The following is a 56885-nucleotide window of genomic DNA, read 5'->3' as shown; positions in this document are numbered from 1 at the left end:
CTTGTCGCTGCTACGTGTGGTTGGTAAAGTAAGCGGATTTTGTTTCCGCCCCAGCTTTCAGGATTATCCCTTAGTATGTTGAAAAAATTTCGTGGCATGTTTTCCAATGACCTGTCCATTGACCTGGGTACCGCGAATACCCTGATTTATGTAAAAGGACAAGGCATCGTACTGAATGAGCCTTCCGTGGTGGCCATTCGCCAGGATCGTGCCGGTTCACCGAAAAGTGTGGCCGCAGTCGGTCATGAAGCGAAACAGATGCTTGGTCGTACGCCGGGCAATATCGCAGCCATCCGCCCGATGAAAGACGGCGTCATCGCCGACTTCTTCGTGACCGAAAAAATGCTTCAGCACTTTATCAAACAAGTGCACAGCAACAGCTTTATGCGTCCGAGCCCGCGCGTTCTGGTTTGTGTGCCGGTTGGCGCCACTCAGGTTGAACGCCGCGCAATTCGTGAATCCGCGCAGGGCGCTGGTGCTCGTGAAGTATTCCTGATTGAAGAACCGATGGCGGCTGCAATTGGCGCTGGCTTACCGGTTTCTGAAGCGACCGGTTCAATGGTGGTGGATATCGGTGGTGGTACCACTGAAGTTGCCGTTATCTCCCTGAATGGCGTGGTTTACTCCTCTTCTGTTCGTATCGGCGGCGACCGCTTCGATGAAGCGATCATTAATTACGTGCGCCGTAACTACGGCTCCCTGATTGGTGAAGCGACCGCAGAACGTATCAAACACGAAATTGGTTCCGCGTACCCGGGCGATGAAGTGCGTGAAATCGAAGTGCGTGGCCGTAACCTGGCTGAAGGTGTTCCGCGTGGTTTCACGCTGAATTCCAACGAAATTCTGGAAGCGCTGCAGGAACCGCTGACCGGCATCGTGAGCGCAGTGATGGTTGCGCTGGAACAGTGCCCGCCGGAACTGGCTTCTGATATCTCCGAGCGCGGTATGGTATTGACCGGTGGTGGCGCGCTGCTGCGCAACCTTGACCGCCTGTTGATGGAAGAAACGGGTATTCCAGTTGTAGTTGCAGAAGATCCACTGACTTGCGTAGCGCGCGGCGGCGGCAAGGCGCTGGAAATGATCGACATGCACGGCGGCGACTTGTTCAGCGAAGAATAGTCCGCGTCAGATGCGAAGCGGATAGTCGCTTCGCATCTGTCTGGCCTGAGAATACGCAAAGCCTATGAAGCCAATTTTTAGCCGTGGCCCGTCACTGCAGATTCGCCTTTTTCTGGCGGTTTTGGTGGCGCTCGGAGTCATTATTGCCGACAGCCGCCTCGGTACGTTCAGTCAAATCAGAACGTACATGGATACTGCCGTCAGCCCTTTCTATTTTATTTCCAATGGTCCCCGCGAATTATTAGATAACGTTTCCCAGACGTTGGCGTCGCGCGACCAGCTTGAGCTTGAAAACCGGGCATTGCGTCAGGAACTGCTGCTAAAAAACAGTGAGCTGCTGATGTTAGGGCAGTACAAGCAGGAGAACGCGCGCCTGCGTGAACTGCTGGGCTCTCCGCTGCGTCAGGATGAGCAGAAAATGGTGACCCAGGTCATCTCGACGGTTAACGATCCTTACAGCGACCAGGTGGTTATCGACAAAGGCAGCGCGAACGGCGTGTATGAAGGCCAGCCGGTGATCAGCGATAAAGGCGTTGTCGGCCAGGTGGTGGCGGTAGCGAAACTGACCAGCCGCGTCCTGTTGATTTGCGATGCCACTCATGCGCTGCCGATTCAGGTGCTGCGTAACGATATCCGCGTGATTGCCGCCGGTAACGGCTGTACAGACGATCTGCAACTCGAACATTTACCGGCGAATACGGATATTCGTGTTGGCGATGTGCTGGTGACGTCAGGTCTGGGCGGGCGTTTCCCGGAAGGGTACCCGGTTGCGGTGGTTTCGTCGGTTAAGCTGGATACGCAGCGTGCCTACACCGTGATTCAGGCGCGTCCAACCGCAGGCCTGCAACGTTTGCGTTATCTGTTGTTGCTGTGGGGCGCGGATCGTAACGGGACTAACCCAAGAACACCGGAAGATGTGCATCGTGTGGCGAACGAACGTCTACTGCAGATGATGCCGCAGGTACTTCCTTCTCCTGATGCGATGGGGCCGCCTGCGCCAATGCCCGCTCCGGCGACTGGCATTACGCAGCCGCCGCCGCAAGTCTCTCCGGGAGGGCAATAGTGGCAAGTTACCGTAGCCAGGGGCGCTGGGTTATCTGGCTCTCGTTTTTAATTGCACTGTTGCTTCAAATCATGCCCTGGCCGGATGACATCATTGTCTACCGGCCAAACTGGGTATTGCTCATTTTGCTTTACTGGATCCTCGCGCTGCCGCACCGCGTAAATGTTGGCACGGGTTTCGCGATGGGTGCCATACTGGATCTGATTAGCGGATCCACCCTCGGTGTACGCGCGCTTTCGTTAAGCATTGTCGCCTATCTGGTCGCACTGAAATTCCAGTTGTTCCGTAATCTGGCGCTCTGGCAACAGGCGCTGGTGGTGATGCTGTTGTCGCTGGCGACAGAAGTTATTGTCTTCTGGGCGGAGTTTCTGGTTATTAACGTTTCGTTTAAACCAGAAATTTTCTGGAGCAGCCTGGTCAATGGTGTGCTCTGGCCGTGGCTCTTCCTGTTAATGCGTAAGATCCGCCAACAATTTGCGGTGCAATAAGGCGTTTATGACTGATATCTGGCTTGCTTCCGGTTCTCCTCGTCGCCAGGAGTTGCTCACCCAACTGGGCGTCACTTTCGCGCGTATTGTTCCCGGCATTGAGGAACAGCGTCAGGTGCAGGAGAGCGCCCGCCAGTATGTGTTACGCCTCGCGCGCGAAAAAGCGCAGGCCGGTGTGGCGATGACCACAAGCGATCTGCCTGTGCTGGGCGCGGACACGATCGTCATATTTAATGGTGAAGTGCTTGAAAAACCAAAAGACTCCTCGCATGCTGCCAGTATGTTGCGCCAGCTTTCCGGGCAAACGCATCAGGTGATGACGGCAGTTGCGTTGGCGGATAGCCAGCATGTGCTTGATTGTCTGGTGGAAACAGAAGTGACTTTCAGAGTGTTATCGGAAAAGGATATCGCCGATTACGTCGCCAGCGGGGAACCGCTGGATAAAGCCGGTGCTTATGGCATTCAGGGGCTGGGTGGCTGTTTCGTGAGAAAAATAAACGGTAGTTATCATGCCGTTGTGGGTTTACCGCTGGTGGAAACCTGGGAATTGCTGAGCAATTTTAACGCACTGCGCGAGGGAAAAGATAATCATGACGGCTGAATTGTTGGTCAACGTTACTCCATCGGAAACACGCGTCGCTTATATTGACGGCGGCATCCTGCAGGAAATTCACATCGAGCGCGAAGCACGGCGCGGGATAGTAGGCAATATCTACAAAGGTCGGGTCAGCCGGGTTTTGCCGGGCATGCAGGCGGCTTTTGTAGATATTGGTCTGGAAAAGGCGGCGTTTCTTCACGCCTCCGACATTATGCCGCACACCGAATGCGTTGCCGGGGAAGAGCAGAAAAACTTCACCGTGCGCGACATCTCCGAGCTTGTCCGTCAGGGGCAGGATTTAATGGTGCAGGTGGTGAAAGATCCGCTGGGTACTAAAGGTGCGCGCCTGACCACGGATATCACACTGCCATCCCGTTATCTGGTCTTTATGCCGGGCGCTTCCCATGTTGGCGTTTCCCAGCGTATTGAGAGTGAAGCCGAGCGTGAACGCCTGAAACAGGTCGTTGCGGCGTATTGCGACGAGCAGGGCGGTTTTATCATCCGTACTGCGGCTGAAGGCGTGTGCGAAGAGGATCTCGCATCCGATGCGGCGTACCTCAAGCGCGTCTGGACAAAGGTGATGGAGCGTAAAAAGCGCCAACAAAGCCGCTGCAAACTGTACGGCGAACTGGCGCTGGCGCAGCGCGTGCTGCGCGATTTCGCCGACGCTCACCTGGATCGTATCCGTGTGGATTCGCGTCTGACGTTTGAAGCGCTGCTGGAGTTCACGGCGGAATACATCCCTGAGATGACCAGCAAGCTCGAACACTACAGCGGCCGCCAGCCGATTTTCGATCTTTACGATGTGGAGAACGAAATTCAGCGCGCGCTGGAGCGCAAAGTGGAGCTGAAGTCCGGCGGCTATCTGATCATCGATCAAACCGAAGCGATGACCACCGTTGATATCAACACCGGTGCGTTTGTCGGTCATCGAAATCTCGATGACACCATCTTCAACACTAACATTGAAGCCACGCAGGCCATTGCCCGCCAGCTGCGCTTACGCAATCTGGGCGGCATTATCATCATCGATTTTATCGATATGAATAATGACGATCATCGCCGTCGCGTGTTGCACTCGCTGGAGCAGGCGCTGAGCAAAGATCGGGTTAAGACCAGCATTAATGGTTTCTCCCAGCTTGGTCTGGTCGAGATGACGCGCAAACGCACGCGCGAAAGCGTGGAACATGTCCTCTGCAATGAATGCCCCACCTGTCATGGCCGCGGCACCGTTAAAACGGTGGAAACCGTGTGCTATGAAATCATGCGCGAGATCGTTCGCGTGCATCATGCTTATGATTCCGATCGTTTCCTGGTTTACGCTTCCCCGGCGGTGGCGGAAGCGCTGAAAGGTGAAGAATCGCACGCGCTGGCGGAGGTGGAAATCTTCGTTGGCAAGCAGGTAAAAGTGCAAATCGAGCCGCTCTATAATCAGGAGCAGTTTGACGTAGTAATGATGTAATTCGCAGCGTGCTGCGACATGAGCGAGTCTGGGTTTGGTTGACAAGGAGAGAGGCGTGAGGCGACTGCCGGGGATATTGCTGCTTACAGGCGCGACGCTGATTGTTATCGCGGCGCTGCTGGTAAGTGGGCTGCGCCTTGTCCTGCCCCATCTGGATAGCTGGCGCGAGCCCATTCTGGCGCGTATCACCGCACAAACCGGCGTTCCTGTCTCGGCCAGCCAGATACAGGCGCGCTGGGAAAATTTCGGTCCTGAACTGGATGTGCGCGACATTAACGCGACGCTGCCCGATGGCGGCGAGCTGTCGGTCAAACGCGTGACGCTGGCGCTGGATGTCTGGCAAAGCCTGCTCCACATGCGCTGGCAGTTTCGCAATCTCACCTTTTATCAGCTTGTCGCGCAGAGCAATACCCCGCTACAACGCAATGACACCGGCGAACCTATCACCACAGATCGCATCAGCGATCTGTTTTTACGCCAGTTCGATCACTTTGATCTGCGCGACAGCCGCATCAGCTTCTTAACGCTTTCCGGACAGCGCGCTGAGCTGGCGATCCCGCAACTTACCTGGCTTAACGGCAACGATCGTCACCGTGCGGAAGGGCAAGTCAGCCTTTCGAGCCTCACCGGTCAGCACGGCATTATGCAGGTACGCATGGATCTACGCGACGACAACGGCCTGTTGAACAATGGGCGCGTGTGGTTGCAGGCGGACGACATAGATGTCAAACCCTGGCTCGCCAAATGGATGCAGGATAAGGTCGCGCTGGATACCGCGCGCTTCAGCCTTGAAGGCTGGATGACATTAAGCAAAGGCGTGGTGGAAAGCGGCGACGTATGGCTGAAAAAAGGCGGTGCCAGCTGGCAGGGCAATAATACGCAGCACCGCATGACGGTCGATAACCTTACCGCGCATGTCTCGCGTCAGCAGCAGGGCTGGCAGTTTGATGTACCAGTAACGCGTATCGCAATTGATGATCACCCCTGGCCGCAGGGCGCGCTGAGTTTTGCCTGGGTTCCGGCACAGGAAGTGGGCGGTGCCAGCAGCGTGCGCAGCGATGAATTGCGCGTACGAGCCAGTAACCTTGAGCTCAGTGGCTTAGAGGGGCTGCTGCCGATTGCGCAGAAAATCTCCCCGGAGCTGTACGACATCTGGCATACCATGCAGCCTCGCGGCAAGCTGGAACAGCTGGCGCTGGATATCCCTTTGCAGGCGACAGAAAAAACGCGCTTCCACGCGCAATGGCAGGATATTGCCTGGCAACAGTGGGAATTGCTGCCCGGTGTTGAACACCTGAGTGGAACGCTTGCCGGCAGCCTGGAAAATGGTCGCTTAACCGCCGATATCACGCAGGCGAAGATGCCGTATAAGACGGTATTCCCCGAACCGCTGGAGATTGAAAAAGGCGTTGCCACGCTGAACTGGCAGAATAACGAACACGGCTTCCAGTTGGATGGGCGCAATATCGACGTTCAGGCTAATGCCCTGCGCGCACGCGGTGACTTCCGCTATCTCCAGTTGCAAGATGATGAGCCCTGGTTAGGTATCCTGGCCGGCATCAATGTGACAGATGCCGGGCAAGCCTGGCGCTACTTCCCGGAAAATTTGATGGGTAAAGAGCTGGTAGCGTACCTGAGTTCGTCGATCAAAGGCGGGCAGACGCAAGATGCCACGCTGCTGTTTGGCGGTAATCCAAAGCTCTTCCCGTTTAAGCACAATGAAGGCCAGTTTGAAGTCTCAGTGCCGCTGCGCAATGCGACTTTTGCTTTCCAGCCTGACTGGCCGGCGCTGCAAAACCTCGATATCGATCTCGACTTCCTCAACGACGGCTTGTGGATGAAAAGCAGTAAAGTGGCGCTGGGCGGTGTAACGGCCAGCAATCTGACCGCCAACATCCCGGATTACGTCAAAGAGAAGCTGCTGATTGACGCGGACATTAACGGGCCGGGTAAAGCCGTTGGGCCCTATTTCAAAGAGACGCCGCTGCACGATACGCTGGGCAGTGCGCTGGATGAGCTGCAAATCGATGGTGATGTAAGCGCTCGCTTACATCTTGATATCCCGCTGGACGGCGAGCAGACCGTCGCCAAAGGTGATGTGGCGCTGAACAACAACAGCCTGTTTATCAAGCCGCTTAATAGCACACTGAAGAACCTCAGCGGCAAATTCAGTTTTGAGAACGGTACGCTGAAAAGCGAACCATTGCAGGCAACCTGGTTTAACCAACCGGTGAACCTCGATTTCTCCACCACCGAAGGGGATAAAGCCTATCAGGTGGCGGTGAATCTCAACGGAAACTGGCAACCGGCAAAAACCGGCGTTTTACCCCCACAGCTTAATGATGCGCTGCGCGGCAGCATCGCATGGAAAGGCGATGTCGGCGTAGAGTTGCCGCACCGTGGCGGCACTACTTACAAGGTCAATATTGACGGCGATCTGGGCAGCCTTGCCAGCACGTTACCGCCGCCGCTGGATAAACCCGCAGGCAAAGCGTTGCCGCTGAAGGTGAAGGTAGAAGGGAACCTGCACAGTTTCGATTTAACCGGTAATGCCGGTGGTAACAACCATTTTAACAGCCGCTGGTTGCTGAATAATAAGCTGACGCTCGATCGCGGGATCTGGACCTCGGACAGCCGTACGCTACCACCGCTGCCGGATCAGACCGGGCTTGAACTCAACTTGCCGGCAATGAACGGCGCGCAGTGGCTGGGTCTGTTCAGGCAGGGCGTGGCAAATAATGTCAGCAGTGCAACCACCTTCCCGCAGAGCATTACGCTGCGTACGCCAGCCCTGACGCTGGGCGGGCAGCAGTGGAATAACCTCAGTATTGTTTCGCAGCCGCAAGATTCGGGCTCGACCATTGAAGCGCAGGGGCGCGAAATCAGCGGTACATTGACGATCCATGATAATGCGCCGTGGCAGGCCGCGATCCGCTACCTCTACTACAACCCGTCAAATACGGCACCGAACGATGATGACATCTCTTCTCCTTCAACGCTGTTGCGCGGTCAGACGCGAGTGGACTTTACCGGCTGGCCGGATTTGCAACTGCGCTGTGCGGAGTGCTGGCTGTGGGGGCAAAAATATGGTCGCATCGATGGCGATTTCGCCATTCAGGGCGATACGCTGACGCTGGCGAACGGCCTGGTGGACAGCGGCACTGCGCGGCTCACCGCCGACGGTGAATGGGTCAACCGTGAAGGCGCGGAGCGTACTTCACTAAAAGGCGTGCTGCGCGGCGAGAAAATTGATTCTGCAATGGGCTTTTTTGGCATACCGACACCGGTGCGTGATTCGTCGTTTGATATTAATTATGACCTGCACTGGCGCAGCACTCCGTGGCAACCGCAGGAGGAGTCGCTCAATGGCATCCTGCGTACGCGTCTTGGCAAAGGCAAAATTACCGATATCAGCACCGGCCATGCCGGGCAGTTGCTGCGCCTGTTCAGCGTCGACTCGCTGTGGCGTAAATTGCGTTTTGATTTCAGCGATACCTTCAGCAGTGAGGGGTTCTGGTTTGATTCCATTCGCAGCACGGCGTGGATCAAAGACGGTGTGCTGCATACCGACGATACGCTGGTGGACGGTCTGGAAGCGGATATCGCCATGAAAGGTTCGGTTGATTTAGTGCGCCGCGAGCTGGATATGGAAGCGGTGGTTGCGCCAGAAATTTCCGCGACTGTTGGTGTGGCGGCAGCCTTTGCCGTTAACCCGATTGTCGGTGCGGCAGTGTTTGCCGCCAGCAAAGTGCTGGGGCCTCTGTGGAACAAAGTCTCGATTCTGCGCTACCGCATTACCGGCCCGGTCGATCAGCCGCAAATCAACGAAGTCCTGCGCCAGCCGCGTACGGACAAAAAGCAATGATTTGACGGCATCGGCGAATTGCCTCAAGCTCCTTATATCGCACTTTTTATTGCCCGCAGTGGCGGCAACGACGAGAAAAAATGATGAGTCTTAATCTGGTAAGTGAACAACTTCTGGCAGCAAACGGCCTGAGCCATCAGGATCTGTTTGCTATTCTCGGTCAACTGACCGCGCGTCGTCTTGATTACGGCGATCTCTATTTCCAGTCGAGCTATCACGAATCCTGGGTTTTAGAAGACAGCATCATTAAAGATGGCTCTTATAATATCGACCAGGGCGTGGGCGTGCGCGCCGTCAGCGGTGAAAAAACCGGCTTTGCTTATGCGGATCAAATCAGCCTGCTGGCGCTGGAACAGAGCGCGCAGGCCGCGCGTACCATCGTGCGGGAAGAGGGCGATGGCAAAGTGAAAACGCTGGGCGCGGTTGAGCATCAAAGCCTTTATACCAGCATCGATCCGCTGCAAAGCATGAGCCGGGAAGAGAAGCTCGATATTCTACGTCGCGTGGATAAAACAGCGCGCGCGGCGGATAAACGCGTGCAGGAAGTGACCGCCAGCCTGACTGGCGTTTACGAACTCATTCTGGTGGCGGCGACCGACGGTACGCTGGCGGCGGACGTTCGCCCGCTGGTGCGGCTTTCCGTGAGCGTACAGGTTGAAGACGACGGCAAACGCGAGCGCGGCTCCAGCGGCGGCGGCGGTCGTTTTGGTTATGACTGGTTCTTGCAGGATGTGGATGGCGACGTTCGTGCGGATGCGTGGGCGAAAGAAGCCGTGCGTATGGCGCTGGTAAATCTTTCTGCCGTTGCCGCGCCTGCGGGCACGCTGCCGGTGGTGCTTGGCGCGGGCTGGCCTGGTGTGCTGTTGCACGAAGCAGTTGGACACGGGCTGGAAGGCGACTTCAACCGCCGTGGAACCTCTGTATTTAGCGGCCAGATGGGGCAACTGGTGGCCTCAGAACTCTGTACCGTTGTGGACGACGGCACCATCGCCGATCGTCGCGGTTCTGTGGCGATTGATGATGAAGGAACGCCGGGCCAGTACAACGTGCTTATCGAAAACGGCGTGTTGAAAGGCTATATGCAGGACAAACTCAACGCGCGTCTGATGGGTGTCAAGCCGACCGGTAACGGGCGTCGTGAATCTTACGCGCATCTGCCGATGCCGCGTATGACCAACACCTATATGCTGGCGGGCAAATCAACGCCGCAGGAGATTATCGAATCTGTCGACTACGGCATCTACGCCCCGAATTTTGGCGGCGGCCAGGTCGATATCACTTCCGGTAAATTCGTCTTCTCCACTTCTGAGGCGTACCTGATTGAAAAAGGTAAGGTCACCAAAGCGGTGAAAGGCGCAACGCTGATTGGCTCCGGTATCGAAGCGATGCAGCAGATCTCCATGGTGGGTAATGATCTGAAGCTGGATAATGGCGTTGGCGTCTGCGGCAAAGAGGGGCAGAGCCTGCCAGTGGGGGTGGGACAACCGACGCTGAAAGTCGATAACCTGACCGTCGGCGGTACGGCTTAACGCTCTTCTCACCCTCTTCGCACGAAGAGGGTGACTCTCTCACACGCTGCGTCCCTGCATTCCCTGATACACCTTCGCCACTTCAATAAAGTAATCCGTCAGATAGTTAATACATACCTGCACTTTTAGCGGCAGCTTATCTTTTTCGGTATAGAGCGCATAAACTGGGCGCGGATCCGACTGGTAGCGCGGCAGCAGGATCTCAAGTTGACCGCTGTTGATCTCGTCGATCACCCACATTAACGGCACGAATGCGATCCCGGCGCCTGCCGTCAGCCAGCGCGTGAGCGTCATCGGATCGTTAGTGACAAAACGCCCTTGCGGGATTAATCGCGTGGCGATCCCTTCTGGTGCCACCAGCTCAAATTCGTTATCCGGACGCACGCTGTATTCCAGCCATGAGTGGTTAACCATATCCGCGGGCTTTTCAGGAATGCCGTACTGGGCGAGGTAACTTTTTGCCGCGCAAACCACCATTGGCATCGCCCCAAGGCGGCGAGAGAAGAGGCTGGAATCCTGCAATGCGCCGACGCGGATCACCAGATCCAGACCGTCAGCAATCAGATCCGGTGCCGGGATCCCCGTGACGAGATTTACCGACAAACCCGGATGCTCTTTGAGCATGTCGGCGGTCATTTTTGCCAGCACATTTTGCGCCATGGTTGAAGAACTGCCGATACGCAGCGTACCGATGGGTGTGTTGTTGAAGGCGTAAAGCTGCTCGTGAACATCCTGCACTTCATGCAGCATCCGGCGGCAGCCCTGATAGTAAATCTTCCCTGCTTCGGTGAGCCCCAGGCTGCGCGTGCTGCGGTTCAGCAGCTTTACCTGCAACTCATCTTCAAGTTTGGCGACGGTCTGGCTGATGGAGGAAACACTCATTTGTAGCTGTCGGGCAGCGGCGGTAAACGAACCTAATTCCACCACTTTGGCAAACACCGACATGCGTTTTAGTCGTTCCATTATTCACTCTGAGTTAAAAGTGATTTAGATCACATAATATAGATAACAGCATAACAGTTACGTTAATATACTATCTATTAAGAATATTCACGTCACTCTCGCCTGGCTCTCCTTGCCCTTACTCCTGCGGTGACGTTAGAACGAATTGTCACCTGCACGCTGTCTAATCAAGGTCAACATGAGTCTGTTTCCCGTCATCGTGGTGTTCGGTTTGTCGTTCCCACCGATTTTTGTCGAATTAATTTTGTCACTGGCGATCTTCTGGCTGGTGCGCCGGATGCTGGTCCCCACCGGGATCTATGACTTTGTCTGGCACCCGGCGCTGTTTAACACTGCGCTGTATTGCTGCCTTTTTTACCTGCTGTCGCGCCTGTTTGTTTGAGGTAGAAGTGAAAACACTAACAAGAAATATCTCTCGCACCGCTATCACTATGGTGCTGGTGATCCTGGCGTTCATCGCGATTTTCCGCGCCTGGGTTTATTACACCGAATCGCCCTGGACGCGCGACGCGCGCTTTAGTGCCGATGTTGTCGCTATCGCGCCGGATGTCACCGGGCTTGTCACCGCCGTCAATGTGCATGACAACCAACTGGTGAAAGAGGGCCAGGTGCTGTTCACCATCGATCAACCGCGTTACCAAAAAGCGCTGGCGGAAGATGAAGCCGATGTCGCTTACTACGAAGCGCTGGTGGCGGAGAAACGCCGCGAAGCCGGGCGGCGTAACCAGTTGGGTGTTCAGGCCATGTCGCGCGAAGAGATCGACCAGGCCAATAACACCCTGCAAACTGAGCTGCATCAGTTGGCCAAAGCTCAGGCGACCCGCGATCTGGCGAAGCTGGATCTGGAGCGCACGATCATTCGTGCACCGGCCGATGGTTGGGTTACGAACCTGAATGTGTACGCCGGTGAATTTATTACCCGGGGTTCCACCGCGGTGGCGCTGGTGAAACAACACACGTTCTACGTTCTGGCGTACATGGAAGAAACCAAGCTGGAAGGCGTACGTCCGGGTTATCGCGCGGAGATCACCCCGCTTGGCAGCAACCAGGTATTGAAAGGTACGGTGGATAGCATCGCCGCAGGCGTCACGAACGCCAGCAGCAGCAATGACAGCAAAGGCATGGCGACCATCGATTCCAACCTTGAATGGGTGCGGCTGGCGCAGCGTGTGCCGGTACGTATTCGTCTCGACAAACAACAAGGCAACCTGTGGCCAGCGGGAACGACCGCAACGGTGGTGGTGACGGGTAAATCCGATCGTGATGAAAGCCAGGATTCGTTCTTTCGCAAAATGGCGCATCGCCTGCGTGAGCTGGGGTAATCGCTATGGGGCTGTTATCCATTGCCAGCCAGCATTTGCGTTTTGCTTTCAAGCTGGCCTTTGCCGTGGTGCTGGCACTGTTTGTTGGCTTTCACTTCCAGCTTGAAACCCCGCGCTGGGCGGTATTGACTGCGGCGATTGTTGCGGCGGGCCCGGCATTCGCCGCCGGTGGCGAGCCCTATTCCGGGGCGATTCGCTACCGTGGGATGTTGCGTATTGTCGGCACCTTTATCGGTTGTATCGCCGGGCTGGCCATCATCATCATGCTGATCCGCACCCCGCTTCTGATGTTAATGGTGTGCTGTGTCTGGGCCGGGTTTTGTACCTGGGTTTCGTCGCTGGTACGCGTTGAAAACTCTTACGCCTGGGGGCTGGCGGGTTACACCGCGTTAATCATTGTCGTCACTATTCAGACGGAACCACTGCTGGCACCGCAATTTGCCGTTGAGCGGTGCAGTGAAATCGTGGTGGGCATTCTCTGTGCGATTGTTGCCGATCTGCTCTTTTCCCCGCGCTCCGTCAAACAGGAAATTGACCGCGAGCTGGATAGCCTGCTGCTGGCCCACTATCAACTGATGCAGTTGTGTATCAAACATGGTGACAGTGAAGAGGTGGACAAAGCCTGGGCTGCGCTGGTGCGCCGTACCACGGCACTTGAAGGGATGCGCAGCAATCTGAATATTGAGTCTTCCCGTTGGGGACGCGCTAACCGCCGCCTGAAAGTGATCAATACCCTGTCGCTGACGCTCATCACCCAGGCGTGTGAAACCTATCTGATTCAGAACACCCGCCCGGAGCTTATCACCGACACGTTTCGCGAACTGTTTGCCGAGCCGGTCGATAGCGTGCAGGAGATGCACAAGCAGTTAAAAAGAATGCGCCGGGTCATTGCCTGGACCGGTGAGCGGGAAACACCAGTTACTATTTATAGCTGGGTTGGTGCAGCGACCCGCTATCTGCTGCTAAAACGCGGTGTGATTGGCAACGCGAAAATCAGCGCTGTTGAAGAAGAGGTTCTGCAGGGCGAAGTGGTGGTGAAAGCGGAATCAGCCGAACGCCACCATGCGATGGTTAACTTCTGGCGCACCACGCTTTCTTGCATGCTGGGCACCTTGTTCTGGCTGTGGACCGGCTGGACATCCGGCAGCGGTTCGATGGTGATGATCGCAGTGGTCACGTCGCTGGCGATGCGTTTGCCCAACCCGAAAATGGTGGCGAAAGATTTTATCTACGGCATGTTGTGGGCGCTGCCGATTGGTTCGTTCTATTACCTGGTTATCCTGCCATCGACGCAACAAAGCATGTTATTGTTGTGTATTAGCCTGGCGGTGCTGGCGTTCTTTATTGGTATTGAAGTGCAAAAAAGGCGGCTGGGTTCAATGGCGACGCTGGCCGGCACCATTAATATTCTGGTGCTTGATAACCCGATGACCTTTAAATTCAACCAGTTTCTTGATAACGCGCTGGGGCAACTGGTTGGCGTGGTGCTGGCGATGGTCGTGCTTTTGCTGGTGCGCGATAACTCCCAGGCGCGCACCGGGCGCATGCTGTTGAACCAGTTTGTTTCCGCTGCCGTTTCGGCAATGACCACCAATACCGCGCGTCGCAAAGAGAACCATCTGCCCGCGCTGTATCAACAGCTTTTCTTGCTGCTTAATAAATTTCCTGGCGATATCGCGAAGTTCCGCCTCGCGCTGACGTTGATTATTGCGCATCAGCGCCTGCGGGATGCACCGGTGCCGATCAATGATGATCTTTCGGCCTTTCATCGCCAGTTACGGCGTACGGCGTCACAAGTGATATCCGCAGGTAACGACACGAAACGTCGCCGTTACTTCACCCAGTTACTGGAAGAACTGGATATCTACCAGCACAAGCTACATCACTGGAACGCACCGCCGCAGGTTACCGAGCCGGTACACCGGCTAACAGGTATGTTGCACAAATATCAACATGCACTGACCAGCAGTTAATGCCAAACCGACGCCAAAAGCGTCGGTTTTTTTATGGCTATACTTTCCAGAAGTTTTTATAAACCGCAGATCGGGAGGACAAATGACAACGCAGTCACTGCAGGACAATGCGCTTTTTCAGACCGGCTATCTGGTTGATGGGGTCTGGAAAACGCTGGACACCACCTTTGACGTTCTGAATCCGGCTACGGGTGAAACTATCGCGAAAGTTGCCAAAGCAGGTAAGAAAGAGACAGAAGAAGCCATTGCCGCCGCAACGCGCGCTTTTCCCGCATGGCGGGCGAAAACCGCGAAAGAGCGTTCGACCATTTTGTACCGCTGGTATGAATTGATCATTGAAAACAAAAGCTGGCTGGGCAGATTGATGACCACTGAGCAGGGCAAACCATTGAAAGAAGCGGAAGGTGAAGTCGACTATGCCGCCAGCTTTATTCAGTGGTTTGCTGAGCAGGCGAAACGCGCAAACGGTGAAATTATCCCGCCCATTAAACCAGGTTCACGCATTCTGGCGACGCGAGAACCGATTGGCGTGGTGGCCGCGATTACACCGTGGAATTTCCCGATGGCGATGTTGACCCGCAAACTGGGACCCGCGCTGGCGGCAGGCTGTACCGGCGTTATCAAACCGGCGAATAACACGCCACTTAGCGCATTTGCCTTGCTGGCGCTGGCGAAAAAAGCCGGTGTGCCGGATGGCGTGCTGAATGCCGTTGCCGGGAACACGTCTGAAATCAGCGATGCGATTATGGCCAGCCATGACGTGCGCAAAATCTCGTTCACCGGCTCGACGGCGGTGGGGAAAACGCTGGTGCGCAACGCGGCTGAAACCATGAAAAAAGTGTCGATGGAACTGGGAGGAAATGCGCCTTATATCGTGTTTGAGGATGCCGATATTGACGCGGCGGTGCAGGGCGCTATCGCCAATAAATTCCGTAATGCTGGGCAGGTGTGCGTCAGCGTCAACCGCTTCTACATCCATGAATCTGTCTACGATACCTTTACGCAAAAACTGACAGAGGTTGTTAATGCACTAAAAGTGGGTAATGGTCTGGATGAAGGGGTGGTTGTCGGACCGCTGATTGAACGCGCTGCGGTGGATAAAGTGCGCGAGCACGTTGACGATGCCGTCGCCAAAGGGGCGAAAGTATTGGCCGGTGGCAAACCACATAGCCTCGGCGGGAACTTCTGGCAGCCAACGGTGCTGGGTGATTGCAGCGATGGCATGAAGCTGGCGCAGGAGGAGACGTTTGGTCCGGTAGCTGCCTGTTTCCGTTTCACCAGTGAAGAGGAGGTGGTGCAACGCGCCAACGCAACACCGTTTGGTCTGGCCGCCTATTTCTATACGCAGAACCTGCAGCGGGTATTCCGCGTTTCGCAGGCGATCGAAAGCGGCATGATCGGTATTAACGAGTGCGCGGTATCAACGGAGCTGGGGCCGTTTGGCGGGGTGAAAGAGTCTGGTCTCGGTCGGGAAGGTTCGGTGCTGGGGCTGGAAGAGTTTCTGGAAGTGAAAACTCTGCACCTTGGGGGATTGTAATCATGTGGGCGGCGTTTGCCGCCCTGTTGGGCTGATGGCGGAAAATGAATATCTACACTTTCGATTTTAAACATATCGACGATCAAAGTGCTTTCTACCGCGAGTTTAGCCGCCAGTTTGCTATTGAGCGCGAGAAAGTTCACGATCTGGATTCCCTGTGGGACACGGTGATGGATGGTGCGCTGCCTTTGCCGCTGGAAATTGAATTTATTCATCTGCCGGAAAAACAGCGCCGCCGTTTTGGCGCGTTGATCCTGTTATTTGATGAGGCGGAAGAGGAGCTGGAAGGCGAGTTGCGTTTTAATGTGCGGTGAGCGAGGCAAAAAAAAGCCCCTGACAGGCAGGGGCAAGTCGTCGGACAAGACGACGAGGGTTTATTTATACAGTTCAGCCGTAATGTGGGTGCTATCCCCCGTACGCGCTTCAATAATACGGTAGCTGCTCGCGCCAGCCTGATCGGCTTTAGCAGAGAGCTCCTGGCGAATATCCATCGGGACGCCCGCTCGTTGGGAAATAGAAACAGTGCCGATAGATTGCAGGTTGCTGGCCTGATCGCTGTTAACAAGCGTTGCGGCGCTCGCGCCGAAAGAGATCAGGGATGCAAGGCCAAGGGATGCGATGATGAGATTACGTTTCATTGTCTGTCTCCTTTAGAGAGACTCAACGGCGAGAAGGATTGAACTGCTATTTTTGTGCCTGGTGCCGTTGAGGGACGAATACATAGGGTTATCGGTAAAACTTATTTGTACAGCTCTGCGGTTGCGTGCCACTGGTCGCCGCTACGTGCTTCAATAATGCGGTAAGCTGACGCACCTTGTTCTTCCGCTTTTTTGCTCAGTTGCGCGTTCATGTCCATCGGTGATGCGGTGACAGAACCGATAGAAACAGTACCCAGCGACTGGCGAGATTGCGCCTGTTCCGCGTTGATGGAGTCCGCCGCGAAAGCGCCAAATGACAGGGCTGAAAGGATACTCAGTGTTGCAACGGTTGATTTGATATTCATGTCTCTTACCTCGTCGTATTCTTTTCTTTAAATTTTTCGGAGGGCCTTGTTTCGTGACCCTCATCACAAAATCAAGTATACACTAGTCACGCGAATAATTAATACCAAGCTAATTATAACTATGATGAATGGGAATAGGATTTGCAGTTTTATATTGCAGAAAAGCATAAAAAACAGCGCTCAGGTAAAAATTTAGTTAACGATAGTTAAGAAAATCATATGGATAGATGAATTTGATCTTTTGTGCGGTGGTATACGCTGGGAAAGGTAAGTGAAACCATAAATCGCACTAACTGCTAAGTTAGCGGCAGGGGAAAAGTCGAGTTGTGGGGCAAAAAGCCGAACATTCCCCCGCGAACGAAGCCGGGGGGAGAGGCGCTAATTACAGTTCTTGTTCGAACAGTACCAGAATCGCTTCGTAGAGATCTTTCACCGTGAAGCCTTTGGCTGGTGTGGTGAAAATGGTGTCATCCCCGGCGATGGTACCAAGGATACCTTCCGCTTTGCCCAGAGAGTCCAGCAGACGCGCAATCAGCTGCGCAGCGCCGGGGCTGGTGTGGATCACCACGACGGCATCGTTGTAATCGATATCCAGCACCAGGTTTTTCAGCGGGCTGGAGGTCGTGGGAACGCCCAGTTCGATTGGCAGGCAGTAGACCATTTCCATTTTCGCGTTGCGCGTGCGCACCGCGCCGAATTTGGTCAGCATGCGAGAGACTTTAGACTGATTGATATTGTCGAAGCCCTCTTCTTGCAAAGCCTGAACAATTTCTCCCTGAGAACTGAATTTCTCTTCTTTAAGAAGCGCCTTAAACGCTTTAACTAATTCTTCTTGTTTTGCCGAGCTTCGCATAAGTCACCCGTAATATGGCCGTGAAAACAACATTATTATGCATATTGATGAATTTTTATGCAAATATTCTCGCGAGGGAATTTCTGAAAACTGCTGAGAAGGCGCGAAGTTTATCAAATCCTGTGATGAAGCACAGCCACATGTGTCTTACGTCGCAAATAAGATTAAAAAGTAAATTAAATGTTATAAAGTTGATGTTATTTTGGTGAATATCGCAGCTATATTATAGACTCTGAGTGTTAGTTGCTTAGCTTGCCGATCTGACGGTCATATCCATCCTTATATAAGATCTTAACAGTGGGCTGCGCCGCACTATTTTGGCGCGTTTACTGTCATAATTACCAGGGTGGATTAAGGTCGCCGCAACGGAGTAACAAAATATTTAGCTAACCATAATAAGGAGTTTAGGATGAAAGTCGCAGTCCTCGGCGCGGCCGGCGGTATCGGTCAAGCGCTCGCCCTACTACTGAAAACACAACTGCCTTCAGGTTCAGAACTCTCCCTGTATGATATTGCACCTGTCACCCCTGGGGTTGCCGTTGACCTCAGCCATATTCCTACCGCTGTAACCATTAAAGGCTTCTCCGGCGATGATGCGACGCCTGCGCTGGAAGGCGCCGATGTGGTGCTGATTTCCGCGGGTGTGGCGCGTAAACCGGGTATGGATCGCTCCGACCTGTTTAACGTCAACGCTGGTATCGTGAAAAACCTGGTCGCTCAGGTGGCGAAAACCGCGCCGAAAGCCTGTATTGGCATCATCACTAACCCGGTAAACACGACAGTCGCGATTGCCGCTGAAGTGCTGAAAAAAGCCGGTGTTTACGATAAGAACAAGCTGTTTGGCGTTACCACGCTGGACATCATCCGTTCCAACACCTTCGTGGCAGAGTTGAAAGGCAAACAGCCAACGGATATCGAAGTCCCGGTTATCGGTGGACACTCAGGCGTGACAATCCTTCCGCTGCTGTCGCAAATCCCGGGCGTAAGCTTCAGTGAGCAGGAAGTGGCCGATTTGACAAAACGCATTCAGAACGCCGGTACCGAAGTGGTAGAAGCGAAAGCGGGTGGCGGTTCAGCAACGCTTTCCATGGGCCAGGCCGCCGCACGTTTTGGTTTGTCGCTGGTGCGCGCGCTGCAGGGTGAGCAAGGCGTGGTTGAGTGCGCTTATGTGGAAGGTGACGGCGAATACGCGCGTTTCTTCTCGCAGCCGCTGCTGCTGGGCAAAAACGGTATCGAGGAGCGTCACGCTATCGGTAAGCTCAGCGCGTTTGAACAGCAGTCGCTGGAAGGCATGCTGGATACGCTGAAAAAAGATATTCAGCTTGGCGTCGATTTCGTTAATCGTTAAGCCTTGTTGTCCTGCACATGCAGGAAGAAAAAACCGGAGCTTGTTGCTCCGGTTTTTTTATGGCACTTAGTTGGTCGCCGGGTATTCCTGAATCGTGACTTTGAAGGTGAGTTTTTTGTCGTCGCGCATCACCTCGACCGGAATTTCAGAGCCAGGACGGATTTCCGCCACTTGATCCATGGTTTCGAGGGCAGAAACCGCCGGTTTCCCGTTCACCGAGGTGATCACATCATTGACCTGAATCCCCGCGCGTGCCGCCGGGCCATCCGGCGAGACTTCGTTAACGACAATCCCCTGGATCGGATCGATTCCGCCGCCCTGAGTATGCAACGGCGCGATCTCCCTGCCGCCAATGCCAATATAGCCACGGATCACGCGGCCATCACGGATCAACTTATCCATGATTTTGGTCGCCAGCTGGAAGGGAATGGCGAATCCGATACCTTCCGGCGTTTCGCCGTCATTACTTTTATCAAACGACAGGGTGTTGATACCCATCAGTTCGCCCAGCGAATTCACCAGCGCGCCGCCGGAATTACCGTGGTTAATGGAAGCATCGGTCTGCAAAAAGTTTTGCCGCCCGCTGGGATTCAAACCGATACGACCTGTGGCGCTGATAATCCCCTGGGTCGTCGTTTGACCAAGGTTATACGGGTTGCCGATCGCCAGCACCACATCGCCGATATGCGGTGTGCGCTTTGTGTTGATGGGGATCACCGGCAAGCCGCCGTTCGCATTAATCTTCAATACCGCAAGATCAGTCAACGTATCCGAGCCCACCAGTAACGCTTCAAACACCCGACCATCCTGCAGCGCGACAATGATTTGGTCCGCATCGTTGATCACATGTTTGTTGGTGATGATATAGCCGCGTTGATCCATGATGACGCCGGAACCGAGCGTACGTATTTCGAGGCGATCATGGGTGGAGCTATTCAGGCTACGGTTATAGACGTTCACGACCGCAGGTGCTGCGCGACGAACTGCCGGGTTATAGCTGGCAGGCGTTTCATCGGCGCTGTCGATTTGCGGCGTCGCGAGCGGAATGTTTTTACGCAGCGAAGGCATGGCGGCGATGATCAGACCACCGACGACCAAACCGATTGCCACGGAACGTAAAAGCTTCACATACATGATGGGATAGTCATTAAAAGGAGAACGGCAGCAGCATAACATGAGTTATCCGGACATCACACGTGGGCGGTGATGTCCGGCGGCAGAATGACTTAGCGCAGCAGCAGATAGATACTGTCGTTGCCCCGCACGATATGCAGTGCCATAACGGAAGGTTTCGCTTCCAGCACTTTGCGCATTTCAGCAATCGACTGAACACGATCGCGGTTAACACCAATGATCACATCATCTTTATGCAGGCCAGCCTGCGCGGCGGCGCTGCCTTTTTCCACATTACCAACGGTGATGCCTTTGGTGCCATCTTTCAACTGGCCATCGCTCAACTCCGCTCCTTGCAGCGATGGAGAGATCAGTTCGGCGCTGGCGGAAGATGAGGTGCTTTTATCAAGCGTCACTTCAACATCCATTGGTTTACCATCGCGTAACAGGCCTAACTTCACTTTGGCACCTGGTTCGGTGGTCGCAATACGCGAACGCAGTTCAGCGAAGCTGCTCAGGGGCTTACCGTTCAGGCTAACAATCACATCACCCGATTTGATCCCTGCTTTCGCCGAACCCGAATTCGGCAACACTTCACTGACAAATGCGCCGCGCTGCACGTTCAGGTTAAAGGCTTTGGCGATATCCGCGCTCATTTCGGTGCCTTTAATGCCCAGCAGACCGCGTTTGATTTCACCAAACTGAATCAACTGGCGAGAGAGGGTTTGCGCCATGTTACTTGGGATCGCGAAGCCGATGCCGACGCTACCGCCGCCCGGTGCGAGTATCGCTGTGTTAATGCCGATAAGTTCACCGTTCAGGTTGAGCAGCGCGCCGCCGGAGTTGCCACGATTAATGGAAGCATCGGTCTGGATAAAGTTTTCAAGCCCTTCAAGATTCAGGCCGCTGCGACCGAGCGCAGAGACAATCCCGGATGTGGCGGTTTGACCCAGGCCGAAGGGGTTGCCGACGGCAATAACGAAGTCGCCAACGCGCAGTTGATCGGAATCGGCGATGGCAATTTGCGTCAGATTGCTCGCATTTTGTAATTGCAGCAGCGCGATGTCGCTCTGGTCGTCCCCGCCAATCAATTTGGCTTCGAATTCGCGTCCGTCATTTAACTGCACATTGATTTTTTGTGCCTGGTTAATCACGTGGTTATTGGTCAGCACGTAACCTTTGGCGGCGTCGATAATCACCCCGGAGCCAAGACCTTCAAACGGCTGAGGCTGCTGCTGGGGTTGATCCGGCATCTCTTCGCCGAAATATTTTTTCAGCTCTTCAGGGACTTTCTGACCTTGTACCGCCGTGCCTTCTACCTGCACGCTAACAACCGCTGGCAGAACCTTTTCCAGCACCGGCGCGAGGCTGGGTAACGCTCCCTGACCAGGGACTTGTGACGGCATTGCCGCAAGGGTCTGAAAGGGTGCCGAGAGAGTTAACCCGACACTTAACGCAAATGCACTCAACAGCTGGGTTTGTTTCTTCATTGATGCTGGCTCTCGTAACCTGAAGTGGAAGGAATGACGCCCCAAAACAGTTTGATGTTATTGAAATTTCAACCGGGTAACAATGAGGTGAATGACTAAATAATAGCTGCGATGCGCAAGAAGGGACGGGCGCAAGGAGCGCGCCCGTAAATATTTAAGATGTGTTCGATTATTTACGGCTGGCGCCGCCGCGCAGCAGGCCGGAAGCACCTTCAGAATAGTCACGCGGGATCTGCACCGGTGCCTGATCGTTGCTGGCTTCGGATTCAGCCAGACGGTTGCGGAACGGGTTCTCTTCCGCAGACATTTCCGGCAGCAGGCTGGACGAACTTTTCGCCATATGCTGATAAAGCTGGCGGTAATCGTGCGCCATGTTATCCAGCAGCTCAGCGCTGCGGGCAAAGTGGCTTACCAGCTCTTCGCGATACTCTTCGAGTTCCGCTTTGTTTTTTTCCAGCTCATACTGCAAGGCCTGCTGTTGGCGCAATTTGCGGTTTCCGAAACGCATACCCACGGCACCAATAATAATGCCGACAACCAACCCAATTAGCGCATATTCCCAGGTCATGAACTTCTCCCGTTGTTTTTTGATTCCGTAGGGTGTGGGCTGCAAGCTCCTGCCTGCGCCTGATTGTGCCACTATAACCGCTAATCGTGCAGAAGTGGAATCCTGACGCAGCATCGCGTAGTGTAGAACGGCCTTTTTTTCGTCAACCCTGTGGGGGCGGATCGATTTTCAAGGAATAACAACAACACCATGCAGAGCCTTTCCCCAACATCGCGATATTTAAATGCCCTGAACGAGGGTAGCCATCAACCGGATGATGTGCAAAAAGAAGCCGTCTCACGGCTGGATGTCATTTACCAGGCTTTAATTAACCGCAGCGCACCCGCCGCGCCGCAACGTGGCGGCTTGATGGCGAAATTTGGCAAGCTGCTCGGCAAACGTGAGCCTAAAGAAGCCGCACCCGTGCGTGGCCTCTATATGTGGGGCGGCGTCGGGCGGGGAAAAACCTGGCTGATGGACATGTTCTATCAAAGTCTGCCCGGCGAGCGTAAACAGCGTCTGCACTTTCACCGCTTTATGCTGCGTGTCCATGAAGAGCTGACCTCGTTGCAGGGGCAAAGCGATCCGCTGGAAATCGTGGCCGACCGCTTTAAAGCCGAAACCGATGTGCTGTGCTTTGACGAGTTTTTTGTCTCGGATATCACGGATGCCATGCTGTTGGGCGGGCTGATGAAAGCGCTGTTCGCACGTGGTATCACGCTGGTGGCGACATCGAACATTCCGCCGGATGAGCTGTACCGTAACGGTTTGCAGCGGGCGCGGTTTTTACCCGCTATCGACGCTATTAAGCAGTTTTGCGACGTCATGAATGTCGATGCGGGTGTGGATTACCGCCTGCGGACACTGACGCAGGCGCACCTGTGGTTAACGCCGTTAGATGCCAGTACTACTCAGCAGATGGACAAATTGTGGCTGGCGTTGGCGGGTGCGGCACGACAAAACGCACCGGAATTAGAGATTAATCATCGACCATTGCCCACGCTGGGTGTGGAAAACCAGACGCTGGCGGTATCGTTTTCAACCCTCTGCGTGGATGCCCGCAGCCAGCATGACTACATTGCGCTTTCACGGCTCTTTCATACGGTGATGTTATTTGATGTGCCGGTGATGACGCCGCTGATGGAGAGCGAAGCGCGGCGGTTTATCGCGTTGGTGGATGAGTTCTACGAGCGTCACGTCAAGCTGGTGGTTAGCGCAGCGGCAGCGTTGCATGACATCTATCAGGGGGAGCGACTGAAGTTTGAGTTCCAGCGCTGTTTATCTCGCTTGCAAGAGATGCAGAGCGAAGAATATCTGAAACGCGCACATATGCCCTGATGCGGCCTTGCCTTCTTTTATTGCCAGAGGGCGACAAAACCTGCGTCAAATCACGAAAAGGGGTCGATCTTTGACCCCGACTTCTCTATAATCCTGCGACCCCACGTTACAAGAAGGTTTTTTTCCCGAAACTTTCTCTGCGCCGGCATAGGCTATTCGAAGGGGTAGGTTTGCTGGACAATGTCGTGTGAACCTCAACTGACTAAACGTTTGGGTGTTCACCAACGTGTAACTAATTATTTGGGTAAGCTTTTAATGAAAACTTTTACAGCTAAACCAGAAACCGTAAAACGCGACTGGTATGTTGTTGACGCGACCGGTAAAACTCTGGGCCGTCTGGCTTCCGAACTGGCTCGTCGCCTGCGCGGTAAGCATAAAGCGGAATACACTCCGCACGTTGATACGGGTGATTACATCATCGTTCTGAACGCAGAAAAAGTTGCTGTAACCGGCAACAAGCGCGAAGACAAAGTGTATTACCACCACACCGGCCACATCGGTGGTATCAAAGAAGCGACCTTTGAAGAGATGATTGCTCGCCGTCCTGAGCGTGTGATTGAAATCGCGGTTAAAGGCATGCTGCCAAAAGGCCCGCTGGGTCGTGCTATGTACCGTAAACTGAAAGTTTACGCTGGCAACGAGCACAACCACGCGGCACAGCAACCGCAAGTTCTTGACATCTAATCGGGATTATAGGCAATGGCTGAAAATCAATACTACGGCACTGGTCGCCGCAAAAGCTCCGCCGCTCGCGTGTTTATCAAACCGGGCAACGGTAAAATCGTAATCAACCAGCGTTCGCTGGAACAGTACTTTGGTCGTGAAACTGCCCGCATGGTAGTTCGTCAGCCGCTGGAACTGGTCGACATGGTTGAAAAATTGGACCTGTACATCACCGTTAAAGGTGGTGGTATCTCCGGTCAGGCTGGTGCGATCCGTCACGGTATCACCCGCGCTCTGATGGAGTACGACGAGTCCCTGCGTTCCGAACTGCGTAAAGCTGGCTTCGTCACTCGTGACGCGCGTCAGGTTGAACGTAAAAAAGTCGGTCTGCGCAAAGCACGTCGTCGTCCGCAGTTCTCCAAACGTTAATTGGTTTCTGCTTCGGCAGAACGATTGGCGAAAAAACCCGGTGCGAACCGGGTTTTTTTATGGATAAAGATCGTGTTATCCACAGCAATCCATTGATTATCTCTTCTTTTTCAGCATTTCCAGAATCCCCTCACCACAAAGCCCGCAAAATCTGGTAAACTATCATCCAATTTTCTGCCCAAATGGCTGGGATTGTTCATTTTTTGTTTGCCTTACAACGAGAGTGACAGTACGCGCGGGTAGTTAACTCAACATCTGACCGGTCGATTAAGTCCGGTAGCAGTAAATTCTGAATATATACCTGGAGGTTTTCATGGCTGTCGCTGCCAACAAACGTTCGGTAATGACGCTGTTTTCTGGTCCTGTGGACATCTATAGCCATCAGGTCCGTATCGTGCTGGCCGAAAAAGGTGTCAGCTTCGAAATTGAGCACGTGGAAAAGGATAATCCTCCTCAGGATCTGATTGACCTCAACCCGAATCAAAGCGTACCGACACTTGTAGATCGTGAACTCACCCTGTGGGAATCACGCATCATTATGGAATATCTGGACGAGCGTTTCCCGCACCCGCCGTTAATGCCGGTTTACCCGGTGGCACGTGGTGAGAGCCGTCTGTACATGCATCGTATTGAGAAGGACTGGTATTCGCTGATGAATACCATCCAGAACAGCAGTGGCGCACAGGCGGACGCGGCGCGTAAACAGCTGCGTGAAGAGCTGTTGGCGATTGGCCCGCTGTTCACCCAGAAACCGTACTTCCTGAACGACGAGTTCAGCCTGGTTGACTGCTACCTCGCACCGCTGCTGTGGCGTCTGCCGGTACTGGGTATCGAGCTGAGCGGTGCCGGTGCGAAAGAGCTGAAAGGGTATATGACGCGCGTTTTCGAACGTGATTCCTTCCTTGCCTCTCTGACAGAAGCCGAGCGCGAAATGCGCCTGGGCCGGGGTTAATTGCATGGATTTGTCACAACTGTCTCCACGCCGTCCGTATTTACTGCGGGCCTTCTACGAATGGCTGCTGGATAACCAGCTTACGCCGCATCTGGTTGTTGATGTGACGTTGCCGGGCGTACGCGTGCCGATGGAGTATGCGCGTGACGGGCAGATCGTGTTGAACATTGCGCCGCGTGCGGTTGGCAACCTGGAACTGGCGAATGACGAAGTGCGTTTCAACGCGCGCTTCGGCGGCGTGCCGCGTCAGGTTGAAGTGCCAATGGCTGCCGTGCTGGCGGTTTATGCCCGTGAAAACGGCGCCGGTACGATGTTTGAACCGGAAGCCGCGTACGATGAAGAGGTTGTCAACCTGAACGATGACGACCATACTTCAGCGCAGGAAAGCGAGACGGTGATGTCGGTTATCGACGGTGATAAACCCGATCACGAAGACGATCACGATAACAGCCCTGATGACGATCCGCCGCCGCGCGGTGGGCGTCCATCGCTGCGTGTGGTGAAGTAACCTGGAAAGCAGAACCTGATGGTTCTGCTTTTTTTTGTGTTTAACATGCGCATAAAAAAGGAGGCCGAAGCCTCCTTTTTGGTCGCTACATGGATATTACACTTCGAGGTAGTTCAGGATGCCGTCCGCCGCCTTACGGCCTTCGGCAATCGCCGTTACCACCAAATCGGAGCCACGCACGATGTCGCCGCCAGCAAAGATTTTTGGATTGCTGGTCTGGAACGCATTTTCGCTGCCCTCTGGCGCAATAACGCGACCCTGCGAATCCAGCTCAACGCTGTGTTTCGCCAGCCACTCCATGCTGTGCGGGCGGAAACCAAACGCCATAACAACCGCGTCGGCCGGAACCACATGTTCAGAACCGGCAACAATTTCCGCACGACGACGGCCTTTCGCATCCGGCGCGCCCATTTCGGTGCGTGCCATCTTCACGCCGCACACTTTACCGTTGGCATTGATTTCAATGCCCAGCGGCTGCACGTTGAACTGGAACTCCACGCCCTCTTCGCGCGCGTTTTTCACTTCGCGTTTCGAACCTGGCATGTTCTCTTCGTCACGGCGATAGGCACAGATAACGTGCGTCGCGCCCTGGCGCACTGACGTACGCACACAGTCCATCGCGGTATCGCCACCGCCAAGCACCACAACACGTTTGCCTTCCATGCTGACATACGGTTCTTCCGGCGTTTCACCGAAGCCCATAATCTGCTTGGTGTTGGCGATGAGGAACGGCAGTGCATCAAACACGCCGTTCGCGTCTTCATTTTCCAGTCCGCCACGCATCGACTGATAAGTCCCGACGCCAAGAAACACCGCATCGTACTCTTTCAGCAAATCGTCAATCTGTACGTCGCGACCCACTTCGGTGTTGAGTTTGAACTCAATACCCATACCGGTGAAAATTTCACGACGGCGGGTCATCACTTCTTTTTCCAGCTTAAAGGCCGGAATACCAAAGGTCAGCAGGCCGCCGATCTCCGGGTGACGATCGAACACCACCGCTTTCACGCCGTTACGGGTCAGTACATCGGCACAGGCCAGGCCTGCCGGACCGGCACCAATAATCGCCACACGTTTATCGGTCTGTTTCACGCCGGTCAAATCCGGGCGCCAGCCCATTTCGAACGCTTTATCATTGATATAGCGTTCAATGTTGCCGATGGTTACCGCGCCAAACTCGTCGTTCAGCGTACAGGAACCTTCACACAACCGGTCTTGCGGGCAAACGCGGCCGCACACTTCCGGCAAGGTGTTGGTTTGATGCGACAGTTCAGCCGCTTCAAAAATACGCCCCTCATTTGCCAGCTTCAGCCAGTTCGGGATGTAGTTATGGACCGGGCATTTCCACTCACAGTAAGGGTTGCCGCAGGAGAGGCAGCGATCTGCCTGTGCTTTGGCCTGGCCTTCTGAAAACGGCTCATAGATTTCAACAAATTCAATTTTACGGATCTTCAGCGCTTTCTTTGGCGGATCAACGCGCTGCAAGTCGATAAACTGGTATACGTTCTGACTCATTGCTACCCCTTACTGCGCCTGCACACGCAGCTCTGCTGCGCTACGACTACGATGACCCAACAGTGCTTTCACATCGCTGGACTTCGGCTTAACCAGCGCGAATTTGCTGGAGAAGGCTGGCCAGTTCGCCAGGATCTCTTCGCCGCGCTGCGAACCGGTATGCTGCACATGCTCGGTGATAAGACCGCGCAGGTGCTCTTCATGGATGGCGAGGTCATCGACGCTCAGCACTTCCACCAGCTCCGGGTTCACGCGTTTACGGAATTCACCATCTTCATCCAGCACATAGGCGAAGCCGCCCGTCATCCCCGCTCCAAAGTTAACACCGGTTCGACCCAATACGCAGACGATACCGCCGGTCATGTATTCACAGCCGTTATCGCCGATACCTTCCACCACGGTGATAGCGCCAGAGTTACGTACCGCGAAACGCTCACCCGCACGGCCTGCGGCGTACAGACGACCGCCGGTTGCGCCATACAGGCAGGTGTTACCAATAATGCTCGCTTCGTGGCTGCGGAAAGCAGAACCAACCGGTGGACGTACCGCCAGCAAGCCGCCAGCCATACCTTTACCCACGTAGTCGTTAGCGTCGCCAGTCAGATAGAGCTCCACGCCGCCTGCGTTCCACACGCCGAAGCTCTGGCCTGCGGTACCGCTAAAGTGCGCTTTGATCGGATCTGCCGCCAGCCCCTGATCGCCATGTGATTGTGCGATATAACCCGACAACAGCGCGCCGACGGAACGATCGGTGTTGCGAATATCGAACCAGAAGGTTTTGCTCTGCTTCTCATCGACAAACGGTTTCGCCTGTTGCAGCAACTGCGCATTCAGCACGCCATTATCAAACGGCGGGTTGTGCTCGGTGCAGTACAGCGCTTTGCCCGGATGCGGTTCTGCCGTTTCCAGCAGTTTCGACAGATCCAGTTTTTGCTGCTTGGCGGTAAAGCCATCCAGCTCTTTGAGCAGATCGGTGCGGCCAATCAAATCCACCAGACGTTTCACGCCCAGTTGTGCCATCAGCTCGCGGGTTTCACGGGCGATAAATTCAAAGTAGTTAGTCACTTTGAACGGCAGACCGTGATAATGGTTTTTACGCAGCTTCTCATCCTGAGTTGCAACACCCGTCGCGCAGTTGTTCAGGTGACAAATTCGCAGATATTTACAGCCCAGCGCCACCATCGGGCCGGTACCGAAGCCAAAGCTTTCCGCACCCAGAATCGCCGCCTTGATGATGTCCTGGCCGGTTTTCAGACCGCCATCCACCTGCAAACGAATCTTATGACGCAGGCCGTTAGCCACCAGCGCCTGTTGGGTTTCTACCAGGCCAAGTTCCCACGGACAACCGGCATATTTCACCGAAGAGAGCGGGCTTGCACCGGTACCACCGTCGTAACCAGCGATAGTGATAAGGTCAGCGTAGGCTTTCGCCACACCGGTTGCGATGGTGCCAACGCCCGGTTCGGAAACCAGTTTGACGGAGATCATCGCTTTCGGGTTGACCTGTTTCAGGTCGAAAATCAGCTGCGCCAGATCCTCGATAGAGTAAATATCGTGGTGCGGCGGCGGGGAGATCAGCGTAACGCCAGGTACGGAGTAGCGCAGTTTAGCGATATACGGCGTGACTTTATCACCCGGTAACTGACCGCCTTCGCCCGGTTTTGCCCCCTGAGCCACTTTGATCTGAATAACATCCGCGTTGACCAGGTACGCAGGCGTAACGCCGAAACGACCAGAGGCCACCTGTTTGATGCGTGACACTTTATTGGTGCCGTAACGCGCCGGATCTTCGCCGCCTTCGCCGGAGTTGGAGAACCCGCCGAGGCTGTTCATCGCTTCCGCCAGTGCTTCGTGCGCTTCCGGGCTCAGGGCGCCGATGGACATCGCTGCGGTATCGAAGCGTTTAAACAGCTCCGTCGCCGGTTCAACATCTTTCAGGCTCACCGCTTCGCCATTCGGCGTAATCGCCAGCAAATCGCGCAACGTTGCCGCCGGGCGCTCGTTCACCAGCTTCGCGTATTGCTGATAATCGCTGTATTCGCCGCTTTGTACCGCCTGTTGCAGCGTGCGCACCACATCCGGGTTGTACGCGTGGTACTCACCGCCGTGGACATACTTCAGCAAACCACCTTGCTCCAGCGGCTTACGTGCCAGCCATGCGCGTTTGGAAAGGTTCAGCAGATCCTGCTGGAAGTCAGCAAAACCGGCTCCGCCGATACGGCTGACCACGCCCTGGAAGCACAGCCCGGAAACATCATCGTGCAGGCCGACGGCTTCAAACAGTTTCGAACAGCGGTAAGAGGCGATAGTCGAAATGCCCATTTTGGACATGATCTTGTACAGCCCTTTGTTGATGCCGTTACGGTAGTTCAGCATCACCGTGCGGTAATCTTTTTCGATGGCTTTGCTGTCCACCAGTTTCGCCAGCGTCTCATATGCCAGGTACGGGTAGATTGCCGTCGCACCGAAGCCCAGCAGCACCGCGAAGTGGTGCGGATCACGCGCACTTGCGGTTTCGACAATAATGTTGGCGTCACAGCGCAGACTCTTATCCACCAGACGGGTCTGAATCGCGCCAACGGCCATCGGTGCCGGAACCGGCAGACGGTTTTTGGCGATATTACGGTCAGAGAGCACCAGCAGAACCGTGCCGTTACGCACCATCTGCTCGGCTTTATCGCACAGTGCTTTGATGGTCTCTTCCAGCGTGGTTTCGGTGACGTCGAAGGTGATATCGAGCGTATCAGCGCGATAGTGTTCCTCTTTCATCGTCGTTAGCTGTTTGAAATCAGAGAACAGCAGGATCGGCGATTTAAAGCTCAAACGGTGTGCCTGGCCTTCCGCTTCGCAGAAGACGTTCATCTCGCGGCCAATGCTGGTCGCCAGCGACATCACGTGTGCTTCACGCAGCGGATCGATAGGCGGGTTGGTGACCTGCGCGAACTGCTGGCGGAAGTAGTCATAAATGATGCGCGGCTGGCTGGAAAGCACGGCAAATGGCGTGTCATCACCCATTGAGCCGACCGCTTCCTGGCCGTTTTCGCCCAGCACACGAATCACTGAATCGAGCTCTTCGAAGCTGTAATTAAACTGTTTCTGGTAGCTTGTCAGCAGGTCGTCGTCCATTTCGCGCATGCCGACTTCTTCATCCGGCAGATCTTCGAACGGCACCAGACGGCGGACGTTTTTCTCCATCCACTCTTTGTACGGGTGGCGGCTTTTCAGATCGTCATCGGTTTCAGCGGAGTGCAGAATGCGTCCACCGCGGGTATCGATAACCATCAGCTCGCCAGGGCCAACGCGGCCTTTCTCGACCACTTCGTCCGGCTGGTAATCCCAAATTCCCACTTCAGAGGCACAGGTGATCAGCTTGTCTTTGGTGATGACGTAGCGCGCCGGGCGCAGGCCGTTACGGTCGAGGTTACAGGCGGCGAAACGACCATCGGACATCACGATGCCCGCCGGGCCGTCCCACGGCTCCATATGCATGGAGTTAAAGTCAAAGAAGCTGCGCAGGTCCGGATCCATCTCCGGGTTGTTCTGCCATGCTGGCGGCACCAGTAAACGCATGGCGCGCACAATATCCATCCCGCCAGCCAGCAGCAGTTCGAGCATGTTATCCATGGAGCTGGAGTCGGAGCCGGTTTCATTGACGAATGGCGCGGCGTCATGCAGATCCGGGATCAGCGGCGTCTGGAATTTGTAAGTACGCGCACGCGCCCACTGGCGGTTACCGGTAATGGTGTTGATTTCACCGTTGTGCGCCAGGTAGCGGAACGGCTGCGCCAGCGGCCAGCGCGGTACGGTGTTGGTGGAGAAGCGTTGGTGGAACAGGCAAATTGCCGATTCCAGACGCAGATCCGCCAGGTCCAGGTAGAAGCGCGGCAGATCCGCCGGCATACACAGACCTTTATAGATGTTCACCAGATTCGAGAGGCTACATACGTAGAACTCTTTATCTTCCTGCAGGCGCTTTTCGATGCGGCGACGGGCGATAAACAGGCGGCGCTCCATATCGCGCGGACGCCAGCCCGCAGGGGCGTTAACAAAAATTTGCTCGATACGAGGCAGCGAGGAGAGGGCGATTTCACCGAGCACCCCTTCGTTGGTTGGCACATCGCGCCAGCCGACAATCGACAGGGTTTCGCGTTGAAGTTCTTCTTCTACAATACGGCGCGACGCGTTGGCTTTTTCGGGATCCTGGTTCAGGAACAACATACCAACAGCGTAGTTTTTGGCTAAGCGCCAGCCGCGTTCTTCCGCAACGATACGGAAAAAACGATCGGGTTTTTGCAGCAGCAGGCCACAACCATCACCGGTTTTGCCGTCGGCGAGGATCGCGCCGCGGTGCTGCATTCGGGCCAGTGCGTGAATAGCGGTACGCACTACCTTGTGGCTAGGTTCGCCTTCTATGTGGGCGATCAGGCCGAAACCACAGTTATCTCTCTCAAGAGATTTATCGTACAACATATCAGTGAACCTCCCCAGGCTCTACGAGAGCCCCTCCAGAACGTTACGCACAGGCACAAAAAGAGCATGGCGACGGGGCAATTGCCTCGCATGTCGCCCTCTTTAATTTCCTTTTCGCATCGATACACAAGTGTTGAGGACTTGCTTAAGAGGGAATCTCAATTACTGCATAAATATGATGAGCAGACTGCTCATCCAGAAAGCTTCCAGCGGATTCCCAAGTTATCGGGAATCCGTACACAGGTCAAATGCCGAGCTTATTTATACAAAAATGTGCTAAACAGTGTTTATATTATTGATAATTAAAATTATTTAAGGATTTTTACATTCAGTGAACGCGTTACTAAGCGGCAGCAGAGTGTGATCTGACTCACTATCTAAAAGCGCTGTTTCTGATGTTCTATTCTGAGTGGGGATTTAATGGCAGATTTTTATTCTACTATGTGCGTCAGAGTTGCATGAACGCACTGTTTTTCACGCGCGATAGTATTTCTGCAAAATAACGCAGCGACATAAGGAAAAGTAATCGTCTTTAGGGTGCATGAAATTGCGATTATATTGACTGATTATGCAATGAATAAAAGCCTTCCAGGGCGATTGATCCAGGTCATCGCCGACGAAAGCTAAAAGTGGCAGGCTACGCCCTTTTATTTGGGCGGCCTTTCAGATTATGCAGTTACAGAAATTAGTCAATATGTTTGGTGGGGATCTTGCCCGCCGCTATGGCGAAAAAGTCCATAAACTGACATTGCATGGCGGATTTAGCTGCCCTAACCGTGATGGCACCATTGGTCGCGGCGGTTGCACTTTCTGTAATGTCGCCTCTTTTGCTGACGAAGCGCAGCAGCATCAATCCATTGCCGCACAACTTGCTCACCAGGCACAGTTGGTGAACCGCGCCCGGCGCTATCTTGCCTATTTCCAGGCGTACACCAGCACCTGGGCAGAAGTGCAGGTGCTGCGCGCGATGTACCAGCAAGCAGTCAGTCAGGCGAATATTGTTGGCTTGTGTGTGGGAACACGCCCGGATTGCGTACCGGAAGCTGTGCTGGATTTGCTGTGCGAATACCGTGAGCAGGGTTATGAAGTGTGGCTGGAGCTGGGTTTGCAGACCGCGCATGATAAAACACTGCATCGTATCAATCGCGGGCACGACTTCGCCTGTTATCAACACACGACGCAGCAAGCCCGTGAGCGCGGCCTGAAAGTCTGCGCTCATCTTATCGTCGGATTACCCGGAGAACGCCATGTGGAGTGCTTAGAGACGATACAGCGCGTTGTAGAGACCGGTGTCGACGGCATCAAGCTACATCCTTTACATATCGTGAAAGGCAGCACTATGGCGAAGGCCTGGGAAGCGGGGCGCCTGAATGGAATCGGGCTGGAAGAGTACACCGTGATTGCCGGCGAAATGATTCGCCATACGCCGCCGGAGGTGATTTTTCACCGTGTCTCCGCCAGCGCACGCCGCCCGACGCTGCTTGCCCCGCTGTGGTGTGAAAACCGCTGGACGGGAATGGTCGAGCTGGATCGCTATCTGAAAGAGCAGGGCGGGCAAGGTTCTGCGCTGGGGCGTTGCTGGCAATTACCCGTTTGATCGCATCGCGAAACGCTAATCACCTCTGCATTTTTCGCACAAGCTTCAACGCCTTGCTCAGAATTGAGTATTATTGAGCGGAATTGTTTGAGGAAATCTCTATGAAGCAAATCCGTTTACTGGCGCAATATTACGTCGACCTGATGATGAAGCTGGGTCTGGTGCGTTTTTCCATGCTGCTTGCTTTGGCGCTAGTGGTGCTGGCAATCGTGGTGCAGATGGCCGTTACCATGGTGTTGCAGGGGAAAGTGGAAAGCATTGATGTTATCCGCTCCATCTTTTTTGGCTTGCTGATCACACCATGGGCGGTTTATTTCCTGTCGGTAGTGGTGGAGCAGCTCGAAGAGTCGCGCCAACGTTTGTCGCGGCTGGTAGAGAAACTGGAAGAGATGCGCGATCGCGACCTGAAGCTCAATGTGCAGTTGAAAGACAATATTGCCAAGCTTAACCAGGAGATCAGCGACCGTGAGAAAGCGGAAGCCGAGCGCCAGGAAACCTTTGAAAAACTCAAAATAGAGATGCAAGAGCGTGAGCAGACGCAAATCCAGCTCGAACAGCAATCCTCTTTTCTGCGTTCCTTCCTCGACGCTTCGCCGGATCTGGTGTTCTATCGCAACGAAGATAAAGAGTTCTCCGGCTGTAACCGGGCGATGGAGTTGCTGACCGGTAAGAGCGAGAAGCAGCTTATTCACCTCAAGCCGCAGGATGTCTATTCACCGGAAGCAGCGGAAAAAGTGATTGAGACCGATGAAAAAGTTTTCCGTCACAACGTCTCTTTAACCTACGAACAGTGGCTGGATTACCCGGACGGCCGCAAAGCCTGTTTCGAGATCCGCAAAGTCCCGTATTACGATCGCGTCGGTAAACGCCACGGGCTGATGGGCTTTGGTCGCGATATCACTGAGCGTAAACGCTACCAGGACGCGCTGGAGCGCGCCAGCCGGGATAAGACCACCTTTATTTCCACCATCAGCCACGAGCTGCGTACGCCGCTGAATGGCATTGTTGGGTTAAGCCGTATTCTGCTGGATACCGATTTAACGCAAGAGCAGGAAAAATACCTGAAGACGATCCATGTCTCTGCCGTAACGCTCGGCAATATTTTCAACGATATTATCGACATGGATAAGATGGAGCGGCGTAAAGTCCAGCTGGATAACCAACCGCTTGATTTCACCAGCTTCCTGGCCGATCTGGAAAACCTCTCGGCCCTGCAGGCGCACCAGAAAGGGTTGCGTTTTGTTCTTGATCCAACGTTACCGCTACCACATCAGGTTATTACGGACGGTACGCGTTTGCGCCAGATCCTGTGGAACCTTATCAGCAACGCCGTTAAATTTACCCGTGAAGGGCAGGTCGTGGTGCGTGTGCGTTATGACGAAGGCGATATGTTGCACTTTGAAGTGCAGGATTCCGGGATCGGTATTCCCCGCGATGAGCAGGATAAAATTTTCGCCATGTATTACCAGGTGAAAGATAGCCACGGCGGTAAACCGGCGACAGGAACTGGCATTGGCCTGGCCGTTTCGCGCCGCCTGGCAAAGAACATGGGTGGCGACATTACCGTCAGCAGTGAGCCTGGGGCGGGTTCGATATTTACCTTGACCATTCACGCTCCGGCGGTGGCGGAAGAAGTTGAAGACGCGTTTGAAGATGATGATATGCCGCTTCCGGCGTTACATGTGCTGCTGGTGGAAGATATCGAGCTGAACGTGATTGTCGCGCGCTCGGTGCTGGAAAAACTGGGCAGCAGCGTGGATGTCGCCATGACCGGCACTGCTGCGCTGGAGATGTTCACGCCGGGTGAATACGATTTGGTGTTGCTGGATATTCAGTTGCCGGATATGACCGGGCTGGATATTTCGCGAGAGTTGACCCGCCGTTACGCGCGTGAGGATTTACCGCCGCTGGTGGCGCTTACCGCCAACGTGCTGAAAGATAAACAGGAATACCTCGATGCGGGCATGGATGATGTATTAAGCAAACCGCTGGCAGTCCCGGCATTAACTGCCATGATTAAAAAGTTCTGGGACGCGAGTGAAAGTGAGGAGGAGCCAGTGACAACCATGGACAACAGTAAAGTACAAACGCTGCTTGATACCGCCATGCTTGAGCAGTATATCGAGCTGGTCGGGCCGAAATTGATTACTGATGGGCTGGATGTATTTGAAAAAATGATGCCGGGGTATTTGAGCGTGCTCGAGTCAAACCTGACCGCGCGTGACCAAAAAGGAATTGTGGAAGAGGGCCATAAAATTAAAGGCGCCGCAGGTTCTGTCGGGCTGCGCCATCTGCAACAGCTTGGTCAGCAAATTCAGTCTCCCGATCTTCCTGCCTGGTGGGACAATGTTGGCGACTGGGTGGAAGAGATGAAGCAGGAGTGGCGCAACGATGTGGCGGTGTTAAAAGCCTGGGTGGCGGACGCTGGAAAAAAATGACCCCGGATTAACCGGGGTGCGCGAATACTGCGCCAACACCAGGGAAATCGTGGCTGCGCCGTAATTGAGTTGTTGTTATTTTTTGCAAGGGCGTAGCCTGAAAAAATTCGACCACACGCACATAAGATAGCAAATCTTAAATGATTTGTTACATCAATCAGTGAAATGTGTGAAGCAAGGCTCCCTTATCAAAATTTTTAATTATCGTCAGTACGTTGCATAAAGGATGAGCAAAATGAAAAAAATCGGCGTGATTCTCAGCGGCGCAGGCGTGTATGACGGTTCGGAGATTCATGAAGCGGTGATTACGCTGCTAGCAATTGCCCGTCATGGTGCGCAGGCGGTCTGTTTCGCTCCCGATAAATGGCAAAGCGATGTGGTAAACCATTTGACGGGCGAGACGCTGGCTGAGCCCCGTAATGTACTGATTGAATCCGCCCGTATTGCCCGTGGCAATGTCCAGCCGTTATCGCAGGCATCTGCAAACGATCTGGATGCGCTGATTGTACCGGGTGGTTTTGGCGCAGCGAAAAACCTCAGCAATTTTGCCAGCCTCGGCAGTGAATGCACCGTTGACAGCAGCCTTAAAACGCTGGCGCTGGAGATGCACGAAGCAGGTAAACCGCTCGGTTTTATGTGCATCGCACCGGCGATGTTGCCGAAAATTTTCGATTTTCCCCTGCGCCTGACAATCGGCACGGATATTGATACCGCCGAAGTGCTGGAAGAGATGGGTGCCGAGCATGTGCCGTGCCCGGTCGACGATATTGTTGTCGATGAAGAGCACAAAGTGGTGACGACGCCGGCGTATATGCTGGCGGAGGATATCGCGCAGGCCGCTTCCGGTATCGAAAAGCTGGTGGCGCGCGTACTGGTACTGGCCGAATGAGGAAGTGGTTTCGCGGCCCGCTGAAAGCCACCTTAAAGCGCATTGCTCTGCGGGTGTTGTGCGTACTGGCACTCTTCTGGGGTGGCGGCATTGTGCTGTTCAGTTTCCTGCCGGTACCGTTTTCCGCCGTGATGGTGGAACGCCAGCTGGGCGCGTGGTTTAGCGGCGACTTTGGCTATGTCGCGCACTCCGATTGGGTTGCCATGGATGATATTTCGCCGTGGATGGCGCTGGCGGTGGTGGCCGCTGAAGATCAGCGTTTTCCCGATCACTGGGGGCTGGACTTTAGTGCTATTGAGAAAGCGCTTTCGCATAACGAGCGTCATGAGAACCGCATTCGCGGCGCATCGACCATTTCGCAGCAGACGGTGAAAAACCTGATGCTATGGGATGGAAAAAGCTGGGTGCGCAAAGGGCTGGAAGCAGGGCTGACGCTTGGGATGGAAGCGGTGTGGACCAAGCGGCGGATCCTGACCGTTTACCTTAATATCGCTGAGTTCGGGGACGGCGTATTTGGCGTCGAGGAAGCATCGCAGCGCTATTTCCATAAACCGGCGAGCCGCTTAAGTATGTCAGAAGCGGCGCTACTGGCCGCCGTATTGCCAAACCCGATCCGTTTTCAGGCCGCCGCGCCATCTGGCTATGTCCGTAGCCGTCAGGCATGGATCCTGCGCCAGATGCGGCAGCTAGGCGGGGAAGATTTCCTGGAGCGCAACAAGCTGTACTGAATTAATCTTCATCAAACCCGGCGTTAAACAGTGCAATCACTGCCGCCAGCGCTTCTTCTTCCTGCGGGCCGCTGGCCTCCACTTCAATTTGCCGACCTTTTGCAGAATCGAGCATCAGCAGCGCAATCACGCTGCTGGCTTCGGCTTCGGTGCCTTCATCATTGCGCAGCAGCACTTCCGCATCAAAGCCCTGTACCAGTTCAAACAGTTTCATGGCCGGGCGCGCATGCATTCCCAGTTTATTGGTGATCTCAACGGTTTGTTTTACGGTCATGTTTTGCGTTTTTCCAGCGTACGGTGACGGGATTGAACGTTCTTACCGCGCGAGCGGAAATAATCCGCCAGTTGTTCGGCGACATAGACGGAGCGGTGTTTACCACCGGTACAACCGATGGCCACGGTCAGATAACTACGGTTGTTGGTCTCCAGCATCGGTAGCCACAACTCAAGATAACTACGCGTCTGGTAGATAAAATTATGCACTTCCGTATGTCTGTCGAGGAACGCCGCGACGGGTTTATCGAGGCCGGTCATCGGGCGTAATTTAGGATCCCAGTGTGGGTTCGGCAGGAAACGAACGTCAAAGACGTAATCCGCATCGATAGGAATGCCGTGCTTGAAACCGAAGGATTCGAAAACCATGGTCAGTTCACGTTCGCGCTTACCTAACAGGCGCGTACGCAGCATTTCTGCCAGCTCATGCACCGACATTTCCGAGGTATCGACAATCAGATCTGCGCGTGAACGCAGCGGTTCCAGCAAGTTACTCTCTTCGTCAATCGCGCTTTCAAGCGACAGATTTTTGCTGGAAAGCGGATGCAGGCGGCGCGTATCGCTGTAACGACGGATCAGCGTGTTGCGATCGGCATCGAGAAACAATAACTGCGGTGAAAAGGCGTCCGGCAGATTGCTCATCGCCTGTTCAAAAATTTCCGGTGACTCCGGCATATTTCGCACATCGATACTGACGGCTGCGGAAGTCTGGCGCTCGGCAAGCGTCTGCGCCAGCTCCGGCAGCAGCACAACCGGCAGGTTGTCGACGCAATAAAAACCCATATCTTCCAGGGCGCGCAGAGCGACGGATTTCCCTGAACCCGAACGACCACTGACGATCATCAGGACCATGAACCATTTCTCCTCAGTACGACTGATAAAAAGGTTTCCTTCCCGTTACGCATCGTCGCTTTCACCTTCCGTCTGCGTGATGATTTGATACAGCTCTTCATCACTTTGCGCGCTGCGCAGGCGCCGACAGATGGTTTTGTCCGCCAGCCTTTTTGCGACCAGCGAGAGCGTATGCAGATGCGTTTTGGTTTGATCCGCTGGCACCAACAGGGCAAACAGCAGATCGACAGGCTGATTATCGATAGCGTCGAAGGCAATGGGCGTTTCGAGTTGCACAAAAACGCCAACGGCGCGAAGCGTGTCTTCTTCAAGCTTACCGTGAGGAATGGCGATACCGTTTCCAATGCCGGTGCTGCCCATTTTCTCGCGCGTAAGAATCGCTTCAAAGACGACTTGTGGCGGTAAGCCTAACTGTTTTGCCGCCAGTTCACTGATGATTTCCAGAGCACGTTTTTTACTCTGGCAGTGAACGCCGCTACGGGTACATTCCTGGTTAAGGACATTGCTCAATTGAAGAGCGGAATCGTTATTCATCATAATTTCACCTGAGCGACGCCAGAGCCAGCCACCCTACCGGGTTACGGTAGGGTGCAACGCGCCAGACGGACGCTCGGACAATTAGTGTTGTTTCAGTTTATCTTTATGCTTCGTGAGCTGCCGCGCCAGTTTATCAATCAAACCGTCAATAGCAGCGTACATATCCTGCCCTTCCGCACTGGCATGCAACTCGCCGCCATTGACATGGAGCGTCGCATCCGAGGTGTGAGTCACTTTCTCCACTTTCAACACAATATAGACCTGATTAATCCTTTCGAAATACTGTTCAAGCTTGGCGAATTTATTGGTCACAAATTCACGCAGAGCATCAGTGATCTCGACGTTTTGTCCTGTGATGTTAAGCTGCATAGTGTCTTCCTTATCGGTTGGGTCAAACCAGCTGTTTACGCTGATTCGACGGCGGAATGGATAAAGATTCTCGATACTTCGCAACGGTACGCCGCGCCACCATAATTCCTTGATCGGAAAGCAGGGTCGTCAGCTTACTATCGCTCAGCGGTTTTGCAGGGTTTTCTGCGGCGATCAATTTCTTCACCAGCGCGCGAATAGCGGTAGAGGAGGCTTCGCCACCACCTTCGGTATTGACATGGCTGGAGAAGAAATACTTCAGCTCGAAAATGCCGCGAGGACTGTGCAGGTACTTCTGGGTCGTTACACGAGAAATCGTCGACTCGTGCATCTCGACGGCCTGGGCGATATCGGCCAGCACCATCGGTTTCATAAATTCTTCGCCTTGTTCAAAGAAGGCTTGCTGCTGCTCAACAATACAGCGACTAACGCGCAACAGCGTGTCGTTGCGGCTCTCCAGGCTTTTGATCAACCACTTCGCTTCCTGCAAATTACTGCGGATGAACTGGTTGTCGGCATCGTTACGTGCGCCGCCGCCCATCGAGGCATAATGCTGGTTGATGTGCAGACGTGGAATGCTGTCGGAGTTCAGTTCCACCGTCCAGCGACCATTATGTTTGCGTACCAGAACATCCGGAATCACATATTCCGGTTCGCTGGTCTGGATCGACTGGCCCGGGCGCGGATCCAGAGACTGGATCAGATTTACTGCCTCTTTCAGCACCTCTTCTTTCAGACGCGTCACACGCATCAGTGTGCGGAAATCATGGTTGGCGAGCAGATCCAGATGATCGCTAATGATAAGCCGGGCTTCTTCGCACCACGGTGTCTCTTTGGTGAATTGCGAGAGCTGGATCAGCAGGCAATCGCGCAGATCCCGCGCGGCAACGCCAACGGGATCGAAGCGCTGAATGCGTTTAAGCACCGCCTCGACCTCATCAAGCCCCACGTCATCATTGCCCATGCTCTCCAGCACTTCTTCCAGCGAAACGGTGAGATAGCCTGTTTCGTCAACGGCATCGACAATGGACGTTGCGATAGCACGATCGGTGTCAGAGAAGGGCGTCAGACCTACCTGCCACATCAGGTAATCTTGCAATGACTGCGTGGTTTCGCCCTGATAGATAGGCAATTCGTCATCGATGTAATCGTGGCTGCTGCCGGAAGGAGTACCTGCGGTGTAAATTTCATCCCAGCTGGCATCCAGCGGCAGCTCATCCGGCATCTCTTTTTGTTCGAGAGCGTCAACGGTATCCAGACCGTCATTTTCCTTAACCTGCTGGCTATCGACTTCCTCATGAAGATCAGTTTGTTCCAGCAATGGATTACTCTCCAGCGCTTGCTGAAGTTCCTGCTGAAGTTCTAACGTGGACAACTGCAGCAGACGGATGGCCTGTTGCAGTTGTGGCGTCATGGCTAGCTGTTGGCTGAGCCTTAGTTGCAAACCTTGCTTCATATTCAGAGCAGCACTCTCCGACAAAAAACGTCAATAAACCCTACCCTATCAGAGTCTGAAGTCTTCCCCAAGATACACGCGCTTAACGTGTTCGTCTTCAAGGATTTGCTGCGGTGTTCCATGCGCAATTAGATGCCCCTGGCTGACGATATAAGCACGCTCACACACTGCCAGCGTTTCACGAACGTTATGGTCAGTAATCAGCACGCCCAGGCCGCTGTCACGCAGGTGCTCAATGATACGTTTGATATCGATAACGGAAATCGGGTCAACGCCGGCAAAGGGTTCATCCAGCAGGATAAATTTCGGATTCGCCGCCAGCGCGCGGGCAATTTCCACACGTCGACGCTCGCCACCGGAGAGCGATTGGCCCATGTTGTCGCGCAGATGTTCAATGTGGAACTCTTCCATCAGCTCATTGGCGCGATCTTCGCGTTGCTCTGAGGTCAGGTCATCGCGGATTTGCAGGACGGCCATCAGGTTGTCGTAGACGCTCAGGCGGCGAAAAATCGAGGCTTCCTGCGGCAGGTAACCAATACCGCGGCGCGCACGCGCATGCAGCGGCAGCAGACTGATATCTTCATCATCAATAATGATGTTACCCGCGTCACGCGACACAATGCCCACCACCATATAAAAGGTGGTGGTTTTCCCTGCGCCGTTAGGGCCAAGCAGCCCGACGATTTCGCCAGAGTTGACGGTCAGACTGACATCCTCAACTACGCGGCGGCCTTTATAAGCCTTGGCGAGATTCTTTGCAGTTAATGTTGCCATAACGAATTAGTTACTCTTTTTTTGCGCCGGAGCCGGGGTTTGTTTATTGCTCTTATCCTGCAACTGCGACGGAACCAGAACGGTGGTCACGCGTTTACCTTTGTCGCTGAACGCCTGCATTTTCTGCTCTTTCACCAGATAGGTGATTTTGTCACCGGTGATATTGCTATCCAGCTGTTCCAGATAGGCGTTACCGGTCAGCACAACGAAATCTTTTTCCAGTTCGTAATGCATCTGCGAGGAGTGGCCCTTCACGGGTTTGCCATTGTCCTGCATTTGGTAAAACGTCGCCGGGTTGCCGTAACCGTCAATGATCTCTTTACCTTGCTGACCACCCGGACGGGTAACGACCACTTTGTCGGCATTAATTTTAATCGTCCCCTGGGTTACCACGACGTTGCCGGTGAAAGTCACGACATTCCCCTGCATATCCAGCGACTGCTGATCGGAGTCGATATGGATAGGTTGATCGGTATCCCCGGTCACGGCGAGCGCCGGAAGCGCGGCGGCCAAAAGCGTGGTGGCCAATACAAGATTAAGGCTGCGTTTGTTTGTTTTGAATTTCATAGGAGCTTCTAACCTTTTCAATCAGCTCGGCGTTTTTGCTGCGTAAATTGCCGCGCATTTTCAGGCCGGTGGAATTAAATGTTGTACCGTACAACGTGACCTGATCGTTCGAGGTAACATCCTGCGTTACCAGGTTAATCTGGGCGTTATCCGTGGTGATTTTTCGCAGCTGGGCGTCCGCCGTCAGCGCATTAACTTCAACATGTCCATAAAGATAAAGCATTTTGTCATCGGTCAGCTTCGCTTTGTCTGACTTTATCGACCAGGTTGGAACCTTATTCTCGTCGAATGTTGTCAGGACGGGCTGCGCGAACCAACTCACACCTTCAGCAGAAAAGTATTCCACGTTCTGCGCGATAAGCCGGTAGTTAAGCGCCCCTTCCGGGCTATAAACCACCGTATCTGTATGTTGGCTTTTGTAAGTCGGGTCGGCATTGTTGGTGGCGACCGGATTCGCATCATCCTGAGCAGTCAGGTTGATCCCAATCAGGATCAGTGCGGCCAGCGCCAGCAGAATGATGACCCAACGTCTGGTTTTACTCATATCGATTGCCCTTTGGCCTCATCCAGCTTGCCCTGCGCCAGCAACAACAAATCACAGACTTCACGAACTGCGCCCCGGCCGCCATTAATGCGCGTAACGTAATCCACGCGCGAAAGCAGCAGCGGATGGGCATCGGCAACGGCAACGCTCAAGCCAATTTCCGCCATCACTGGCCAGTCGATCAGATCATCGCCCACATAAGCAACCTGCTCGGGGGTGAGCGCCAGTTTTGCCAGCAGCTCGCGGTAAGCGAGCAGTTTATCCGACTGACCTTGATACAAGTGCTTAATCTTTAGCGTTTCGCAGCGATCTTCCACTAGTTTAGCTTTTCGCCCGGTAATTATGGCAACCTCAATGTCGGAAGTGAGCGCACAGCGGATCCCGTAACCATCGCGCACATTAAATGCTTTCAGCTCTTCTCCGTTGTTGCCCATATAGATGAGCCCATCGGATAACACGCCGTCTACATCCAGAATCAACAGGCGTATTTTTTCCGCTTTCGCCATAACTTGCGTGCTTACCGGCCCATAACAGGTTGCAAGCGACGCGCCAGCATTACTCATTCTTATGTCCTTCTTTACACTACGCCAGCGCGCAGTAAATCGTGCATATGTAACACACCCAACAACTGGTCGCCATCGGCCACCAACACGGAGGTAATGTGCCGGGATTGCATCAGATTCAGCGCATCCACTGCCAGCGTGTTGGGACGTACCCGAACACCGCCGGGCGTCATGACGTCAGCAATGCCCATGCTGCGGACATCGCCGCCCATATCGAACACGCGGCGTAAGTCGCCGTCGGTAAAGATGCCTTCAATTTTCATCAAATCATCGCAGATAACCGTCATGCCCAGGTTTTTACGCGTGATCTCAAGCAGTGCATCGCGCAGGCTGGCGTTTTTGCTGACATGGGGGATTTCGTCACCGGTATGCATGATGTCATTGACGCGCAGCAACAGTTTGCGGCCCAGTGCCCCGCCGGGATGCGATAAGGCGAAATCTTCTGCGGTAAAACCGCGCGCTTTCAGCAACGCGACTGCCAGCGCATCACCCATTACCAGCGCCGCCGTGGTGCTGGACGTGGGTGCCAGGCCCAATGGGCAGGCTTCTTTCGGAACCTTCACGCATAAATGAATATCTGCGGCGCGCGCCATGCTGCTTTCAGGTCGGCTGGTCATGCAAATCAGCGAAACTTTTAATCGCTTCAGCACCGGGATCAAGGCGAGGATCTCGTTTGACTCTCCTGAGTTTGACAGCGCAATGACCACATCTTGCGGGCTGACCATTCCCAGATCACCATGGGCCGCTTCGCCGGGATGCACAAAGAAAGAGGGGGTTCCGGTGCTGGCAAATGTGGCCGCCATTTTTCTACCGATATGGCCGGATTTACCCATTCCCATCACCACCACTTTTCCGGCGCAATAGAACATTTTTTCGCACGCCTGCGTGAAGTCGGCGTTGATGTACTGATCCAGCTCTGCGAGGCCTTCACGTTCAATTTCCAGGACGTCTTTACCTGCTTGTTGAAAGTCAAAACCCGGCTGCAAATCTATTTGCGACATAATGCGTATCCGATTATCCAGTCAAAAGCGGCGACAGCCAGTAGAGCAGCGCCAGCCACACGATAAACCCGCCCAACAACAGTGCGCCGACGCCTCTGCTGATTTGCTTACGTCGCCAGCAAATCAGGGCAAAAAGGGCACTGACCAGCAACATCACGCCATAATCACGCGTAAAGGCTATCGGGTTAAAGTCGCCCGGCGCAATCAGCGCGGGCAAACCCAGCACGATAGCAATGTTAAAAATGTTTGAACCAATAATATTGCCAATGGCGATATCGTCTTCGCCTTTGCGCGCACCGGCAATCGCTGTTGCCAGTTCAGGCAGGCCAGTACCGATAGCAATAACCGTCAGGCCAATGGTCAGCTCGCTGATAGCAAAGTAGTTCGCTACCACTGTCGCGTTATCCACCACCATGCGTGTTGCCATTGGCATAATAATTAACGCGACACCCAGCCAGAGGAACGCGACTGAAAGGCTGCCGTCTCGCGGTAACTCCGCCACCTGCTCTCGGGTGAGACTGTCGTTGCCCTGGCGCTCGGCCAGGCGGGCAATTTTAACAATGAACACCAGCCATAGCACGGCTAATAACAGTAAAATAATGCCGTCAAAGCGGCTGAGGTGCCCATTGTACAACACCACGCCCGCCAGCAGACTGGCTACCAAGGTTAACGGTAATTCGCGGCGCAGAATATCGGAATGTACGGTAAAAGGGTGTAAAAGCGCGGCGACGCCGAGGATCAGCAAGATATTCGTGATGTTAGAGCCGATCGCCGTGCCGATAGCCAGATCCAACTGTCCATGCAGCGATGCGGCGACGGAAGTGATTATCTCGGGCAGCGAGGTACCGATGCTTACAACGGTCATGCCGATGATTAAAGGCGGTACGCCGAATGTGCGGCAAAGGATCGAAGCAGCGAACACCAGACGATCGGCACTGTAGACCACTAAGAGTAAACCAATTATCAATAGCGCCGTCGCTAAAAGCATCTAACGTCCTTTCTTCAGGTATAATCCGCCGGCTCGCAGGCTGCCATGCCGGGTAAAACCGGGAGTTCCGCGTAGCGTAATGATTCCTAATTTTGACTTTATGCGGCTCAAAAGTAAAACAAATGCCAGCTTTCGCTAACCCCAGCAGGTAATATTCTGTAAAAATGTTGGGTTCGTGATGTTATCAAGCGTCATGCTTGTGGCCGACGAGGCTTATAAGGAAGAGGAAATGAGCCAGACTGTGGCGAATTTGGTCGATGTTCGTGGCGTCAGCTTCTCCCGCGGCAGCCGCCCAATCTTTGACAATATTTCACTGACGGTACCTCGCGGTAAGATCACCGCCATTATGGGACCTTCAGGGATCGGCAAAACGACGCTCCTGCGTCTGATCGGTGGACAAATCCCGCCTGATAGCGGTGAGATTCTATTCGATGGCGAAAACGTGCCAGAGATGACCCGTTCGCGTCTGTTCACCGTGCGCAAAAGAATGAGCATGCTGTTTCAGTCTGGCGCGTTGTTTACCGATATGAACGTTTTTGACAATGTTGCCTATCCTTTGCGTGAGCACACTCTGCTGCCCGAGCCGTTGCTGCGAAGCACGGTGATGATGAAGCTGGAAGCAGTAGGGCTGCGTGGTGCGGCGGACTTAATGCCATCAGAACTCTCAGGCGGTATGGCGCGCCGCGCCGCGCTGGCGCGCGCGATTGCACTGGAGCCGGACCTGATCATGTTCGATGAACCCTTTGTCGGTCAGGACCCTATCACGATGGGCGTGCTGGTGAAGTTGATCTCCGAGCTGAATAGCGCGCTGGGCGTCACCTGTATTGTTGTTTCCCACGATGTTCCTGAAGTACTGAGTATTGCTGATTACGCCTATATTGTTGCTGACAGGAAAATTGTCGCCCACGGAAGTGCGCAAGGGCTGCAAGAGAACAGCGATCCGCGCGTGCGTCAGTTCCTGGACGGTATTGCCGATGGCCCGGTTCCGTTCCGCTACCCTGCGGGTGATTATCAGACCGATTTATTAGAAACAGGGAGTTAAGACGCTCATGCTGCTAAATGCACTGGCATCGCTTGGGCACCGCGGGATCAAAACGATCGCGACGTTCGGGCGCGCCGGTTTGATGCTTTTTAATGCGGTGGTGGGTAAACCCGAATTCCGCAAACACGCGCCGCTGCTGGTTCGCCAGCTCTATAATGTCGGCGTACTGTCGATGCTCATTATTATTGTTTCCGGCGTGTTTATTGGCATGGTGCTCGGTCTGCAGGGATACCTGGTATTGACCACCTACAGCGCCGAAACCAGTCTTGGCATGTTGGTGGCGCTGTCGCTGTTGCGTGAGTTGGGGCCGGTTGTCGCCGCGCTGTTATTCGCTGGCCGTGCGGGCTCTGCATTGACGGCTGAGATTGGCTTGATGCGCGCGACCGAGCAACTTTCCAGTCTCGAAATGATGGCGGTTGACCCGCTGCGGCGCGTCATTTCGCCGCGATTTTGGGCGGGAGTCATCTCGCTACCGCTGTTGACCATTATCTTTGTCGCTGTCGGTATTTGGGGCGGTTCGCTGGTTGGCGTTAACTGGAAAGGTATCGATACGGGCTTTTTCTGGACCGCGATGCAAAACGCCGTCGAATGGCGGATGGATCTGGTTAACTGTCTGATTAAAAGCGTGGTGTTTGCCATCACGGTGACCTGGATTGCTCTGTTCAACGGTTACGATGCAATCCCGACTTCCGCCGGGATTAGCCGGGCGACAACACGTACCGTTGTGCACTCCTCGCTGGCCGTGCTTGGCCTTGATTTTGTGCTCACCGCACTGATGTTTGGGAATTGAGTTCATGCAAACGAAAAAAAGTGAAATTTGGGTAGGCGTTTTCCTTGTGCTGGCGCTGCTGGCGGCGCTCTTTATCTGCCTGAAAGCGGCGGATGTCGCCTCCATGCGCACCGAGCCGACTTACCGTATCTATGCCACCTTTGACAACATTGGCGGTCTGAAAACACATTCGCCGGTAAGAATTGGCGGTGTGGTCGTCGGGCGCGTTGCTGATATCTCTCTTGATCCCAAAACCTATCTGCCGCGTGTCGCGCTGGATATTGAAGAACGTTACAACCAGATCCCGGATACCAGCTCACTGGCGATCCGCACTTCCGGGTTGTTAGGTGAGCAGTATCTGGCGCTGAACGTTGGTTTTGACGATCCTGAAATGGGAACTTCTATGCTTAAAGAAGGAAGCACCATTCAGGACACCAAGTCCGCCATCGTGCTTGAGGACCTTATCGGACAATTCCTTTACAACAGTAAAGGCGGTGACAATAAGAATTCAGGCGATGCGGCACCCCACGATGCGGGGAATACTCAAGCCGCACCGTCTGTTGGCCAGACGAATTAATGAGGAGAATTGACGCATGTTTAAACGTCTATTAATGGTTGCCCTGCTGGTGATTGCGCCGCTGGGTGCCGCGATGGCGGCCGATCAAGCTAACCCTTACGCCGCAATGAAAGACGCGGCACAGAAAACCTTTGATCGCCTCAAAAATGAGCAGCCGAAAATCCGTGCGAACCCGGACTACCTGCGCGACGTTGTTGATCAGGAACTGCTGCCTTACGTGCAGGTGAAATACGCCGGTGCGTTGGTGCTGGGCCGTTATTATAAAGAAGCGACCCCGGCGCAGCGTGAAGCCTATTTCGCTGCCTTTCGCGAATACCTGAAACAGGCTTACGGCCAGGCGCTGGCGATGTACCACGGTCAAACCTATCAGATTGCCCCGGAGCAGCCGCTGGGCGATGCGACGATTGTGCCGATCCGCGTGACTATCATCGATCCAAATGGCCGTCCGCCGGTGCGCCTGGATTTCCAGTGGCGTAAAAACACGCAGAGCGGCAACTGGCAGGCTTACGACATGATTGCCGAAGGGGTGAGCATGATCACGACTAAACAGAACGAATGGAGCGATCTGCTGCGTACCAAAGGTATCGACGGTTTAACCGCTGAGCTGCAATCTATTTCCCGCCAGAAAATTACCCTGGACGAGAAAAAGCAATGACAGCCAGTCTACGCTGGTCGCGCGATGGAGAGTGCCTGAAACTGTTGGGTGAACTGGATCAGGATCTCTTAAACCCGCTGTGGGATGCGCGCGTGGAGGCGATGAACGGGGTGACCTGCATCGACTTACACGGCGTATCACGCGTTGATACCGCAGGCGTCGCGCTGCTGGTACATCTGGTGGCACAGGGCAAAAAGCAGGGAAATAATGTTGTGCTTGCTGGGGTGAGTGAAAATGTCTCCACCCTCGCTGCGCTCTATAATTTGCCGCAGGATGTATTGCCTCACTAATTTTTTCAATGCGTTACTACTTAAAGCCCCATCCTTTATATTGATGGGGCTTTTTGCTTGTTTAAGCCGACGCCACTTTCCTCTAAGATGTGTGACTGTTTTCACTATTAGATGATATTTACACCCATGGAAAATCATGAAATTCAGACGGTGCTGATGAACGCACTCTCTCTCCAGGAAGCCCACGTCACTGGCGATGGCAGTCACTTTCAGGTTGTCGCTGTGGGTGAGATTTTTGACGGCATGAGCCGGGTCAAGAAACAACAGACCATTTATGGCCCGCTGATGGAATACATCGCAGACAACCGTATCCATGCCCTGTCGATCAAAGCCTACACTCCGGCGGAGTGGGCGCGGGATCGCAAACTTAACGGCTTTTGAGCGCAGGGGATAAACCCACTGCGCGTGTGAATTCTTAACAGAGATCAGATGAATGGATAAGTTTCGTGTACAGGGGCCGACGCGTCTCCAGGGCGAAGTGACAATTTCAGGCGCGAAAAACGCCGCGCTGCCGATTCTTTTTGCCGCGTTGCTGGCGGAAGAACCGGTTGAAATCCGTAACGTTCCGAAACTGAAAGATATCGATACCACCATGAAGCTGCTCAGCCAGTTGGGCACCAAGGTGGAACGCAATGGATCCGTGTGGATCGATGCGGGTGACGTCAATGTTTTCTGCGCACCTTACGAGCTAGTGAAAACCATGCGCGCATCTATTTGGGCGCTGGGGCCGTTGGTTGCGCGTTTCGGTCAGGGGCAGGTCTCTCTTCCTGGCGGTTGCGCGATTGGTGCGCGTCCGGTGGATCTGCACATTAGCGGTCTGGAACAACTGGGCGCGGAGATCAAGCTGGAAGAGGGCTACGTCAAAGCTTCCGTTAACGGGCGTCTGAAAGGCGCGCATATCGTGATGGATAAAGTAAGCGTTGGCGCGACTGTAACCATTATGTCTGCTGCGACGCTGGCGGAAGGCACGACCATTATCGAGAACGCCGCTCGTGAGCCGGAAATTGTTGATACGGCGAACTTCCTCAATACCCTCGGTGCAAAAATCACCGGTATGGGAACCGATCGCATCACCATCGAAGGGGTGAAACGTCTGGGCGGCGGGGTTTATCGCGTCCTGCCTGATCGTATCGAAACCGGGACTTTCCTGGTCGCGGCAGCGATCTCTGGCGGTAAAATTGTTTGCCGTAACGCTCAGCCGGATACGCTGGATGCGGTGCTGGCTAAGCTGCGCGATGCTGGTGCGGATATTGAGGTTGGCGAAGACTGGATTAGCCTTGATATGCATGGTAAGCGTCCGAAAGCAGTGAATGTGCGCACGGCTCCGCATCCGGGGTTTCCGACCGATATGCAGGCGCAATTTACGCTGCTGAACCTGGTGGCTGAAGGTACGGGCGTTATCACTGAGACTATCTTCGAAAACCGTTTCATGCATATCCCTGAGCTGATCCGTATGGGTGCTCATGCGGAAATCGAAAGTAATACAGCGATTTGCCACGGCGTAGAAAAGCTCTCCGGTGCGCAGGTCATGGCAACCGATTTACGCGCTTCTGCAAGCCTTGTGCTGGCGGGTTGTATTGCGGAAGGGACCACCATTGTTGATCGTATCTATCATATCGATCGAGGCTACGAGCGTATTGAAGATAAACTCAGTGCGCTTGGCGCGAACATTGAGCGTGTAAAAGGCGAATAAGCCTGTCTGCGGAACAGTAAGAAGGGAGCCTCGGCTCCCTTTTTTTCTATCGCCTGTTCTGACAAGCAAGGGGAGGTGCTACTTGCATGACTGCTTATTTTTCCTCCTTTTTTTTCCTGATCAGCTTCGTCTTATCGATAAATTCATGGGTAACAGGATCATGGTAACGTGATGGCCAGATAACCCAGGGATCGGTATCCAGCGCACGAGCAATAATCAATTCCCCTTTTGGCCATGAGCGGGTCAGAGCGTTAGCGAGGGTTGAAGAACTTAACCCGTTTTTACGGGATTCCGCAGCCAGTGATGTTCCTTTTTTACGCAGTCCGGCAATGATATCAGCCTGGTGCCAGTCCATTAATTTTGTTTCCATAACATCTCCCTGATAGAAAATAGGTGTCAATTATTTACGCCAACAACGCTATTTACTATACGCATGTGGGAGCATTTGTTCTGAAAAGCTCATGTAATATTTTGCGTTTTAGGATTATGACAAGGCTTGATATTACTGGTTATTTTTGGTTTTAACGTGGTTTAACAAAACTTATTGGAACTTTCCCGCGACAATGCGCGGGAAGCTGGAAAGATTAACGATCGCGCTGAACGGCGATGTGGGCAAGGCCGACCAGCGCGTCGCGCCACGGTGAATCCGGTAGAACTTGTAGAGCGGCAATGGCCTTATCCGCTTCTTCTTCCGCACGGCGACGCGTCCATTCCAGTGAACCGCAGGCAGCCATTGCTTCCAGAACAGGTTCCAGAAGGTGTCGGCCGTTTCCTTGCTCGATAGCTTCGCGGATCATCTGTGCTTGTTCTGGTGTGCCGTTATGCATGGCATGTAACAACGGTAACGTCGGTTTGCCTTCATTCAGGTCATCGCCGGTGTTTTTGCCGAGCGTTTCACCGTCCGCGCTGTAATCAAGCAAATCGTCGATAAGCTGAAAAGCGGTTCCCAGATAGCGACCGTAATCCTGCAACCCTTTTTCCTGCGCTTCGGTGCAACCAGCCAGCAAGCCGGAACACTGAGCCGCCGCTTCAAACAGACGTGCGGTCTTGCTATAAATGACGCGCATGTAGTTTTCTTCAGTGATATTTGGGTCGTTGACGTTCATCAACTGCAGGACTTCGCCTTCAGCAATCACGTTTACGGCTTCTGACATCACTTCCAGCACTTTCAGCGAGCCGAGGCTGGTCATCATCTGGAAAGCGCGGGTGTAGATAAAATCACCAACCAGTACGCTCGCTGCGTTGCCAAAGGCCGCATTAGCGGTGGCTTTGCCGCGACGCATGTCGGACTCGTCCACAACATCGTCATGGAGAAGTGTCGCGGTGTGAATAAATTCGATTAATGCGGCAATAGTGACGTGCAAATTGCCCTCATAGCCAACGGCTCGCGCCGCCAACACGGCAATCATCGGACGGATGCGCTTGCCGCCGCCGCTTACGATGTAATAACCCAACTGGTTGATTAACTGAACATCCGAGTTGAGTTGTTGCAGAATCGTCGCGTTTACACCCGCCATATCGTGCGCGGTTAACTCATTGATTTTTTCTAAATTCATCGCAAAAGCCGGGCTTTCAGTCCTGTTTACCACATAGCAAAATGGGATAACAAAGGGTTACGGGTTAGAATAGTATTGTTGATTGTACTGAAAAAATGCGCCAGATAAACGTTACCTTACGTGTTGTGTTTTTTTTCTGCATGGAGTGACGATCACTCTTGTCAAAGGCTAGCAAGTTGCGTAATATTCGCGCCCTATTATGAATATTTTTAGCGCACTCTGAATTGATCAGAATATGTGCGCGGAAGCGGAGTTTTATATGTACGCGGTTTTCCAAAGTGGTGGTAAACAACACCGAGTAAGCGAAGGTCAGACCGTTCGCCTGGAAAAGCTGGACATCGCAACTGGCGAATCTGTTGAATTCGCTGAAGTTCTGATGATCGCAAACGGTGAAGAAGTCAAAATCGGCGTTCCTTTCGTTGATGGCGGCGTAATCAAAGCTGAAGTTGTTGCTCACGGTCGTGGCGAGAAAGTTAAAATCGTTAAGTTTCGTCGTCGTAAACACTACCGTAAGCAGCAGGGCCACCGTCAGTGGTTTACTGATGTGAAAATTACTGGCATCAGCGCCTAAGACCTGAGGAGTAGATTTAAATGGCACATAAAAAGGCTGGCGGCTCAACTCGTAACGGTCGCGATTCAGAAGCTAAACGTCTGGGCGTAAAACGTTTCGGCGGTGAAGCAGTTCTGGCAGGTAGCATCATCGTTCGTCAACGTGGTACCAAATTCCACGCTGGTTCTAACGTAGGTTGCGGTCGTGACCACACTCTGTTCGCTTTGACTGACGGTAAAGTTAAGTTCGAAGTTAAAGGCCCGAAAAACCGTAAATTCATCAGCATCGTTGCTGAATAAGTTTTTCGCGTCCCGGTAACGGAAGAAAGCCCCGCAACACGTTGCGGGGCTTTTTACATTAGAAGTCCGGTAAATTCTGGCAGGGAATACGGGCATGAAACAGCAGGCAGGCATCGGTATTGCGCTGGCGCTCACAACCGCGATGTGCTGGGGCGCGTTACCCATCGCCATGAAGCAGGTGCTGGAAGTGATGGAACCGCCAACGGTGGTGTTTTATCGCTTTTTAATGGCGGGAATCGGCCTTGGTTTGATTCTCGGCTGGAAAAAAAAACTGCCCCCGCTGCATCTTTTTCGCAAGCCGCGCTGGTTGGTTTTGTTAGCAATTGCCACAGGTGGGCTGTTCGGGAATTTCATTCTCTTCAGCTCTTCCCTGCAATACGTTAGCCCGACGGCTTCGCAAGTGATCGGTCAACTTTCGCCGGTAGGCATGATGATTGCCAGCGTTGTTATTCTCAAAGAGAAAATGCGTGGTACTCAGGTTATCGGTGCGTTGATGCTTATTTGTGGTCTGGTGATGTTTTTTAATACCAGCCTGGTGGAGATTTTTACCCGCCTGACAGATTACACCTGGGGTGTGATTTTTGGTGTCGGAGCAGCCACGGTTTGGGTGAGTTACGGCGTCGCGCAAAAAGTGTTATTACGGCGCCTGGCCTCCCAGCAGATCCTCTTTTTGCTGTACACTTTGTGTACAATTGCGTTATTGCCGCTGGCAAAACCCGCCGTGCTGCTTCAGTTGAATGAGTGGCAACTGGCTTGTCTGGTGTTTTGTGGCCTTAATACACTAGTGGGTTACGGCGCGCTGGCGGAAGCGATGGCTCGCTGGCAGGCGGCGCAGGTGAGCGCATTAATCACGCTGACACCGCTCTTTACGCTGTTTTTTTCAGATTTATTATCAATGGCCTGGCCCGATGTTTTCGCCAGACCGATGTTAAACCTTATCGGTTATCTCGGTGCGTTTGTCGTGGTTGCGGGCGCGATGTTTTCCGCTATTGGCCATCGTCTTTTGGGACGCTGGCGTAATCGCGAAGTGGTCGCCACTGTGCCCCGCTCAGGCGAATGAGTTACGGAGAGTAAAATGAAGTTTGTCGATGAAGCTACGATCCTTGTCGTGGCAGGTGATGGCGGTAACGGTTGTGTGAGCTTCCGCCGCGAAAAATATATCCCGAAAGGCGGCCCTGATGGCGGCGACGGTGGTGACGGCGGTGATGTCTGGCTGGAAGCGGACGAAAACCTTAATACCCTGATTGATTACCGTTTTGAAAAATCTTTCCGCGCCGAACGCGGGCAGAATGGCCAGAGCCGCGACTGTACAGGGAAACGCGGAAAAGATATTACGGTGAAAGTACCGGTCGGTACGCGTGTTATCGATCAGGGCACCGGCGAAACGATGGGCGATATGACTAAACATGGTCAACGCCTGATGGTCGCGAAAGGTGGCTGGCATGGTCTGGGCAACACGCGGTTTAAATCCTCGGTTAACCGCACACCTCGTCAGAAAACCATGGGCACGCCGGGCGATAAGCGCGATCTGCAACTGGAACTGATGTTGCTGGCCGATGTGGGTATGCTTGGTATGCCAAACGCGGGTAAATCGACCTTTATTCGCGCAGTATCTGCCGCAAAACCCAAAGTGGCGGATTATCCGTTTACCACGCTGGTACCGAGCCTTGGCGTTGTCCGTATGGATAACGAAAAGAGCTTTGTGGTCGCCGATATTCCGGGGTTGATCGAAGGGGCTGCTGATGGCGCAGGCCTCGGGATCCGTTTCCTGAAGCATCTGGAGCGTTGCCGCGTTCTGCTGCATCTGATCGATATCGATCCGATCGATGGTTCCGATCCGGCGGAAAATGCCCGTGTCATCATCGGTGAACTGGAAAAATACAGCGAGAAGCTGGCGGCCAAACCGCGTTGGTTGGTGTTCAACAAAATCGATCTGATGGATAAAGCGGAAGCAGAAGCTAAAGCAAAAACCATCGCTGAGGCGCTGGGTTGGGAAGATAAATTCTACCTTATTTCAGCGGCCAGCCAGCAGGGCGTGAAAGACCTGTGCTGGGACGTGATGACCTTTATCATCGAAAACCCGATCACCCAGGCGCGGGAAGAGCAGCAGCCTGAGAAAGTCGAGTTTATGTGGGATGATTATCATCGCCAGCAGCTTGAAGAAGCTGAAGTGGTTGAAGAAGACGAAGAGTGGGATGACGACTGGGACGAAGACGACGAAGAAGGCGTCGAGTTCATCTACAAGCGTTAATCGCTGCAATTTCCCCGGCTGAACGGGGATATTTCACCAGGAAAAATGCCGGGTAGCGTGTGCTAACCCGGCATTTTTGTTAGTTATTTTGGTAGATATCTTTGTACAGACGGCTTTCAAAACGCACCAGTGGAATGCGGCGATTACGCTGATCCGCCGGTTCGACAGCATAACCGGAAAGATACTGCACGAAAGCCATCCGCTGACCGCTCGCGGTAGTAATAAAGCCGGCCAGGTTATACACGCCTTGCAAGGAGCCTGTTTTGGCCGAAACCTTGCCGTCTACACCTGCTTCATGCAGGCCTGCGCGATACTGCAGAGAACCATCATAGCCTGCCAGCGGCAGCATTGAGATGAAATTGAGCTCGGTGTCATGCTGCGCAATATATTGCAGAACTTGCATCATCGTGGCGGGTGCCAGCAGGTTATGTCGTGACAGACCGGAACCATCAGCGATGATTGTATTTCCGAGATCGACGCCGGCCTGCTGGCGCAGGATCTGTCGCACTGCATCCGAACCTGCTCGCCAGGTACCCGGTGCGCCAAAGCGCGCGTGACCAATCATACGAAACACCGTATCAGCGATCATATTGTCTGATTTTTTCAGCATCTGCTTTAGCAGATCGTGAAGCGGTACCGACTGCTTGCTTGCAATGACTGTACCGGCCTGGTTCTCTTGCGTCTGGCGCAGCAAGGTGCCGCTATAGGTGATGCCTGCGTCGTTCAATTCTGCTTTCAAAATTGCACCGGCGTAGCTTGCTCCGTCCTGAATGGCGAAAGCCAGCGGGAGCGGATCGGCACGCTGCGGCAGGCATCCCGTTAGCGTAAAGCGATTTAAATCGCCCGGGACGACATCCAGTTCGCAATACTGCGCCTCTGCGGAGCCGCGTGCGAGCGTGCGCACCTGACTGAACATATTCACCGGATAATAATTCGCAATGCGGATATAGGCCAAATCGCCCGGTTTTTGCGCACTATAGAGCGAAATCGAGAAGCAGTTGCGATCAATAATCGCCGCAGCAGGTGGTGCGCTAAAGCATTGCGTCATGTCGTTCCACGGCCAGCCGGGCGCTTTATCATGACTGGCAAAAATAGAGGTATCGACCAGCACATTGCCTTCGATTTTCTGCACGCCTGACTTTTTTAGCGCCGCGACCATATTGCGAATATCCTGACGTTTTAGCGTCGGATCGCCGCCAAATCGTGCAATTAAGTCGCCTTTTAGTGTACCGTTCTCGACAGAACCTTTGCTTTCCAGCGTGGTTGTAAAGCGAAAGTCCGGCCCAAGCTGTAACAGTGCCGCCAGTGCGGTGATGACCTTCTGAGTACTGGCTGGCAGCGCCATTTGTTTACCGTGGTAATCAATTTCTGGCGCCTGAGCTCCGACTTTTTGCACCATCAGCGCCAGGTTTGCACCATCCGGCAGTTGGTTTATGTATTCGTCTACATTCGCGGCCTGAACGTTCAGGGCTATACTTG

56 protein-coding genes (1 of these 56 running past the window's edge) are annotated in these 56885 nt (G+C 53.9%); 33 read left to right on the top strand and 23 right to left on the bottom strand.

Features of this window, described 5'->3' with window-relative positions; all coding sequences use genetic code 11:
• Window positions 1-75: 75 nt before the first annotated feature.
• The 7 genes from mreB (at window position 76) to tldD (ending at window position 10124) form a co-directional block, all read left to right on the top strand.
• Entirely contained in the window at window positions 76-1119 is a 1044-nt protein-coding gene (gene mreB, locus M8Q36_RS03430) for a rod shape-determining protein MreB (RefSeq protein ID WP_006818047.1), read from the top strand.
• A gap of 64 nt (window positions 1120-1183) precedes the next feature.
• The gene (gene mreC, locus M8Q36_RS03425; RefSeq protein ID WP_131407861.1) at window positions 1184-2182 is read left to right on the top strand and encodes a rod shape-determining protein MreC; all 999 of its coding nucleotides are present in this window, start codon (window positions 1184-1186) and stop codon (window positions 2180-2182) included.
• Window positions 2182-2670 (top strand): rod shape-determining protein MreD, encoded by a 489-nt coding sequence (gene mreD, locus M8Q36_RS03420; protein WP_020455466.1) that lies wholly within the window; start codon window positions 2182-2184, stop codon window positions 2668-2670. Before mreC ends, mreD begins: the two co-directional genes overlap by 1 nt.
• A 7-nt stretch (window positions 2671-2677) precedes the next feature.
• Window positions 2678-3271: a Maf family protein gene (locus M8Q36_RS03415; protein ID WP_249880029.1), complete on the top strand. Its 594-nt coding sequence runs from the start codon at window positions 2678-2680 to the stop codon at window positions 3269-3271.
• Window positions 3261-4730 carry a ribonuclease G gene (gene rng / locus M8Q36_RS03410; protein ID WP_017457292.1) on the top strand — a complete coding sequence of 490 codons (1470 nt, stop codon included), beginning with the start codon at window positions 3261-3263 and terminating at the stop codon, window positions 4728-4730. The genes M8Q36_RS03415 and rng overlap by 11 nt, the downstream gene beginning before the upstream one ends.
• 55 nt (window positions 4731-4785) lie before the next feature.
• The gene (gene yhdP, locus M8Q36_RS03405; protein ID WP_249880028.1) at window positions 4786-8595 is read left to right on the top strand and encodes an AsmA2 domain-containing protein YhdP; all 3810 of its coding nucleotides are present in this window, start codon (window positions 4786-4788) and stop codon (window positions 8593-8595) included.
• Between the two features lie 83 nt (window positions 8596-8678).
• Window positions 8679-10124 carry a metalloprotease TldD gene (tldD, locus tag M8Q36_RS03400; RefSeq protein ID WP_044489503.1) on the top strand — a complete coding sequence of 482 codons (1446 nt, stop codon included), beginning with the start codon at window positions 8679-8681 and terminating at the stop codon, window positions 10122-10124.
• A 39-nt stretch (window positions 10125-10163) separates the two neighbouring features.
• On the opposite strand, the gene aaeR is transcribed toward tldD, so the two are convergent.
• Window positions 10164-11087: an HTH-type transcriptional activator AaeR gene (gene aaeR / locus M8Q36_RS03395; protein ID WP_044489502.1), complete on the bottom strand. Its 924-nt coding sequence runs from the start codon at window positions 11085-11087 to the stop codon at window positions 10164-10166.
• 178 nt (window positions 11088-11265) lie between these two features.
• Between aaeR and aaeX the strand changes: the two genes are divergently transcribed.
• From aaeX to M8Q36_RS03370, 5 genes are all read left to right on the top strand, one after another.
• Window positions 11266-11469: a p-hydroxybenzoic acid efflux pump operon protein AaeX gene (aaeX, locus tag M8Q36_RS03390; RefSeq protein WP_020455461.1), complete on the top strand. Its 204-nt coding sequence runs from the start codon at window positions 11266-11268 to the stop codon at window positions 11467-11469.
• 7 nt (window positions 11470-11476) lie between these two features.
• Window positions 11477-12409, top strand: coding sequence for a p-hydroxybenzoic acid efflux pump subunit AaeA (gene aaeA, locus M8Q36_RS03385; RefSeq protein WP_249880027.1), 933 nt, complete (start codon window positions 11477-11479; stop codon window positions 12407-12409).
• 5 nt (window positions 12410-12414) lie between these two features.
• Window positions 12415-14382, top strand: coding sequence for a p-hydroxybenzoic acid efflux pump subunit AaeB (gene aaeB, locus M8Q36_RS03380; RefSeq protein ID WP_249880026.1), 1968 nt, complete (start codon window positions 12415-12417; stop codon window positions 14380-14382).
• Between the two features lie 82 nt (window positions 14383-14464).
• Window positions 14465-15919 (top strand): NAD-dependent succinate-semialdehyde dehydrogenase, encoded by a 1455-nt coding sequence (locus tag M8Q36_RS03375; RefSeq protein WP_249880025.1) that lies wholly within the window; start codon window positions 14465-14467, stop codon window positions 15917-15919.
• A gap of 44 nt (window positions 15920-15963) precedes the next feature.
• The gene (locus tag M8Q36_RS03370; protein WP_017457300.1) at window positions 15964-16233 is read left to right on the top strand and encodes a barstar family protein; all 270 of its coding nucleotides are present in this window, start codon (window positions 15964-15966) and stop codon (window positions 16231-16233) included.
• 60 nt (window positions 16234-16293) lie between these two features.
• On the opposite strand, the gene yhcN (M8Q36_RS03365) is transcribed toward M8Q36_RS03370, so the two are convergent.
• From yhcN (M8Q36_RS03365) to argR, 3 genes are all read right to left on the bottom strand, one after another.
• Window positions 16294-16557, bottom strand: a complete 264-nt coding sequence (yhcN, locus tag M8Q36_RS03365) for a peroxide/acid stress response protein YhcN (protein WP_249880024.1) — start codon at window positions 16555-16557, stop codon at window positions 16294-16296.
• 101 nt (window positions 16558-16658) lie between these two features.
• Entirely contained in the window at window positions 16659-16922 is a 264-nt protein-coding gene (yhcN, locus tag M8Q36_RS03360; protein ID WP_017457302.1) for a peroxide/acid stress response protein YhcN, read from the bottom strand.
• A 382-nt stretch (window positions 16923-17304) separates the two neighbouring features.
• Entirely contained in the window at window positions 17305-17775 is a 471-nt protein-coding gene (gene argR, locus M8Q36_RS03355; RefSeq protein ID WP_017457303.1) for a transcriptional regulator ArgR, read from the bottom strand.
• A 409-nt stretch (window positions 17776-18184) separates the two neighbouring features.
• Between argR and mdh the strand changes: the two genes are divergently transcribed.
• Complete coding sequence (mdh, locus tag M8Q36_RS03350; protein ID WP_020455457.1) at window positions 18185-19123, top strand: malate dehydrogenase; 939 nt, start codon at window positions 18185-18187, stop codon at window positions 19121-19123.
• 66 nt (window positions 19124-19189) lie between these two features.
• Here the strand turns inward: mdh and degS are convergent, their stop codons facing one another.
• From degS to zapG, 3 genes are all read right to left on the bottom strand, one after another.
• On the bottom strand, window positions 19190-20257 hold the full coding sequence (gene degS / locus M8Q36_RS03345; RefSeq protein ID WP_020455456.1) for an outer membrane-stress sensor serine endopeptidase DegS: 1068 nt from the start codon (window positions 20255-20257) through the stop codon (window positions 19190-19192).
• A 92-nt stretch (window positions 20258-20349) separates the two neighbouring features.
• Entirely contained in the window at window positions 20350-21726 is a 1377-nt protein-coding gene (degQ, locus tag M8Q36_RS03340; RefSeq protein WP_097405969.1) for a serine endoprotease DegQ, read from the bottom strand.
• A gap of 169 nt (window positions 21727-21895) precedes the next feature.
• Window positions 21896-22294, bottom strand: coding sequence for a Z-ring associated protein ZapG (gene zapG, locus M8Q36_RS03335; protein WP_017457307.1), 399 nt, complete (start codon window positions 22292-22294; stop codon window positions 21896-21898).
• A gap of 189 nt (window positions 22295-22483) precedes the next feature.
• Here zapG and zapE point away from each other — a divergent pair, with 189 nt between their 5' ends.
• From zapE to sspB, 5 genes are all read left to right on the top strand, one after another.
• The gene (gene zapE, locus M8Q36_RS03330; protein ID WP_249880023.1) at window positions 22484-23611 is read left to right on the top strand and encodes a cell division protein ZapE; all 1128 of its coding nucleotides are present in this window, start codon (window positions 22484-22486) and stop codon (window positions 23609-23611) included.
• Window positions 23612-23866: 255 nt separating this feature from the next.
• Window positions 23867-24295, top strand: a complete 429-nt coding sequence (gene rplM, locus M8Q36_RS03325) for a 50S ribosomal protein L13 (protein ID WP_249880022.1) — start codon at window positions 23867-23869, stop codon at window positions 24293-24295.
• Window positions 24296-24310: 15 nt separating this feature from the next.
• Window positions 24311-24703, top strand: coding sequence for a 30S ribosomal protein S9 (gene rpsI / locus M8Q36_RS03320; RefSeq protein ID WP_000829818.1), 393 nt, complete (start codon window positions 24311-24313; stop codon window positions 24701-24703).
• Between the two features lie 313 nt (window positions 24704-25016).
• Window positions 25017-25655: a stringent starvation protein SspA gene (sspA, locus tag M8Q36_RS03315; protein WP_017457310.1), complete on the top strand. Its 639-nt coding sequence runs from the start codon at window positions 25017-25019 to the stop codon at window positions 25653-25655.
• 4 nt (window positions 25656-25659) lie between these two features.
• Window positions 25660-26163: a ClpXP protease specificity-enhancing factor gene (gene sspB, locus M8Q36_RS03310; protein ID WP_249880021.1), complete on the top strand. Its 504-nt coding sequence runs from the start codon at window positions 25660-25662 to the stop codon at window positions 26161-26163.
• Window positions 26164-26259: 96 nt separating this feature from the next.
• Here the strand turns inward: sspB and M8Q36_RS03305 are convergent, their stop codons facing one another.
• Complete coding sequence (locus M8Q36_RS03305) at window positions 26260-27678, bottom strand: glutamate synthase small subunit (protein ID WP_249880020.1); 1419 nt, start codon at window positions 27676-27678, stop codon at window positions 26260-26262.
• A 9-nt stretch (window positions 27679-27687) separates the two neighbouring features.
• Entirely contained in the window at window positions 27688-32148 is a 4461-nt protein-coding gene (gene gltB / locus M8Q36_RS03300) for a glutamate synthase large subunit (protein WP_249880019.1), read from the bottom strand.
• A gap of 670 nt (window positions 32149-32818) precedes the next feature.
• Here gltB and mnmL point away from each other — a divergent pair.
• The 4 genes from mnmL (at window position 32819) to mtgA (ending at window position 37800) form a co-directional block, all read left to right on the top strand.
• Window positions 32819-33745: a tRNA modification radical SAM protein MnmL/YtqA gene (mnmL, locus tag M8Q36_RS03295; protein ID WP_249880018.1), complete on the top strand. Its 927-nt coding sequence runs from the start codon at window positions 32819-32821 to the stop codon at window positions 33743-33745.
• Window positions 33746-33846: 101 nt separating this feature from the next.
• On the top strand, window positions 33847-36183 hold the full coding sequence (arcB, locus tag M8Q36_RS03290) for an aerobic respiration two-component sensor histidine kinase ArcB (RefSeq protein WP_249880017.1): 2337 nt from the start codon (window positions 33847-33849) through the stop codon (window positions 36181-36183).
• Window positions 36184-36418: 235 nt separating this feature from the next.
• Window positions 36419-37072 carry an isoprenoid biosynthesis glyoxalase ElbB gene (gene elbB / locus M8Q36_RS03285; RefSeq protein WP_249880016.1) on the top strand — a complete coding sequence of 218 codons (654 nt, stop codon included), beginning with the start codon at window positions 36419-36421 and terminating at the stop codon, window positions 37070-37072.
• Window positions 37069-37800, top strand: a complete 732-nt coding sequence (gene mtgA / locus M8Q36_RS03280) for a monofunctional biosynthetic peptidoglycan transglycosylase (protein WP_249880015.1) — start codon at window positions 37069-37071, stop codon at window positions 37798-37800. Before elbB ends, mtgA begins: the two co-directional genes overlap by 4 nt.
• A gap of 1 nt (window position 37801) precedes the next feature.
• Here the strand turns inward: mtgA and npr are convergent, their stop codons facing one another.
• From npr to M8Q36_RS03225, 11 genes are all read right to left on the bottom strand, one after another.
• Complete coding sequence (gene npr / locus M8Q36_RS03275; RefSeq protein WP_007369893.1) at window positions 37802-38074, bottom strand: PTS phosphocarrier protein NPr; 273 nt, start codon at window positions 38072-38074, stop codon at window positions 37802-37804.
• Entirely contained in the window at window positions 38071-38925 is an 855-nt protein-coding gene (gene rapZ, locus M8Q36_RS03270; protein WP_017457318.1) for an RNase adapter RapZ, read from the bottom strand. The genes npr and rapZ overlap by 4 nt, the downstream gene beginning before the upstream one ends.
• 45 nt (window positions 38926-38970) lie before the next feature.
• Window positions 38971-39462 carry a PTS IIA-like nitrogen regulatory protein PtsN gene (ptsN, locus tag M8Q36_RS03265; RefSeq protein WP_017457319.1) on the bottom strand — a complete coding sequence of 164 codons (492 nt, stop codon included), beginning with the start codon at window positions 39460-39462 and terminating at the stop codon, window positions 38971-38973.
• An 81-nt stretch (window positions 39463-39543) separates the two neighbouring features.
• Window positions 39544-39831, bottom strand: a complete 288-nt coding sequence (hpf, locus tag M8Q36_RS03260; RefSeq protein ID WP_020455445.1) for a ribosome hibernation promoting factor — start codon at window positions 39829-39831, stop codon at window positions 39544-39546.
• Between the two features lie 22 nt (window positions 39832-39853).
• Window positions 39854-41287 carry an RNA polymerase factor sigma-54 gene (rpoN, locus tag M8Q36_RS03255; RefSeq protein WP_249880014.1) on the bottom strand — a complete coding sequence of 478 codons (1434 nt, stop codon included), beginning with the start codon at window positions 41285-41287 and terminating at the stop codon, window positions 39854-39856.
• A 48-nt stretch (window positions 41288-41335) separates the two neighbouring features.
• Window positions 41336-42061 carry an LPS export ABC transporter ATP-binding protein gene (gene lptB, locus M8Q36_RS03250; protein ID WP_017457322.1) on the bottom strand — a complete coding sequence of 242 codons (726 nt, stop codon included), beginning with the start codon at window positions 42059-42061 and terminating at the stop codon, window positions 41336-41338.
• A gap of 6 nt (window positions 42062-42067) precedes the next feature.
• A complete protein-coding gene (lptA, locus tag M8Q36_RS03245; RefSeq protein ID WP_017457323.1) occupies window positions 42068-42628 on the bottom strand; it encodes a lipopolysaccharide ABC transporter substrate-binding protein LptA in 561 nt (186 codons plus the stop codon).
• Complete coding sequence (gene lptC / locus M8Q36_RS03240) at window positions 42597-43172, bottom strand: LPS export ABC transporter periplasmic protein LptC (RefSeq protein ID WP_249880013.1); 576 nt, start codon at window positions 43170-43172, stop codon at window positions 42597-42599. The genes lptA and lptC overlap by 32 nt, the downstream gene beginning before the upstream one ends.
• Window positions 43169-43735: a 3-deoxy-manno-octulosonate-8-phosphatase KdsC gene (gene kdsC, locus M8Q36_RS03235; protein WP_017457325.1), complete on the bottom strand. Its 567-nt coding sequence runs from the start codon at window positions 43733-43735 to the stop codon at window positions 43169-43171. Before kdsC ends, lptC begins: the two co-directional genes overlap by 4 nt.
• Before the next feature lie 14 nt (window positions 43736-43749).
• On the bottom strand, window positions 43750-44736 hold the full coding sequence (gene kdsD, locus M8Q36_RS03230; protein WP_017457326.1) for an arabinose-5-phosphate isomerase KdsD: 987 nt from the start codon (window positions 44734-44736) through the stop codon (window positions 43750-43752).
• A 13-nt stretch (window positions 44737-44749) separates the two neighbouring features.
• The gene (locus M8Q36_RS03225; RefSeq protein WP_249880012.1) at window positions 44750-45724 is read right to left on the bottom strand and encodes a calcium/sodium antiporter; all 975 of its coding nucleotides are present in this window, start codon (window positions 45722-45724) and stop codon (window positions 44750-44752) included.
• A 229-nt stretch (window positions 45725-45953) separates the two neighbouring features.
• Here M8Q36_RS03225 and mlaF point away from each other — a divergent pair, with 229 nt between their 5' ends.
• From mlaF to murA, 7 genes are all read left to right on the top strand, one after another.
• Window positions 45954-46766 (top strand): phospholipid ABC transporter ATP-binding protein MlaF, encoded by an 813-nt coding sequence (mlaF, locus tag M8Q36_RS03220; RefSeq protein ID WP_017457328.1) that lies wholly within the window; start codon window positions 45954-45956, stop codon window positions 46764-46766.
• 7 nt (window positions 46767-46773) lie between these two features.
• The gene (gene mlaE / locus M8Q36_RS03215) at window positions 46774-47556 is read left to right on the top strand and encodes a lipid asymmetry maintenance ABC transporter permease subunit MlaE (protein ID WP_017457329.1); all 783 of its coding nucleotides are present in this window, start codon (window positions 46774-46776) and stop codon (window positions 47554-47556) included.
• Window positions 47557-47560: 4 nt separating this feature from the next.
• Window positions 47561-48112: an outer membrane lipid asymmetry maintenance protein MlaD gene (gene mlaD / locus M8Q36_RS03210; RefSeq protein ID WP_249880011.1), complete on the top strand. Its 552-nt coding sequence runs from the start codon at window positions 47561-47563 to the stop codon at window positions 48110-48112.
• Between the two features lie 16 nt (window positions 48113-48128).
• On the top strand, window positions 48129-48767 hold the full coding sequence (mlaC, locus tag M8Q36_RS03205) for a phospholipid-binding protein MlaC (RefSeq protein ID WP_020455437.1): 639 nt from the start codon (window positions 48129-48131) through the stop codon (window positions 48765-48767).
• Window positions 48764-49057 carry a lipid asymmetry maintenance protein MlaB gene (gene mlaB / locus M8Q36_RS03200; protein ID WP_249880010.1) on the top strand — a complete coding sequence of 98 codons (294 nt, stop codon included), beginning with the start codon at window positions 48764-48766 and terminating at the stop codon, window positions 49055-49057. The genes mlaC and mlaB overlap by 4 nt, the downstream gene beginning before the upstream one ends.
• A 126-nt stretch (window positions 49058-49183) precedes the next feature.
• The gene (gene ibaG / locus M8Q36_RS03195; protein ID WP_017457333.1) at window positions 49184-49438 is read left to right on the top strand and encodes a BolA family iron metabolism protein IbaG; all 255 of its coding nucleotides are present in this window, start codon (window positions 49184-49186) and stop codon (window positions 49436-49438) included.
• 52 nt (window positions 49439-49490) lie between these two features.
• Complete coding sequence (gene murA, locus M8Q36_RS03190) at window positions 49491-50750, top strand: UDP-N-acetylglucosamine 1-carboxyvinyltransferase (protein ID WP_020455435.1); 1260 nt, start codon at window positions 49491-49493, stop codon at window positions 50748-50750.
• A gap of 94 nt (window positions 50751-50844) precedes the next feature.
• Here the strand turns inward: murA and sfsB are convergent, their stop codons facing one another.
• Together sfsB and ispB are read right to left on the bottom strand one after the other, a co-directional pair.
• Window positions 50845-51120, bottom strand: a complete 276-nt coding sequence (gene sfsB, locus M8Q36_RS03185; RefSeq protein ID WP_020455434.1) for a DNA-binding transcriptional regulator SfsB — start codon at window positions 51118-51120, stop codon at window positions 50845-50847.
• Window positions 51121-51334: 214 nt separating this feature from the next.
• Complete coding sequence (gene ispB, locus M8Q36_RS03180) at window positions 51335-52306, bottom strand: octaprenyl diphosphate synthase (RefSeq protein ID WP_020455433.1); 972 nt, start codon at window positions 52304-52306, stop codon at window positions 51335-51337.
• A 259-nt stretch (window positions 52307-52565) separates the two neighbouring features.
• Between ispB and rplU the strand changes: the two genes are divergently transcribed.
• The 4 genes from rplU (at window position 52566) to cgtA (ending at window position 55406) form a co-directional block, all read left to right on the top strand.
• A complete protein-coding gene (gene rplU / locus M8Q36_RS03175; RefSeq protein ID WP_003025032.1) occupies window positions 52566-52877 on the top strand; it encodes a 50S ribosomal protein L21 in 312 nt (103 codons plus the stop codon).
• A gap of 20 nt (window positions 52878-52897) precedes the next feature.
• Window positions 52898-53155, top strand: coding sequence for a 50S ribosomal protein L27 (gene rpmA / locus M8Q36_RS03170; protein WP_017457338.1), 258 nt, complete (start codon window positions 52898-52900; stop codon window positions 53153-53155).
• Window positions 53156-53249: 94 nt separating this feature from the next.
• Window positions 53250-54215 carry a DMT family transporter gene (locus tag M8Q36_RS03165; RefSeq protein WP_249880009.1) on the top strand — a complete coding sequence of 322 codons (966 nt, stop codon included), beginning with the start codon at window positions 53250-53252 and terminating at the stop codon, window positions 54213-54215.
• A 15-nt stretch (window positions 54216-54230) separates the two neighbouring features.
• On the top strand, window positions 54231-55406 hold the full coding sequence (cgtA, locus tag M8Q36_RS03160; protein ID WP_249880008.1) for an Obg family GTPase CgtA: 1176 nt from the start codon (window positions 54231-54233) through the stop codon (window positions 55404-55406).
• 79 nt (window positions 55407-55485) lie between these two features.
• Here cgtA and dacB read toward each other — a convergent pair whose 3' ends face one another.
• On the bottom strand, window positions 55486-56885 hold the 3' portion of the coding sequence (dacB, locus tag M8Q36_RS03155; RefSeq protein WP_249880007.1) for a serine-type D-Ala-D-Ala carboxypeptidase. 34 nt of this gene lie beyond the right edge of the window; only the last 1400 of its 1434 coding nucleotides appear in the window; the start codon falls outside the window, past its right edge — the gene reads right to left on this strand; it ends in the stop codon at window positions 55486-55488.

Origin of the sequence: Kosakonia sp. R1.Fl, assembly GCF_023516815.1 — a bacterium.
Classification (GTDB): domain Bacteria; phylum Pseudomonadota; class Gammaproteobacteria; order Enterobacterales; family Enterobacteriaceae; genus Kosakonia.
This window is presented reverse-complemented; position numbering and strand designations above follow the sequence as displayed.

Coding starts and splice junctions, on each gene's coding strand:
- mdh (WP_020455457.1), top strand. CDS start 18,185: ATGAAAGTCGCAGTCCTCGGCGCGGCCGGCGGTATCGGTCAAGCGCTC.
- cgtA (WP_249880008.1), top strand. CDS start 54,231: ATGAAGTTTGTCGATGAAGCTACGATCCTTGTCGTGGCAGGTGATGGC.
- zapE (WP_249880023.1), top strand. CDS start 22,484: ATGCAGAGCCTTTCCCCAACATCGCGATATTTAAATGCCCTGAACGAG.
- sfsB (WP_020455434.1), bottom strand. CDS start 51,120: ATGGAAACAAAATTAATGGACTGGCACCAGGCTGATATCATTGCCGGA.
- kdsD (WP_017457326.1), bottom strand. CDS start 44,736: ATGTCGCAAATAGATTTGCAGCCGGGTTTTGACTTTCAACAAGCAGGT.
- mlaF (WP_017457328.1), top strand. CDS start 45,954: ATGAGCCAGACTGTGGCGAATTTGGTCGATGTTCGTGGCGTCAGCTTC.
- kdsC (WP_017457325.1), bottom strand. CDS start 43,735: ATGAGTAATGCTGGCGCGTCGCTTGCAACCTGTTATGGGCCGGTAAGC.
- rapZ (WP_017457318.1), bottom strand. CDS start 38,925: ATGGTCCTGATGATCGTCAGTGGTCGTTCGGGTTCAGGGAAATCCGTC.
- mlaC (WP_020455437.1), top strand. CDS start 48,129: ATGTTTAAACGTCTATTAATGGTTGCCCTGCTGGTGATTGCGCCGCTG.
- argR (WP_017457303.1), bottom strand. CDS start 17,775: ATGCGAAGCTCGGCAAAACAAGAAGAATTAGTTAAAGCGTTTAAGGCG.
- zapG (WP_017457307.1), bottom strand. CDS start 22,294: ATGACCTGGGAATATGCGCTAATTGGGTTGGTTGTCGGCATTATTATT.
- sspA (WP_017457310.1), top strand. CDS start 25,017: ATGGCTGTCGCTGCCAACAAACGTTCGGTAATGACGCTGTTTTCTGGT.
- rpsI (WP_000829818.1), top strand. CDS start 24,311: ATGGCTGAAAATCAATACTACGGCACTGGTCGCCGCAAAAGCTCCGCC.
- ispB (WP_020455433.1), bottom strand. CDS start 52,306: ATGAATTTAGAAAAAATCAATGAGTTAACCGCGCACGATATGGCGGGT.
- arcB (WP_249880017.1), top strand. CDS start 33,847: ATGAAGCAAATCCGTTTACTGGCGCAATATTACGTCGACCTGATGATG.
- mnmL (WP_249880018.1), top strand. CDS start 32,819: ATGCAGTTACAGAAATTAGTCAATATGTTTGGTGGGGATCTTGCCCGC.
- yhcN (WP_249880024.1), bottom strand. CDS start 16,557: ATGAAACGTAATCTCATCATCGCATCCCTTGGCCTTGCATCCCTGATC.
- lptA (WP_017457323.1), bottom strand. CDS start 42,628: ATGAAATTCAAAACAAACAAACGCAGCCTTAATCTTGTATTGGCCACC.
- mreB (WP_006818047.1), top strand. CDS start 76: ATGTTGAAAAAATTTCGTGGCATGTTTTCCAATGACCTGTCCATTGAC.
- M8Q36_RS03225 (WP_249880012.1), bottom strand. CDS start 45,724: ATGCTTTTAGCGACGGCGCTATTGATAATTGGTTTACTCTTAGTGGTC.
- murA (WP_020455435.1), top strand. CDS start 49,491: ATGGATAAGTTTCGTGTACAGGGGCCGACGCGTCTCCAGGGCGAAGTG.
- ptsN (WP_017457319.1), bottom strand. CDS start 39,462: ATGATGAATAACGATTCCGCTCTTCAATTGAGCAATGTCCTTAACCAG.
- degQ (WP_097405969.1), bottom strand. CDS start 21,726: ATGAAGAAACAAACCCAGCTGTTGAGTGCATTTGCGTTAAGTGTCGGG.
- mlaD (WP_249880011.1), top strand. CDS start 47,561: ATGCAAACGAAAAAAAGTGAAATTTGGGTAGGCGTTTTCCTTGTGCTG.
- npr (WP_007369893.1), bottom strand. CDS start 38,074: ATGACCGTAAAACAAACCGTTGAGATCACCAATAAACTGGGAATGCAT.
- M8Q36_RS03375 (WP_249880025.1), top strand. CDS start 14,465: ATGACAACGCAGTCACTGCAGGACAATGCGCTTTTTCAGACCGGCTAT.
- yhcN (WP_017457302.1), bottom strand. CDS start 16,922: ATGAATATCAAATCAACCGTTGCAACACTGAGTATCCTTTCAGCCCTG.
- sspB (WP_249880021.1), top strand. CDS start 25,660: ATGGATTTGTCACAACTGTCTCCACGCCGTCCGTATTTACTGCGGGCC.
- degS (WP_020455456.1), bottom strand. CDS start 20,257: ATGTATGTGAAGCTTTTACGTTCCGTGGCAATCGGTTTGGTCGTCGGT.
- M8Q36_RS03415 (WP_249880029.1), top strand. CDS start 2,678: ATGACTGATATCTGGCTTGCTTCCGGTTCTCCTCGTCGCCAGGAGTTG.
- aaeX (WP_020455461.1), top strand. CDS start 11,266: ATGAGTCTGTTTCCCGTCATCGTGGTGTTCGGTTTGTCGTTCCCACCG.
- elbB (WP_249880016.1), top strand. CDS start 36,419: ATGAAAAAAATCGGCGTGATTCTCAGCGGCGCAGGCGTGTATGACGGT.
- ibaG (WP_017457333.1), top strand. CDS start 49,184: ATGGAAAATCATGAAATTCAGACGGTGCTGATGAACGCACTCTCTCTC.
- M8Q36_RS03305 (WP_249880020.1), bottom strand. CDS start 27,678: ATGAGTCAGAACGTATACCAGTTTATCGACTTGCAGCGCGTTGATCCG.
- mreC (WP_131407861.1), top strand. CDS start 1,184: ATGAAGCCAATTTTTAGCCGTGGCCCGTCACTGCAGATTCGCCTTTTT.
- rpoN (WP_249880014.1), bottom strand. CDS start 41,287: ATGAAGCAAGGTTTGCAACTAAGGCTCAGCCAACAGCTAGCCATGACG.
- mlaE (WP_017457329.1), top strand. CDS start 46,774: ATGCTGCTAAATGCACTGGCATCGCTTGGGCACCGCGGGATCAAAACG.
- rpmA (WP_017457338.1), top strand. CDS start 52,898: ATGGCACATAAAAAGGCTGGCGGCTCAACTCGTAACGGTCGCGATTCA.
- aaeR (WP_044489502.1), bottom strand. CDS start 11,087: ATGGAACGACTAAAACGCATGTCGGTGTTTGCCAAAGTGGTGGAATTA.
- rng (WP_017457292.1), top strand. CDS start 3,261: ATGACGGCTGAATTGTTGGTCAACGTTACTCCATCGGAAACACGCGTC.
- rplU (WP_003025032.1), top strand. CDS start 52,566: ATGTACGCGGTTTTCCAAAGTGGTGGTAAACAACACCGAGTAAGCGAA.
- aaeB (WP_249880026.1), top strand. CDS start 12,415: ATGGGGCTGTTATCCATTGCCAGCCAGCATTTGCGTTTTGCTTTCAAG.
- hpf (WP_020455445.1), bottom strand. CDS start 39,831: ATGCAGCTTAACATCACAGGACAAAACGTCGAGATCACTGATGCTCTG.
- mtgA (WP_249880015.1), top strand. CDS start 37,069: ATGAGGAAGTGGTTTCGCGGCCCGCTGAAAGCCACCTTAAAGCGCATT.
- M8Q36_RS03165 (WP_249880009.1), top strand. CDS start 53,250: ATGAAACAGCAGGCAGGCATCGGTATTGCGCTGGCGCTCACAACCGCG.
- M8Q36_RS03370 (WP_017457300.1), top strand. CDS start 15,964: ATGAATATCTACACTTTCGATTTTAAACATATCGACGATCAAAGTGCT.
- mlaB (WP_249880010.1), top strand. CDS start 48,764: ATGACAGCCAGTCTACGCTGGTCGCGCGATGGAGAGTGCCTGAAACTG.
- lptC (WP_249880013.1), bottom strand. CDS start 43,172: ATGAGTAAAACCAGACGTTGGGTCATCATTCTGCTGGCGCTGGCCGCA.
- tldD (WP_044489503.1), top strand. CDS start 8,679: ATGAGTCTTAATCTGGTAAGTGAACAACTTCTGGCAGCAAACGGCCTG.
- gltB (WP_249880019.1), bottom strand. CDS start 32,148: ATGTTGTACGATAAATCTCTTGAGAGAGATAACTGTGGTTTCGGCCTG.
- rplM (WP_249880022.1), top strand. CDS start 23,867: ATGAAAACTTTTACAGCTAAACCAGAAACCGTAAAACGCGACTGGTAT.
- lptB (WP_017457322.1), bottom strand. CDS start 42,061: ATGGCAACATTAACTGCAAAGAATCTCGCCAAGGCTTATAAAGGCCGC.